Source organism: Desulfocicer niacini, assembly GCF_054657595.1.
The window spans coordinates 1-57,671 of sequence record NZ_BAAHYK010000014.1 but is presented as its reverse complement, the minus strand read 5'-3'; the positions used below and the strand labels follow the sequence as shown (position 1 = coordinate 57,671).

Below are 57,671 nucleotides of genomic sequence, written 5' to 3'. Positions count from 1 at the left end.
AAAAGAACAAGGGGCAAACTCCCCACATGAAGACTTGTGATGGCAAAGGGAAAAAGCAATCTCTCCGAAACATGAGTCACCATAAAAACAAGTATGCCGGAACAATGTACACACATCGCCCCGGCACACACGACCCCACGGGCCTTGTAAATCACCTCATTTACATATTTCGTCTATATTTGCCCCCCACATCATAAAGGGCCTGGGTAATGGTTCCAAGGGAGCAGTGTTTAACGGTGTTCATTAGTTCTGCAAACATGTTGCCCCCATCAAGGGCGGTCTGCTGCAGTTTTGAAAGGGCTTCTCCGGCAACATCCCCATGGGCTTCTTTAAAGGCGGCCAGACGTCTTAACTGTTCATCTTTTTGGGCATCATCGGAACGGGCAAGCTCCAAAAGGGCGGTCATCTCTTCATAATTGGCATTGGGATCAATAAAGGTATTCACCCCCACAATGGGATAGTCGCCGGAATGCTTGAGCAGTTCATAGTACATGGATTCTTCCTGGATTTTGCCCCGCTGGTATCCGGATTCCATGGCACCAAGTACCCCCCCCCTTTCGGTGATTCGCTCAAATTCCATCAAAACGGCCTCTTCCACCAGGTCGGTGAGTTCATCCACAATGAAACTACCCTGGAGGGTATTTTCGTTTTTAGCAAGTCCCCACTCCCTGTTGATGATCAGCTGCACGGCCAGTGCCCGGCGCACAGATTCACTGGAGGGGGTGGTGATGGCTTCATCAAAGGCATTTGTGTGAAGGCTGTTGCAATTATCATAGATGGCGCAAAGCGCCTGAAGGGTGGTTCTGATGTCGTTGAACTGAATATCTTGGCTGTGCAGGGATCGTCCCGAAGTCTGGATATGATATTTCAATTTCTGGGACTGTTCATTGCCCTTGTACAGATACTTCATGGCAACGGCCCAGATACGTCTGGCCACCCGGCCGATCACCGTGTATTCGGGGTCCATGCCATTGGAAAAGAAAAAGGAAAGAGATGGAGCAAAAGCATTGATATCCATGCCCCGGGACAGGTAATACTCCACATAGGTAAACCCGTTGGACAGGGTCAACGCAAGCTGGGTGATGGGATTTGCCCCGGCTTCGGCAATGTGATAGCCGGAGATGGACACAGAATAAAAATTACGGATTGCATTGTCAATGAAATACTGCTGGATGTCTCCCATCATTTTCAGGGCAAATTCTATGGAAAAAATGCAGGTATTCTGGCCCTGATCTTCCTTTAAGATATCCGCCTGAACCGTGCCACGGACACTGGAAATGGCCCGTTGACGAATTTCATCTGCCTCTTGTGCACTGGGTTCTCTTCCCTCTTTTTCCCGGAACCTGTCCATCTGCTGGGAAATGGCGGTGTTCATGAACATGGCAAGCATCATGGGTGCCGGTCCGTTCACCGTCATGGACACAGAGGTGTTGGGGGCACACAGATCAAAACCGTCGTAGAGCAGTTTCATATCTTCCAGGGTACAGATGCTCACCCCGGAATTACCGATTTTACCATATATATCGGGCCGCACTGCGGGATCATACCCATACAGCGTCACCGAATCAAAAGCGGTTGACAACCGTTTAGCCGGATAAGTACTAGAAAGCAGTTTAAATCGTTTGTTGGTATCTCCGGGTCCCCCCTCCCCTGCAAACATGCGGGTGGGGTCTTCATCCACCCGTTTCAAAGGAAACACACCGGCGGTGTAAGGATAATGCCCAGGAACATTTTCCTTTCGCATCCATTTCAGTGCCTCCCCCGGGTCTTTATATCCGGGCACGCACACCTTGGGAATTTTAGAATGACTCAAAGACTCTGTATATAAAGGCAGCTTGATGTCCTTGCCCCGCACCTGGTAGGATAATTCATCCTTGGCATAGGCCTCTTTCACGGTCTCCCATTCTTCGAGTATTTTTTTTGTTTCCGCATCAATGTCTGCCTCGGCACCGGCAATGGCATCCTTAAACCGAATCACCACATCTGCCAGATCCACTCCCTCAAAACTTTTCTCTGACTCTTTGAGGTGCCACACCCTTCGAACGGCATCGGCCTGTTCTTCGGTGTGCTTATGATAATTGCGCACAGTCTCAGCAATTTCTGCAAGATAGCGGGTGCGTTCCGGCGGAATAATAATGGTTTTGGAGCTGGAGCAGGTCACATCGGTTCTGGGAATGGTGGAAACGAATTCTTTACCCATTTTTTCATTTAAAAGGTCCAGCAGTCCATGATAAAAGGCGGTAACTCCGTCATCATTAAAGCGGGAAGCGATGGTACCATACACAGGCATCTCATCCAATGGGGTGGTCCAGGCCTTGCGATTTCGCTGGACCTGCTTTCGAACATCCTGCACCGCATCTTCGCTGCCCCGTTTTTCAAACTTGTTCACCACCACCAGATCTGCATAATCGAGCATGTCGATTTTTTCCAGCTGAGAGGGGGCACCAAATTCTGCGGTCATGACATAGATGGCAATGTCCACAAGGTCAATGATTCTGGAGTCCCCCTGACCGATGCCTGCTGTTTCTGCAATGATGATGTCGTATCCCGATGCCTTGGCAACCGCAATGGCTTCCGGCAGGGAGGCGGGCAATTCAGACTGAGCCTCCCGGGTGGCAAGGGATCTCATGTAAACCCTACCGGTTTCAATGGCGTTCATGCGGATACGATCGCCAAGAAGTGCCCCACCGGTTTTTCTCCGGGAGGGGTCACAGCTGATGATGGCCACATTGACGTCGGTAAGGTCCCGCAGGATTCTCAGAATCAGTTCATCGGTGAGGGATGATTTTCCAGCACCGCCGGTGCCGGTGATGCCGATCACCGGAGGGACATGGCTGCCCTTTAATTTTGCAAGGCGTTCCATGATGGGGGCAAGGGAACCGTCATTTTTAAGCTTGGCTTCCTGCACCGCCGTGATGGTATTGGCCGTGATGTATTTTTCTTTAACCGTGAGCTTTTCGTACTCAATGCGGTCAAGGTTCACCGTGGAAAAATCCATCTTTTGCATCTGATCATTGATAATGCCCTGGAGACCGATCTTTGCCCCGTCTTCCGGGGAGTAGATCCGGGTAACCCCATAGGCCTGGAGTTCTTTTATTTCCGACGGAATGATCACCCCGCCCCCGCCGCCAAACACCTTAATGTGGGGGACATTTCTCTCTTTGAGCAAATCCACAATATATTTAAAAAACTCCACATGACCGCCCTGGTAACTGGACACGGCAAGCCCCTGGGCATCCTCTTCAATGGCAGCCTGCACAATTTCTTCGGCAGATCGGCTGTGACCGATGTGAATGACCTCCGCACCGGAATCCTGGAGCATTCGCCGCATGATATTAATGGAGGCATCGTGGCCGTCAAAAAGGGCGGTGGCCGTAACCACCCTTACCGCATTCACAGATTTATAGATCTCTTCAGGAACACTCATCACATCTCCTTTTTTAATTCCTTCGTCAGTTTCGTATCAGCTCATGTTTAAAATGTCCATAGGCCGACCATTTGACGCCTTAGAAACACAATATACAGCACTGTATACCAGTTAATTTTCAACCAACTCTAAGCTGGCGAAGGTTTTATTTTGAGGCTTGATTGTTTTTGCTATGAAAAAAAGGGTACCGAAATACCGATAAGCTCTTTTTCATTCTTAGTCAAAATATGTGAGTCAAGTCAGTCGGGGGTAAGGCCTTGTAATGCATCACGGTCCCGGAGGCTGAAAAATCAATCCCAGAATAAATTCCGTCTGCAAATCAATATAGTCCTCAATGGTAAACGCCCGGGCAAGATACCATCGTCTGAATGCCCACATTTGTCCCAGCACGGAGATATTGTGCCCCACAAGGGAAATAACTTTGGAATCAAGGTGGGGAATATTTCCTTTCCCCGAAAGACGGGCAAGCAGACTGATAAAGATATCCGTGATGCCAAGCTCATTTTCCAGCACCTTTGCCTTCCATTTATCCGGAAGAAACTGGGTTACCTGGTACATCAGAAGAATATGATCATTCATTCTTTCACACACCAGAAAAAATTCACGGATTGCTTCGGCCAGGGTATTTGATCCCTGTTCCGAACAGGACAGGGTTTCTTCAACAGCCTTGTTTACCTCAATGTGAATGGCCTCACACACCAGATAAAGCACATCCTCCTTGGAGCCCACATACTCATACAATGATCCAATGGAAAAGCCTGCCTCCTTTGCAATCATGCGGGTGGTGGTTTTATGATACCCATGTTCCACAAACAGATGCACCGTGGAATCGACAATCTGACGTCGCCTCTCACGGACAAGATCCGGATTTTTGATCTGGGTGGGAACCCCATTGTCATCCATCAGCTTATCTTTTTGGTTACGTTTCAAAATGGCTTCGTCTCCAGTGAACCATGAAGGTTGTTGAACGAGCGCTCAGTCATTCTTTTTCTACAATTTTTGTAAGGCGTTGTCAAGGAATTATGATGACAAAAAGCCAGGACAGGATCACAACAAGGAAGGGGTTTTACAGGGAATGAATACAAACAAAATCAACCTGACAGTTCTGCCTTAACTGCCGTTCCCAGCTGATGAAGGGTGTAAGGTTTCTTAAGCAGGGAACCTGCCCCCAGGGCCAAGGCCTTCTTTACTTCGTCATTTTCAGAAAAACCACTGGCAATTATGGCTTTCTGGCCAGGATGTATTTCAAGGATCGCTTCATAGGTTCTACGGCCATTCATACCAGGGTCCATGACCATGTCCAGAACCAGTAGATCAACTTTGCCCCCACGGATATATTCAACGGCCTTTTCTCCGGATGCAACGGCATGGGGTGCATACCCGAGCAGGGTAAGCATTCTCTGGGCAATATCCCTTTGCTGGGATTCATCATCCACCACCAGTATGGTTTCACCGTTACCCCTCACTGAATCAAGATTCTCCCCTTGGTATGCCTTTGCCTCCATGGGCCCATCACACGCCGCTGGCAGATACAGCATAAATGTGGTCCCCAGGGCATCGGAGGTAACCGTAACACCACCGTCATGCTCCTTAATTATATTCCACACCACGGCAAGTTCTAGTCCAGTGCCACCCCTGCCCATGGTTTTCCGGGTGTAGAAGGGTTCAAAGATCCGGTCCAAATCCATCTGGGAAATGTATGATCCCGTGTCTGAAATCTGAATCACCACAAAATCCCCTGTTTCCATGGACTGGTTTTCGTCCAGGGGTTCCTTTACGTAAGTGTTCCGAATGGAAACAAGAACCCGCCCTTCCCCGTTTATGGATTCAGCTGCCGTTGCCATGATATTCATGAGGCATTTTTTAATATGCATGGGCGAACACCGAATCCGGTGCACATCCGGTGCAAGATCCATTGTCCACAGGATTTCAGGATAATGTTGCCTCAGCTTCTGAAATTCAGGGGTATTTTGCTGTTCGTGGATCAGCCGATTCACATCAGAAACGACTCTTTCCGCCGCAATGCCCCGGGAAACCGTGAGCAGATCCGCCACCACATCAGCGGCTCGCTTGCCGGATTTCTGAATGGCTTGCAGGGGAGGTCGAAATGCACTGTCCTCGGGAAGATCCATGAGAAGCAGTTCTGGATAACCCACAATACCAGAAAGAAGATTGTTCAGGTCATGGGCCACGCCCCCGGCCATCAATCCGATGGATTCCATTTTCTGGGCCCGGTTTAACCGCTCCTGAATATCTTCCATTGCCGTGATATCCTTTGCGTAACAAATTATTTCAATGGATCTGCCCACAAGTCTATCCCCGGAATGGACCGGGCCCATTGGTAAAGCGGTGAACAGCAACAGCTTTTTCAACCGGGTGCTTCTGATTTTTCTGGAATTGGGTTTTCCCGTGGTACAGGCCAGAAGAATGGGGTTTTCATCATCACCCATGCCCTGGTCAAAGAGCAGAGCCGGCAAAAATTTACCCGGCAGGTCCTCAATGGAAAGGGCACACATGGCCGCCGTGGTTTTATTGGCTCGAATGATTTTAAATTCACTGTCCAACAGAACAATCATCGTGTCAATGGCATCAAAGGTAAATTGCCATTCTTCCCGGATGAGCAGATTTTCTTTTTCCTTGGCTCTTAACCTACGCATCTGCAGGGCATGGTTTCGAGTGATGAGCAAAATGGCCATGGCTCCCATGAATAACACAATGACAAACAAACTGATCACATAAAACCGTTGCTGTTTCACCGCCTGATTCAGAGGAGCCACCACTTCTTTTAAAAGATTGGAAATCGCAATGGACCACGTCTGATGGGGCAGATGAAGGGGTTTAAACGCCACCAGCTTTGTAACGTCTACGCTTACATTATCGTGGATGGCATAGGCATATCTTCCCACCCCGGTTCTTCCCTGTGTCATCTGTTCCATGATTCCCATAATCTCCTGACCCCGCTCGCCGGGCAGCTCCGTGGGCACAAACTCAGGAAATTGTCTACCGATATGGGAAACATTGGCAGTGCATATCAACAGCATTTTTTCGTCAATGATCCACGGATAGCCCCTTTCACCATAATTTGCCCCGGAAAAAAAATATTCCTGGAGAGAATTAAGGGTTGTCATGAAAAAAACAATTCCGGAAAACTTATTGCTGGGGTTTAAATGCACATCCCCCTGGATGCTATACACCGGAAGGGCAATGACCAGATAATCACCGCCGTCATTTTGTCTGCGAATAACCTTAAATGAAGAGGCTCCGGTGAGTCGACAATGTTCAAATATCGCATTGAGCTGTTCTCCCTTTACCGGGCAGTCCTGGAGGGGATAGGCGTAGCGAATGACATTGTTGGCATCCACCCTATAGATGGCCTTCATCAGACGTTGATTTCTATTGAAAATCTGAATCATGTTAAGCATACAGGTGCTTTTCTTTAAAAACTGAACTTCCACCCGCTGGGACAGACCGTAAAGATCGTCGTACAGGTTATTAAAACGCATCTCAACGGTGTCCGCCACCTGTTTTAAATAGGACAACTGCTTTTCCTGGAATTCACTGATTTCACTGGTGATGAAGGCATTTTTTTTATGCCAGCTCACAAGCCCAATGATGGAAACGGCAGTAATAGTGAAAACGGCAATCAGAAAAATCTGTTTTTTCAGGTTCATGAATATCAATCCAGAATAATGGCCGCCCGCCCCAGAATGGCAGGGCTGAATTCATAGTCCAGGTCCTGGGCGTATTTAAGGTTAATGATGAGATCGGGTTTCTGAATAAAAATAAAGGGAATCTCCGACGCTTTTGTTTTGTCCACCAGAATTTGCCTGGCAATGGGCACCAGACGCCGTCCCAGTTTATACGCATCTCCGAACAAGCCGGCCAACGCACCGGAATCAACCCCCTGTTTACTCATGGAAACCACAGGAATTTTAAGGGGAATGGTTATTTTAAAAACCGCGTCCAGCAAGGCGTACAGCTCCTGATTGATGGGAATAATAATAAGGTCAATCCCGGTGTCCACAAGCTGGCGGGTGGCTTCAGTGGGGTCCGTTGGAGCCACAATACCCCGGGAAAAGAAAGACAGGCCCAGTTTTTCACACGCTTTGCGCATCAAGGGTTCTTCCGCCAGATATCCCGAAGGATTATTACTGTCGTAGATCATCCCCACCCGGGACAAATGGGGAGCTATCTCCCGATAAAGGGCCAGTTGCTTTTCGGTATCCACATAATAGCTGGTTCCGGTGAGGGCAATCGAGTTGCGCTTTTCCCCCCTTTGCATCCCAAGACTGATCGGATGGTTGATCACCGTTGCAATAACCGGTGTCTGCAATGCCATGGATTGGGCAATCCTGGTACCGGCAGAAGAAAAGGAAATTATAAGATCAAAACCCATGCCATCCATTTGCGTTAAATTTTTACGTGCCAGTGCCTCATCTCGATGGGACCGAAAAATAAAGGGCACCTAGCTCATGCCACCCAGCTTCAGGCCGTCAATCACTCCCTGGAATGCGTTTTCATAGATATCTCCAGATTTCCAGAAATGAAACCCGATCTTAAACCCATCTGGTTCCAGCTCCCTTGCATGGATAAAGCAAGGGAGCATCAGCTGGCACAGACAAAGGCTCACCAGCAAACGAATGCCTGCCCACCTGATAACTTTGAAAGCTCTTTTTTCAAAACGCATTAAAAAGTACCTCCTTGCCAAGGACCATTTTTAAAAATTTTTCCGATGAAACCGCCGGACTGAACAAAAAACCCTGCCCATAGTCACAGCCCATTTCCCGCAACAGATCGAATTGTTCTTTTTTTTCAATGCCCTCGGCAACGACTTTAATTCCCATGGTGTGGGCCATGGCAATGATGGCCTTTACAATGGCGGCATCCTGGGAACTTGTAAGAATATCTTTGACAAAAAATCGATCAATTTTAACGATGTCAATGGGGAAAGTTTTCAAATAGACCAGGGAAGAATAACCGGTACCAAAATCATCCACCGAAATGGTAAGCCCCATTTGTTTTAATTCCTTTAGAATGCCCAGTGTTTCTGCATTCTGTCTGGCCAGAACACTTTCGGTCAACTCCAGTTCAAAGGCGCTGGGACACAGTTTATTCAAATTCAATGTTTCTAAAAATTTTTCTGGAATTTTCTGCTGCACGAACTGCCTACTTGAAATGTTCACCGCAATGCGCAAGGCATCCATTCCGGCTTTATGCCATTGCCGATGCTGGATTCCTGCCTGTTTGATGAGCCAGTCGGTGAACGGAATAATCAATCCCAACTCTTCAATGCTGGCAATAAACTTTGCCGGAGAAACCATTCCATAACGATAATGGCACCAGCGGGTCAAAGCCTCCGCTCCGGAAACAGAGCCATCCGCCATGGAGACCTGGGGTTGATAATATAGCATAAACTCCTTATTTAAAACAGCCTTTCGCACATCATTTTCAAACTCAAATTTTTCCCTTGCCCGAATATTCAGGGATTTTTCATAAAACTGAAAACAATTTTTACCGTTTTCTTTGGCATGATACATTGCCACATCGGCATGTTTCATCAAAGTTTCCGCCGTGGAGCCGTCAATGGGTGAAAGACTGATCCCGATACTGACTGAAACAAACACCTCATTGTCATCAATCACAAATGGTTGTGAAAAAAAGCGCTGGATACGTTCAGCCACCCGTCCGGCGTCTTCAGGAGCCTTAAGTCGAGGCAGAATAATCGTAAATTCGTCACCCCCCAGGCGGGCAACAAAACCTCTGGCATACCGTTTTTTTGATCTAGAAAAACAGTCGGATTCCCGGGCGCAGGACCGTATGCGGTCAGCCACCATTTGAAGTAAGGCATCTCCAGTTTTGTGTCCAAGGGTATCATTGATGATTTTGAAACGATCAATATCCATAAATAACACTCCAAGCAATGCCTTATCTTCCGAGCAGTCATCAAGGGCCTGTCCAAGGGATTCCCGGAACATGGTACGATTTGCAAGACCGGTGAGGTGATCAAACAGCACCAGTTTCTGTATCTGTTTTTGCTGATTAATCACGTCATAAAAGGCATCGCTTGCCCTTAACACATATTTTATATGATAATTAATAAGATTCCAGTTGATGGGTTTGGTGATAAAGTCCGTTGCGCCAGCATCAAAGGCTTGATGAATGGAATCCGTGTCATCAAGGCCGGTGACCATCAAAACAGGAATATGTTTTCCTTCGGGATGTTTACGGATGACCCGACATGTGTCAAAACCGTCCATCTGGGGCATCAATACGTCCAGCAGAACGACATTGGGTTTCAAAGTTTCAAACTGTGACATTGCCGACTTGCCGTTGTCCGCATCCACCACGTGGTAGCCATGTTTTTCCAGACATGCCCGGAGCAGCATACGATCTGCAGGATCATCATCAATTACCAGGATCCGCGTTGCGGTTGGCGTTACGGTTTTATCATTGCGCATGGCTTCACCATTTGGGTAGATAACGGTTCAATTGTTTTTTCAAATTCTTTTCGGATTCGTGAAAGCAGCAAAGGATCGGTGGAAATGGCATTATTTCGTGCCTGTTCTTCCAGCTCTTTAAACAACGAAGACAGGGTTAAAGCTCCCAGATTGCCACTGCTGGATTTTAAACTGTGGGCAAGGAATCGAACACCGGCAATATCATTTTTCTTAACGCACCCATGCAGTTCTTTCAGACGACCGGGGGTATCCTCCAGAAAAAAAGTAATTATTTTCGTCAAAAGGTCCTCGGCTCCCGGGGGTTGTAGGGAACGAATCGTTTCAAGGGCTCCGGGATCAATGACCTCTGGCACAGCCTCCTTTTTTTGGCTGGGTACAAGAGGCGCATCTGTGTTCCCTTTGGGAAGGAATGATTTTTGATCATCGGGCAGCCACCGTTCAAGGACCTTGGAAATCTGCTGTCGTCCAAAGGGTTTACTGATATAATCGTCCATTCCCGCTGCAAAACATTCTTCCCGGTCACCATTTAACGCATTGGCTGTCAAAGCAACAATGGGAATTCTTTTGCCGTTTTTCCCTTTAATTTCCCGGCTACGGATCTTACAGGTGGCCTCATATCCGTCCATGCGAGGCATCTGACAATCCATGAAAATAACGTCATAGGCATTTTTACGTGCGGCATCGAAAGCCTCCACACCGTTCATGGCCAGATCCACCCTGCAGCCCAGTTTATGCAAAACCCCCTGGGCCACCTGTTGATTGATCATGTTATCCTCGGCCAGAAGAACGCTGGCATTAAACTTTAATTCCTCTTTTTCCAAGCTGTACTGGGTAATCAAGCCATCATTTGCAAAGTTGTCGCTCCGCATCAACGCCACCAGGCTGTTATAGAAATCTATCTGGCGAACCGGTTTGGTCAGGTAAATGCCAATCCCGACATCCCTTGCCAGCTGGGCATCTCCCCGGATACCGATAGATGTCAGAAGCACCATTTTTATGCCCTTAAGTAATGAATCATTCCAAATCTGCCGGGCCACCTCCAGACCATTCATGTGGGGCATGTACATGTCCAGAATAACCATATCAAAGGGCTTGCCAGCCATAGCAGCCTCTTTAAGTCTGGAAAGCCCTTTCTCGCCGCTTTCTGCCTCATCCTGAACAACTCCCCAGCAGGCCATCTGATGGGCAAGCAATTTACGGTTATTGGCATTGTCATCCACAATCAATCCTCGAAAGCCCTGGAGTCCGAAGGCTGGTGCCCTGGTGATCGTGCGTGCACCCCTGGTTTTCTTCAACTTCAGATCAAACCAGAACTTCGCCCCCTGTCTCGGCTGACTGGAGCAGTGAATGCTTCCACCCATAAGTTCCACAAGCTGCCTGGAAATGGCCAGACCCAGCCCGGTACCGCCATACTTGCGGGTGGTGGATTCATCGGCCTGGGTGAATGGCTTGAACAGCTTTTCGAGTTCTTCATCGGTCATACCAATACCGGTGTCACGAACCATAAAGCGTACCTGATCCATTTTCGGGGCGGATTTAAGGGTCTGCACCCTTACATAGACTTCCCCCCTGTGGGTGAACTTCACTGCATTTGAGATCAAATTGGTTAATATCTGGCGGATTCGACTGGGATCAGAAATGACATCCGGATGCACATCATCTGCCACATCAATAATCAATTCAAGATTTTTGGAATGGGCATGGTGTGCCATCATCCGGGCCACATCGTCCACCAGGACCGGAAGATTAAAGTTAATGGTTTCAACCTCCAGTTTTCCGGCTTCAATTTTCGAAAAATCAAGGATATCATTGATAATGGTCAAGAGAGAATCACCCGAGGATCGAATGGTTTCAATGGCATTTCGCTGTTCCGATGTCAATGAAGTATCCAGAAGCATTTCAGCCATACCCAACACGCCGTTCATGGGAGTTCTGATTTCATGGCTCATATTGGCCAGAAACTGAGATTTGGTTTTGCTTGCGGCTTTGGCTTTGTCCGCAAGGCAAATGGCCTCGACCATGGCTTTTTTCATTTTGGCTGTACGTTCTCTAACCAGTTTTTCAAGATGCCTGTCCCGCTGTCGTATCTGAACAAGCATGTTGTTAAAACCGGCCGCCATCAAACCAAATTCGTCTTTTCGTTTCTCGTCCAGACGGATACGGTAGTTCTTGTTTTTTGTAATCTTTTGAATGGTGCTGATTAATTGGGTCACAGGCTGGGTAAGAATTTTCTGCACGTTATTGGCAAGCACCATGGCAAAAAACAGCCCCCCGGCAACAATAATTAACAGATATCCGCCAATACGGTACATCATGGCATAAAGGGCCTTCATGCTGGATTGCAGATAAATGAATCCCAGAATTTCATCATCCAGGGTAATGGTATCAAAGATATCTATGTAATGATCCTTGATCAAATATCCTTTTTGATTTAATTCTTGATTGTAAACAAGGGTTTGATATAATTTATTTGATATCCCCTCGGAGGATCCGGCGATCAGGGAACCATCTATCTGAAAAATGGCGGATTGCACGATGGTGGACTTCTGGGCCAGGGAGTACAGATTCTTCTCCAGTGCCCCCTGGTCCTGAAACAACAGCGCTGTGGTGCTGTTGGCACTGATGATTTTTGCAATGATCTGCAATTCCTCCAGTGCATTTTTCTGATACAGGTACCATTGACTGACAAAGGCAATGGTCACCGTCAATAAAAGCACCATGGAACAGACGCTTAAGATAATAAAATTAAGCTTATGTTTTACGGAGAGATCCCGGAAAAACGATTTGATCATCAATGTCCCCATGAAAAAAGAATTTGATCACAAGCCTGGTCACTTTGGAAGTGAGATCAGACTTTTGTTGTGATCAATTCCCAAAAAATCACACCCGCATGGTTTCGCCAAACCGGGGAACCCTGGCGGCAATGCCCTTGTCGTTAAGTAGATCTGCAAACTTCAGAGATACCTTTTCTTCTCCGTGCACCACAGCGGCCCGTTTGATCTTCAGGTTGGATTGCTTGAAAAAACGCATCATTTCATTTTTATCAGCGTGGGCACTGAATCCCCCCAGACGAACCACACGGGCTTTTAAAGGATACTCTTTGCCAAGAATTTTTACCAGGGGGGCATCTCCCTTTCGTCCCTTTTTCTCATAGGCCTGACCCAGTTCAAGAATCCGACGTCCCAGGGTATGCTCGGCCATGAATCCCACAATGAGAATGGTATTATTCGGGTTATGAATTCTGTATCGCAGATGGTGAAGGACACGTCCCACCTCGCACATACCCGATGCTGAAATAATAATACATGATTTCTTTTCCCGCATTAATTCCATGGATTCGTCCACGGAACTGACAAAATTGACCTTGTCAAACAAAAATGGATTGAGTCCTTTTTCAAGAAAGGCCTTGTGGGTCTGCTTATCGTAGAGCTCCGGATGCTCCCCAAACACCTTGGTCAAAGACGCTGTGAGGGGACTGTCCACATACACCGGCATGCGGGGAACAAGTCCTTTTTCATACAAATCGTGGATAACATAAATGATCTCCTGGGCCCGGCCCAGGGCAAAGGAGGGTATCACCACAGATCCTTTTCTTTCATGGGCACCATTGAGTTCTTTGATCATTCGAGTGTGGAGGTCTTCCGCAGTTTCATGGAGGCGATCCCCATAGGTACTTTCCGTGATCAAAAGATCTATGTTTCTGTCTTCTTCATTGAAGTCGGTGCAGGGATCTTTTAAAATGGGCATCCCAAATCTTCCCAGATCCCCGGTGAAACAGATGGTTTTGTGTTCCGCACCTTTCCCATACCTCACAATAGTGATGGCGGACCCAAGGATATGACCGGCCTCGTAGAAAGTGCAGGTCATGTCTTCCCCGATGGTAATGGGGGTTCTATAGGGTACACCGGAAAAAAATCCCAGCGCAAGACGAGCGTCTTCTTCTTTATAAAGTGGGTCTACCTGCTTTAACCCATACTGATTACCAAGTTCAAGTATTGTCTGACGATTGAGCCGGTTATTTCCCTCTTTCAGCAACTTTTTAATATAGCTGCTCTCCCGGTTGGTAAGGTCATCTGCCAACCCTTTTTTTCCATGGGTACGAAGGGCGGTACGCGCCGTCTTATAGTTGAGATAATCGGCATCGGATTCCTGAATATGGGCGGAATCTGGCAGCAGATAACCGCATACGTCTTGGGTGGCACGGGTGGTTACGATCTGGCCGTTGAAATTTTTTTTCACCAGCAGGGGAATTCTGCCCGAATGGTCAATGTGTGCATGGGAAAGCACCATATTGGTCAGAATGGCAGGATCAAAGGGCATGACCCTGTTTTTTTCCCCGGCATCCTGTCTGCGCCCCTGGAAAAGCCCGCAGTCCAAAAGTATCCTGTCGTTGTCTGTACTGACCATGTGCATGGAGCCGGTCACTTCCCTGACACCACCATAAAAGGTTACATTCATGAAACGCCTCCTTTTAATTCAATTGATTACATATTTTTTCCAATTTAGACCCAAATCTGAAGAACCTATCGCTTGTAAGTCAGAATCTGCCCCCCAAACGGTGGCAGCAAAGCGTCTGCATCCGTATATCTTCTCTGGCTGTGACTGTATCCCAAAGCTACCATTTTTTTGCTGAATCGGGCATGGTGACCCCGCCCCGGATCAACCAGAACCACATCACAATGAAAACTTGCATGCTGATCAATGAAATCGGACAAGGAATCGACGTGGCCACTTTCGTAGAGAAGATCACTGCCGATAATCAGGTCAAACAATCCCAGATTGCTGACCTTATCATCCCAGCCCGTCCTAACAAACGGAATTTTTTTATCGTTATTGAGCATAACATTTTTTACAAGAAAAGATTCAACCTCGGGATGATAGTCAGTGGCAGTTATATCTGCCAGGCGGTGATTCAACACCAGACTTGCCAGGCCAATCCCGCAGCCCACCTCCAAAATACGCTTTCCGGCCACGTCATGGTGAAACATCAAGCGAGCCAGAATCTGCCCCGAGGCCCAGATAACGCCAAACAGCGGCCAGTTGGCAGATGAGATCCCCAGCTTTTCAGCTCTGCCATCTGCATCGGCATACTGCTGGTTGTCCCGTAAGGTGCGGACATGAATATCTGTGTCTCCAAACTCCAAAGTTTGATAGCGAATGCGAACTAAGGGCATAAAACTCCTGTCAGATCATTAAATGATAAGTAGTCAGTTGGGCTCGCATTACAAAAGAACAGCGACGCATAAAAGACAATCAAGGGTAACCCCACTCACCAAGGAGTGATAGTAAACCAATAGAAATTCAAACGCAAGGCAAGTATTATTGTAAATATCCGGCCAGCACCCCAAATTCAACTCTTTTGACATAACGGGGAAGGATTGGGAATGCGCCCATTTCCGATGTCTTGATTTTTTAATTCAGTTTCTGATAGAAAGAGTCAATGAATTCAAACCATACAAAGATACGCAGCAAAGGTATTTTAAATGCTCACTAATACCGCCACATCCTCCCGCAGCGAACTCAACGTGGAAATCATGCCCACCCAAGAGCTGCGCCTCACCTGGGAGAGCAGTCCCCAGCGACCGGGCAAAAGACAGCAACTCCTTAACCAGGAAATTTTTAACAAATATACCGTTAACGAAGACCAGTGGCTGCTCTTTCTGGGCTGCTCCGATGCCGGTATCGCCCTTGAACCCTCCCTTGATTTTTTCAGGCATCTGGCCCGGACCTTTGTGGAATCCCTAAAAAAAATGCCAGCCCTGGAAGAGATCCGTGATCAGTCAGCGGTGCCCTGGGACAACCAGACCCTGGAAAACCTTTTAAGCGCAGCCCCCCTGATGATTGGTGCCGAATACCTGGACCTGGCATTTATGACCCGTCTGTGGCAGGAGATGAACCAGGGCTTTAACCGGGGAATCGGAGAATCGCCCCTCAGCGTGTCAGAATATCTCCATGGGTTCAGCCCCCACATCCATCTGGCAGGAAGGGTCTATTTTCACCTGGTGGAGCGCAAGGACGATACCCTGCCCTTTCAGTTCCTTGCCACCTACACTCCAGAAGCCGCAAATCCAGGGAAACACCGCCCCCTCCATTGGGCACTGGAGGCCCATCGGGACAACCCGGAACAGCTGCTGGAACTTTTGACCACCGTCCATGCCGCAGCAAGATCAAGCCATCTTTTAAAGACACTTCTGGACTCAGGAGAACTGTTTCACCATCTGGCCTGGGATGCCGGGGAGGCTTTTGAATTTTTAAAACAACTGGAATCCTTTGAACAAGCGGGCATCATCTGCCGCATTCCCGACTGGTGGAAAAAAAAGGGGGGAACCCCCTCACTGAAGATCAGCCTTGGGGGCAAACCACCGTCAGTTGTGGGAATTGAGGCTCTTGTAAGCGTTGACGTAGCTCTTTTCCTCGGGGACGATCCCCTCACCGAAGAGGAGATTAAGACCTTGCTCAACCAAACCCAAGGACTTGCCTGGATCAAAAACAGATGGATTGAGGTGGATCGGGAACGGCTTCAAAAACTGCTTCATGCCTATGAAACGGCCATGGGGCTTATGGGTAACAGGGAATTGTCCATCTTTGAGGCCCTTCAGCTGCAACTTCATCCCCACCGACTCACCGGTTCTGTTGACACGGTTCTCCCTGACCTTCAAATCGGCAATGGAGAATGGCTGGAACAGGTGTTTTCGACCCTTAAAAACCCTGGACGTATCAACGAGATCAAACCAGACAAAAATTTTCTGGCCACCCTTCGACCCTACCAGCAGATAGGGTTGAACTGGCTTGCCTTTCTGGATAGCCTGGGATTTGGAGCCTGCCTGGCCGATGACATGGGCCTTGGAAAAACCATCCAGGTACTGGCTTTTTTAAGCACCTTAAAGGCCAGGGAACCCGGCCAAACCTCCCTTTTGGTGGTACCCGCCTCCCTTTTATCCAACTGGGAAGCAGAAATCCATAGATTTTTCCCGGACCTTGACTATTTCATGGAACACCCCGGATACAAAAAAACAGGGCAATCCGGCAAAAACCCCCTCCCATGGGAAAAATTTGATTTGGTCATCACCACCTACGCCATGGTCCAGCGCAACACGTCTCTCCAGCAATTTCACTGGAGAACCCTCATTCTGGATGAAGCCCAGGCCATAAAGAACCCTTCCACCCGGCAATCCAAAACCGTAAAACGGCTTCATTCCGATACCCGTATCGCCATGACCGGAACCCCCATTGAAAATGCATTGTCCGATCTGTGGTCCCTGTTTGACTTTATGAACCCTGGCCTTTTGGGCAACATAGCAGAATTCAAGGCATTTTCAAAAAAGCTGAAAAAAGAACCCGCAGGGTATGCCCGATTAAAACAGGTGGTATCCCCTTATATTCTAAGACGCATGAAAACCGACAAACGCATCGCACCAGAACTGCCGGATAAATTGGAAATGCGCACCTTTCCAGAGCTGTCCAAAAAACAGCGGGTACTTTACATCGACTTTGCCGCAGAGATTGAAAAACGCCTGGAAGACGCCGATGACGGCATCCAAAGAAAAGGCCTTGTCCTTTCCGCTCTCATGAAATTCAAGCAAATCTGCAACCACCCAGATCAATATCTTGGCACAGGGAATTTTGTCCCCGCAGACAGCGGAAAATTTATACGGCTGGGAGAAATCTGTGATACCATCCATTCCAAACGGGAACGGGTGCTGGTTTTCACCCAGTTCAAGGAGATGGTATCCCCCCTTCAAACCTTTCTTTCCACCGTATTTCAACATCAAGGGGGCATTATCCACGGGGGAATCAATATTAAAAAACGACAAGAGGCCATTGATAAATTCCAGGGAAGGGCATATTGCCCCTTTATGGTACTCTCTCTCAAGGCAGGAGGAACCGGGTTGAATCTTACCCGGGCAAACCATGTGATCCATTTTGACCGGTGGTGGAATCCGGCGGTGGAAAACCAGGCCACAGACAGGGCCTTTCGCATTGGCCAGACCCGGAAGGTGATCGTGCACAAGTTTATCTCCCGGGGAACCATTGAAGAAAAAATCGATCTGATGATTGAACAGAAAAAAAAGCTGGCAGAAGAAATTATCTCCGACTCCCAGGGCACATGGGTCACCGCCATGGATAACAGGGAACTCATGGAGCTGTTCACACTGAAAATTTAAAATGGAACAAAAGAATGAGTCGATATAGAAGACGAAATAATTATGGCTACCCCGAATATGTCAGTGTCGGGGAAAGAAGGGCAAAAGCTGAAGAGAAAATCAAGCAGCTGAAGAAAAAAAATCCCGACATCTCCCCCGTTGAGATAAGCGGATCAAAGATTGCCCACTCATGGTGGGGCATCTCATGGAATAAAAATCTGGAAAGCTATGCAGACTATTCCAACCGCATCGGCAGGGGCCGTTCCTATGTGCGCCATGGGTCTGTGCTGGATCTTAAAATCAAGGAGGGAGAAATCCTTTCCCTGGTTCAGGGCTCCACATCCAGACCCTATGCGGTTGAAATTACAATCAAGAAGATAAAATCAAAGGTGTGGCAGACGATCATTTCCGGATGCCGGGGCCAGATTGATTCCCTCCAGACCATTGTGGATGGCAAACTTCCCAAAACCATGGAGACTCTGTTAACCCAACCCAGCAGCGGCATCTTTCCGGCACCGGCTGAAATACATTTCAACTGCTCCTGCCCGGACAGTGCCTACATGTGCAAGCATGTGGCCGCCACCCTTTACGGCGTGGGGGCAAGGCTGGACCAGGACCCATCTCTTTTTTTCACCCTCCGGGGGGTTAAAATGACCGAGCTGGTATCCCAGGCCGTCAAAAACGAGGCCAAAACGCTTCTGCAACGGGCAAAAACAAAAACCGCTGGTCGCATCATCAGTGAAGCAGATCTTTCGGCCACCTTTGGCATTGACATGGACCTGCCTTCACCTCCGTCACCGGTACCCATTAAAAAGCTTGCCCGTCCTGTTTCCACGGCGAAACCAGAGTCTTGCAGCACATCCACCAAACGTTCCGGAGGCAAGAAAGTCCCGAGTTCCGCAAGACCGACACAACAGCCAACACCACCACCAGAATTACACATCTCTAAAAAAACGGCACCACCGTCACCAGTGGAAAGCAAAGCTTTAAAAAACGCCACAGACTACGATGTGGTGGTAAATATGATCCGGCGCAGAAGGGTTAATGGTGTGGGATTCAAGGAGATCAAGGAACGTACCGGTATTGCCGATACAAAGATACGCAGCATCATCCAGCAGGCAAAACAGAAAAAAAAGATCCAGAACATCAGTCGGGGTCTTTACATCAAAGGCGCAGACGAATAACATGATCAAAGCATAAGAGGTTCAAAAGACAAACAGGACCCGGTAACAAATTGGGCACCTTGGGGTGGAGTCAGGCTTGTGATCAATCCCAAAAATCCGGCACCGTAAATATTTGGCACCATCGAACTTTTAAATGGATAAAGGACTTCCCATGGACACTGATATTAAACAGCATTATGGTTCTGACGCACTTTGTACCAGAATTTTCTCCGCCCTGGAACAAAGTGGAAAAAATCCCGACAAACTGGATCTTAAAGATCTGTCCACCATTGATCAACTGCACACGGGGGGACACGTGGCCACCCTGGAACTGGCCCGGAAAACAGGCCTTGCCCCCGGGGCCGCCGTCCTGGATGCCGGATGCGGCATCGGGGGATCCTGCCGTCTCCTGGCCCGGGAATGCCAATTCAACATCACAGGCATGGATCTGGTGCCGGAGTTCATTGAAGTGGCACAGGCGCTGACCCGTTCAACGGGCATGAACGACACTATCAGCTACACCCCGGGGGACATCGTGGACACAGGCCTTGGGGCAGAAACCTTTGATGCCGTGTGGTGCCAGCACACACTGATGAACATCAAGGACAAAAATGCTGTGTTTACCGAATTTCAACGCATCCTGAAACCCGGCGGCATCCTGGTGCTCCATGAAATTGTCCAGGGTACGACAACACCCATCCACCTGCCCGTGCCCTGGGCGGACAGGGCAAGCATCTCCTTTCTGCTCCCCTGGCCGGAAATGTCCGATCTGCTGACCAAACACGATTTTATCTGCAATTTTGCAACAAATTGCACGGACCAGGCAAAAACATGGTGGAGTCGGGTCAAAACAGCCTTTGAAAAAAAGATGAACAAGCCATCCCCACTGGGGCCCCATATCATCTTTGGAGATCATGGCATGGCATTTGGCAACACCATGAGCGCCAACCTTGATGAGGATAGAATCCGGCTCATGGAGGCCATATTTGTCAAAGGAAATAATTAATTATGTCAAGGCTTAACAAAACCCCCAAAAATGAAACTGCATCCGGCATCACCATCACATTAAATGCCTTCTCCTTTTTACAGAAAAAATTAAAAAAAAATGGCTTTGACTGCTACAACGTCTCCCTGGAAATCCCCCGGGGAATCACATCAAAAGCGCTGGTGAGCCGATTGAATCTATTGCCCGAGGATGTGGAAGGCATTTTTGTCAACGGTCTTATTAAACCCTTTGACACCATCCTCCAGGATGGAGACCGCGTGGGATTGCTGCCCCCCGGCACCCCGGGTCCATACCGAGTTATGCTTGGGATTGTGCAAAACAAAAACCAGACGAAAACACCCCCGGAAAGGATCTGATCCATGTCATTTTTCAAACAAATGCTTTCCAAGATCGGCATTGGCGCAGCAACGGTGGAAACAACACTTTATAATAAAACATTTGTTCCCGGAAAACCGGTTACAGGTGTTGTCAACATCACCGGGGGCAATGTTGCCCAGGAAATCGACGCCATTTACCTGACCATCAAAAGTACCTATGAAGATGAGATTGACGTGGAGGCCCTGGAAGATGAAGACGGCAAAACAGTCAATGTCACCCGGGTGGCTGAAATCATATCCCGTCAGCTCTCCCAACCCTTCACACTGGCCCCGGAAGAAGTGCTTTCCTTTGATCTGGATTTCATCCTCCCCTTTGACACCCCGGCCACCATGGGAAAAACCATCACCTGGGTGGAAACGGGTCTGGATATAAAGAGGTCACTGGACCCCGGAGACCGGGACGATATCAAGGTTTCCTTACATCCCATGGCTGCACAGCTCATTGAAAGCGCAAAAATCCTGGGATTTCGTATCAATGAGGTGACCTGTGAACCGGCACCGGTGGCCATGGATATGCGGGTTCCCTTTGTGCAGGAATTTGAGCTGAAGCCAGACCGGGGAACCTTTAAAAATCGACTGGAAGAAATTGAACTGGTCTTTAAGCCCTTCCCGGATACCCTGCAGGTATTCATGGAGGTGGATCGCAAGGCAAAGGGATTATTCGGGCATCTGTCAGAAATGATGGGCACCGATGAAACCATGGTTCATTTTCTGGTCAGACCGGATGATCTGCCCCGATTGACGGAAAAACTAAATGACATCATAGAACAGTATTGCATGAATTAAACAGGGAATGCACCCCAGTGAACAGAGCGAAGTTATCCCTTAACGCTTCACAGATCATCCAAACAAGAGAATCATACCATTAAAGCATTCACTTGAGATCACCCCCACCTTTTGAAAATCTGAAAACCTGAAATCAAGAAATCTATCAAAGCTTAAGCCCACTTAAGGGGGGGCTTAAGCTTCATTATGTACCCCTTGGTCCAACATGGGCAAGGTTGGTGAGGGCCAGGCTTGTGTTATTGGAGGTTGCATTTTTTAGCAGCCTTTTTGCTTTTGACAACAGACGGTGCTTCAAGACAAGCTGCAACAAAAATCTCAATAAGGCAAGAATGACCCCACCACGAAAGGCGAACACCGAAAGTTGAGATATTATTTATATTTTGTATTGACATAAAAAATTATTAAGGCTAAATATATTGAAATAAAATTAAGTCTGAAGCACAATGACGTGCTAAAAACTTAAACATAGATAAACGACGACGGCGTCTTTTTTCGGTTTTATTCCGGAAAGACGCCGTTTTGTTTTTTTAAACCCTGACAAAAAAAATAAACCAAAAGAACAAATGCTCAATGAGACGTTTTTATTTTGATATCCCGGGAAGGCAACAGGTGAATACATAATTTTAAAATTTTGAATATAATATTCAAAATGTTATGTGTATTTTCCTCAAAAAAAGTCTCAGGTAATTTCAAGGGGATATGAAGGATGCCGGAACAAGTCCCAAAACGTATCGTCGAGAATCACAAACAAAAGGAGACTCAATCATGGACATGCGATTTTCAAAGGGTAATGATGTATTGGGAACAAGCAACCGAGGTAACGCCGCAGAGTCGAGCCTGTGCACCTTGTGCCGAGCCGATTGCAAAGGCAAATGTGAAACCTGGCTTTCAAGCATGGTGGGAAGAAAACTACTTTATCCCAGAAGCTTCGGGCTGGTCACTGCCGGTGCAAATAATACAACCCATGTGGGGGTTTCCTACAATTCTTTGAGAATTCAGGGCTATGCCTATGGTGCCCATGGCCTTCCCGGAAATCTTACCAACAGTCCAGACGACAGCATTTTCCCCAATGTCAGCCTGGAAACAGAATTTGGCAAAAAGAAGAAAACAAAAATACGCATGCCCATAATGACAGGGGCTCTGGGTTCTACTTTTATTGCTGAAAAATACTGGAACGGCTTTGCCATAGGCGGTGCCTTGATTGGTATTCCGGTTGTTATTGGTGAAAATGTTGTGGGTGTTGACAGGAAATCAGAGATCAATTCCGGTGGTGAAAAAAAAGGAAAAATTAAAAGTGCACCGGAACTGGACCGCAGAATAGGCACCTATCTCAAATATTATGACGGCTATGGTGCAATTATTGTTCAATTGAATGTGGAAGACACCCGCAACGGTGTTGCAGAATATGTTGTGGATAAATATGGCGACAAATGTATTATTGAGCTGAAATGGGGTCAGGGAGCAAAAAATATTGGTGGAGAAATACAGGTGCAAAGCCTTGATTATGCTCTATTTCTGAAAGAGAGGGGCTATGTGGTGGACCCGGATCCCTCACTGGCTGAGGTGAAGAAAGGGTTTGAACAAGGTGCCATAAAATCATTTGCCCGTCACAGCCGGTTGGGTGGAACCGAACTTGACAGTGTGGAAAAAGTCCGGGAAGATTTCATGAACAGCGTGGAATATCTTCGGGGCCTTGGATTTGAAAGAATAACTCTTAAAACAGGATCTTATGGCATGGAAGAGCTTGCCATGGCCATTAAATTTTCCACTGATGCCAATCTTGATCTTCTGACCATTGACGGTTCCGGCGGTGGAACAGGAATGAGTCCATGGAATATGATGCAAAGCTGGGGCGTTCCATCCATCAACCTCCATTCAAAGGCCCATCAATATGCCAGCATTCTTTCTGCCAAGGGAAAAAGCGTGGTGGACATGTCCTTTGCCGGTGGTTTTGCTCTGGAAGATCATATTTTCAAGGCCCTTGCCCTGGGTGCCCCTTACACAAAACTGATCTGCATGGGCAGGGCAATAATGATACCGGGTTTTCTTGGTGCCAACATTGAAGGTGCATTGAATCCAGAAAGAAGACCCGCTGTGAACGGTAACTGGAATGAGCTTCCCAAAACGGTTCTCCAGGAAGGCAAAACCGTGGATGAAATTTTTGCCGGATACCATGATCTGGAGAAAAAACTGGGCAAAAATGAAATGAAAAATATCCCCTACAGTGCCATTGCCTTCTATACCCTGGCAGACAAACTCGGGTGTGGTCTGCAACAGCTCATGGCCGGTGCAAGGAAATTTTCCATGAATCAGATCTCCCGACAGGAAATTTTTGCCGGGAACAGAGAAACTGCCAAGGAGACAGGCATCCCCCATTGTTCCGATGTGAATGATGAGAGTGCAAGAAAAATTCTCAATTCATAAGATATTAAATCAGATGACAACGCAGGTTTTGGATTGAGGTACCTGCGTTAACCTTATCCCCATAATTGGTAAATTATTTTATTTTTAACCAGAGGATACTGGCGATATCTGGGCCGGGATTAACCCATTGGCTGGGGGTCACGGTCTTAAAATAAACTGTGTCTCCCGGGGTGATGGTCTCTGATTCATTCTGACTTGTGACGGTGAGAGTGCCGGAAATAAGATAACCTGCTTCTTCTCCCTTATGAACAAAAAAATGGGTCGGAATTTTTTTGCCGGGTAGAATATTGATAATATAAAGCCCCACCTTACCATCATGGTCCGGTGGGGTGAGGCAATCCATGGTCATACGATCTTTGGGTATTTCCGTTCTGTTTATCCGGAGGTTTTCCCCCCGGGGAAACACCGTTTTGACAGGCATGTTTTTATCCAGAAAAAATGAACCAACCTCAACGGACAAGGTTTCTGCTATTTTATATAATGCCTGCAACGATGGATAGATCAGGTTATTTTCAATCTGCGAAATATTACTTGGCGTAACGCCAACGCGGCTGGACAGCTCTTTTTGGGAAATACCCTGATCCTTGCGGATATTTTTTATTCTGAATCCAAGATTATGATGAACATTCTCCCCTTTTCCCCCTTCCAGAACAATGTTATTGCCTGTTCTTAAATAATAAAATGGTTTCCCAATGGCCCGGGGGGTACGTTTTTCTGCCTTTAAAATACTTATGGATGTTTTACCCTGTTTTATGGAAAGATCAATGGCAACCTGGGCGATCTGATTGATATGGGCCTTTAATTGTTTTGAATGGGCCTCTTTTTCGATTATCCAGTAAGCGATGGTATCAAGTTCATACAGTTTGGGGCAAGTCCTGGAATAAAATTTTGAGATGGATTTCTCACCCTCCCACAGATCCTGCATTCCAGTTAAACTTTCGATGACAAACCGGACATCCCCTGTAAGGGTCTTATGAATTCCATAAATGGCATCAGAAACGGTTTCCGGCTCCCATGGACGGGTTACCTTTATCACCTGATGTGGCCATTGTGCACCATCTTTCTCATAAAATTTATTAAACACATCTGCCTTATCCCCTTTACCATTGGTAAAACAGTCCAGTATGGTCAACTGCTGACTTTCTGCAAGGGGACCAAGTTTTGCAATTAAGTTTTTTGGAGAACGGTCAAAAGTCACATATACAATGGGTTTATTCTGTTTCTGGGATTCATTGATAAATTCGCTGCAAAATGCTGATGCTAGGCTTCCGGCATCATCGTACCAGATCACATTATCCCCTATAAAAAGACCGTTGAGCAGATTGTCCAGCTCGCTGATACCTGAAGAGACCCGTTTTTTTTTATTCACCATATTTATTCTTTATTTCAACACCTTTTTTAACATGCCATATTAATGAGACGTAGGGTTTGGTCACAAGCTGGGAATCTACACAGACAAAGCAGCATTAAGAACAGCCTCCGGTAAAATTTGATCTTCCAGCACCACCTGACGGATGGTCTTTCCTGTGTTGTGTGCTTGTTTTGCAATATCTGCGGCTCTGTCATACCCGATGTGGGGAATCAGGCCGGTGACCATGGCCAGACTTTTTTCAATAAAAGCAGCGCATCTCCCTTCATTGGCAGTGATGCCTTCAACACATTTTTCGGCAAATAAAATGGATACAGAAGAGAGAAAGTCAATGGACTGAAGAAGATTATGCGCAATGACCGGCAGCATTACATTCAACTCAAAATTACCGCTCTGCCCTCCCACCATGATGGTGGTATCATTGCCCATCACCTGGGCCGCCACCTGGATCACCGCTTCTGGAATTACGGGATTGACTTTTCCCGGCATGATGGAAGACCCCGGCTGCAGGGAGGGGATATTAATTTCTCCCACACCACACCGGGGACCCGATGCCAGCCATCGGATATCATTGGCAATCTTCACAAGGGAAACGGCAATGGATTTTAACACCCCGCTGGTTTCAACGGCGGTGTCCTGGCAGGCCTGGGCCTGGAAATGATTTTTGGCCTCACGGAATTCCAGGCCGGTATGGTGAGCAATGGCCTTGATCACCCCCGGGGCAAAATCGGGATGGGCATTCAATCCACTGCCAACGGCAGTTCCCCCCAGGGCAAGTTCCGTCAATCGTGGCCTCACGCATTTAAGGCGCTGGATGCCCAGGGCCACCTGACTTGCATAGCCGGAAAACTCCTGACCAAGGGTCATGGGCACAGCATCCTGAAGATGGGTTCTGCCAATCTTTTTTACATCATTGAATTCAATTGTTTTTTCTGACAAAGCCTTTTCAAGGTTTTCAAGGGCAGGTAACAGCCGGGTGGTGATCCGGGTCAATGCCGACAAATGGATCACCGTTGGAATCACATCATTACTGGACTGACCGGCATTTACGTGATCATTGGGATGAACCGGTGATTTGCCGCCTTTTTTGCCTGTAAGAATCTCGTTGGCCCGGGAGGCCAGCACCTCGTTCATGTTCATGTTGGTGGAGGTGCCGGAACCCGTTTGAAACACATCCACCACAAATTGATCATCAAACAGGCCGTCCATTACCTCCTGGGCCGCCCTGGCAATGGCATTTCCCATGGGAGCTTCAAGGATACCAAGGGATTCATTGATCATGGCTGCACATTTTTTCACCAGGGCAAGGGAATGGATGAATGAAATGGGCAATGTCATGCCGCTGATGGGAAAATTATCCACGGCCCGCTGGGTCTGTGCTCCATAATAGCTATTTTCCGGGACACGTACGATTCCCATGGTATCTTTTTCTTCTCGATATTCCATTTTATGCTCCTTTTGCCGCTTCTACACTGGTTTTACAAAAAACGGGTTTGCTACTCTCCCCACCTTACACTCTTTTCAGCGAAATTCCCGCAAAAAAATGACCTGCAACTCTATATTCAAGTTTTTTATGTTGATAAAAATAGACGAGGAATCAGGCTTGCAAAACCGCCCAACAAAAACTTGAACATCCAGTAAAAGTGTAAACAGATATATGGAAAATACCTGAAACCATATTGATTCTTGTCTTTGACAGCGTAATCTGTATAACTTACTTGGCAGAAGGCTCAGTCACAACCAATAACAAAAATGAGGCTTACTCACAACATGGGCCACCCTCCCCACTTGGCGGTCTAAACCGCAGGAAATGCAAACAGATTTACTGGAGAACTGAACTGTGGATACAAACATATACACCCATCTGTTAAAACGAATAGAAGAGCCCCATCTTGCCAAACGTCTCATCAGACAGGTAACCCTTGCTGCGAATTTTTATTCAAAAACCAGCCCGGCGCCTTTTCATTTTGAAAATGTCCAGTGGATACACGTGGTTCTTAAAGCTCTATTGAAGATAACAGGGCTATATAACAAAGGGATGATGAACGCCATTGATTACAGCCTGGAACGAATAAACGTTCCCATTAAAAATCTGCCCCCTTTGTTTAACGGATTTAAAATACTGCAGATTTCAGATATCCATGCAGATGCGTTGCTGGACAGAGGGGAACGTCTTAAAAAAATACTCCGGGGAATTACGGCAGACATCTGTGTATTCACAGGGGATTTTCGATTTATGACCCAGAATGTCCATGCAAAAGCCCTTGCAATGACCATGGAAATAGGTGACTGCATGGGCGAGGATTGTCCCAAATTCGGCATTCTGGGCAATCATGATTTCATTGAATTTGTTCCCAGTCTGGAATCTGGCGGGATTCAAATGCTTTTAAACGAGGCGGTTCCCATTGAAAAGAACGGCACAAGGATATGGCTGGCCGGAATCGACGATGCCCATCTCTATCGCTGCCATGACATTGAAAAGGCCTTGGCCAAAATTCCCGCAGGGGCTGTAAAAATAATGCTGTCCCATACCCCGGAGACCTATGCAGAGGCATCCACTGCCGGGGTTGACTACCTGCTTTGCGGACACACCCATGGGGGTCAGATATGCCTTCCCGGCGGAATTACCCTCATGACCAACGCAAAATGTCCTAAAAATTACTGTAAGGGTTCCTGGAACCATAAAGGCATGCATGGCTACACCTCCAGGGGGACTGGATCGTCAGGCGTTCCGGTGAGATTTTTCTGTCCACCGGAAATTACGGTCCATGAGCTTGTATGCGCCGGACATAAAGTTCTTGATGGTGGGGTTAAAAAATAATGGATACATCAATTTTAATGTGGAATGTTGTATTTAGCTCAATCGGTTTGGGATTTTTTGTTTATGGTAAAAAGCAAACCGCCATTGTCCCGCTTCTCAGCGGTATTGGGTTGATGCTGTTTCCATACTTTATTTCAAACCTGTACATTCTGATCATCACAGGTATCGTATTTATTGCATTACCGTATTTTGTTCGTATATAACCGCCATGGGCAGACCGCATTCCGGGACACAGATCAACCCACAACAAAAATAGAAAGTCATGAGTCATGACTGGCCGCACAGACAGACCAGGTTTTTAGGCTGAAAAAAACGTGCTCAATCCCCAGTTTTATGATAACAAGTGACAAACCGAGGCGGCAATGATATTGAAGCTTCATTTTAAATTCGCAACTTTTGGACTTCATCTCAAAGCTGGCTTTTTTATACAGTTCATGCGCCAACGGGTCAGGCTTGTGTTATTGTATTTTTGACGACATGTGATGTCTGAACTCAAATTGCAACAAAAGCGTCAATAACCCAAACCTGACCCTACCACGAAAAGCGAACACCGAAGGTTGAATTAAATTATCTTGGATGATCCAGAATCCTATAAAATCCGGAGTGCAGCATGCCCCACACCGACAAACAATTAAGGCCTGACCAGGCGCTTCTGAGAACCACTCTGGGAGCTATGATGATCAGCTTTTCCGCCGTATGGGTTAAGCTGGCACACGTTACCCCCACAGCCTCTGCCTTTTACCGGGTCTTTTTGGGTGGATTTTTTCTGCTGATACTTGTGTGTTTCCACAGAAAAAAAACAGGGGCGGAGAAAACATTTTCAGGATTGTCCCTGCTGACGGGACTGTTTTTTGCTCTTGATCTTTACGCCTGGCACCGCAGCATCCAGTATGTGGGGCCTGGGCTTGCCACCATTTTAAGCAGCTTTCAGGTTTTTTTTGTACCGGTGGCCAGCTTAATGCTTTATGGTGAACGACCAGGCCTTCGATTTGTTCTTTCGGTGCCACCGGCACTGGTGGGCCTTTTCATGATTGTGGGTATCCGATGGGAAATCTTGACCCCCGACTATCGCATGGGAATCTGGTATGGTATCCTCACCGCCATTTTTTACACCGGATTTCTGATATCCCTTCGAAAACTCCAATCCCATGCTTCCAGCCCATCTCCCGCCTTTAATCTCATGGTAATATCCTTTGCAACGGCGGCCTTCCTTGCCGTGGAAATGATTCGCACCCATGACAGCTTTGCCATTCCAGATCTCCAGAGCGCTGCAGCTCTTGTGGGACTGGGCCTAATGAGTCAGACTGTGGGCTGGATGTTGATCACCCGATCCATACCACGGATTCCGGCGGCCATTGCCGGATTGGTTCTGCTGCTCCAGCCATCCCTGTCTTTTGTGTGGGACGTACTTTTTTTCCACCGGGAAACCTCCACCACCGCCTGGGTGGGGGTGGCCCTGGCATTGTCAGCCATTTACTTTGGCAGCAGCAGCAAATCTGCTTCTTCTCCCCCTGAATTTCACTTGAAGTCTACGGATTGAACACATAGACAAAGCCCATTTTAAAGCTGAATAAAACGTGGTCTGGCCCACGTTTTTGGTTTTATTTTTGTCAGTTTTGAAGCTTAAAAAGTCAAGTGTTTGGGATTAAAAACCTTAGTACTTTTATCCACTCTGATTATTCTGATATTTAAATACTCAAAGTCGACATTTTAAGCGTTTTTTAAAAATAAAATATAGTATTTTAAAATAGTTACGCAAAGATCCACTCTAAAATACCGGATTCTAATTTTCAAACTTTATTAGCTATAAGTACTTAGTTTTAGATCCTTATATCGCTACAAATGAGGGTTAATGTGTCGTTTTTGACTAAACAAAACAAAAAATGCTTCGATTAAAGTTGCATGAAAAATTTAAAAAAATGAATAAAATTCCTCCTGTAAAAATTTTCAAATACCAGGATCTGGGAATCTCAAATCATGAGTACAGGGCTGCATCAAAAGCCATCAGACTATACCCACCCAACTGCCCCTGTCATCAAAAAACTTAATACAAATGAAATATAGGATTAAGATTAACGATTTGACTTAGCTGATATAAATAACATAGATTATAGGGTCAAGCTTGAGTTATCGGTTTGCTTGTAACCTTTGTGTTGTTTTTCTTTTACTCCCCCATATTGATAAAAAAAACAGCACAAACCTGATCTCCCTGGCCCGTTCATTGTCACGGGTGGCAGATAGTATAATCAAAAACTTAAATGGTTAAACAACAAAGGAGAAAATATGAAAATTTTTATGAACCCACTTAAACGCTTGGCATTACTGCTGACCTGCTGCTTGCTTCTGTTTTCCTCCAGCTCGGCAGCTGGCATTGATACTTTTACAGGAGAAAAAGGGACCCTCCGGATATCAGGCGGAACAGCCCATATCCCGGTAATGAAAATCGCCGCACAAAAAATCATGGCCAATAATCCGGATATCCAGATCACCATTGCCGGGGGAGGATCCGGGGCAGGCATCAAACAGGTTGGAGAGGGACTGGTTCAAATCGGCAATTCAGGACGAAAGGCCAGTGACGCTGAAATCCAGAAATATGGTCTCTCCCTGTATAAGTGGGCCATTGACGGTGTGGGTACGGTGGTGCACCCTGAAAACCCGGTCCGGGCTCTCTCATCACAGCAGCTGCAGGATATTTTCGCAGGCCGTATCGACAACTGGAAAACACTTGGCGGCCCGGATCGCCCCATTACCGTGTACACCCGGGATGAGTCCAGCGGAACCCGCTCGGTCTTCTGGAAAAAAGCCCTTTCAAAAGGTAAAATTTCTCCCAAGGCACAGTTTGTCGCCTCCAACGGCGCCATGAAAACAGCTGTTGCAAAGAATCCCTACGCCATCGGATATATGTCGGTGGGATATATTGACAATAGCGTTGCAGCCGTTTCATTGGATGGGGTTCAGCCGGACCTGGAGACCGTTAAATCCGGTAAATACAAAGTTGCAAGGGGCCTTTACAGCAACACCAAAGGACCTGCCACAGGACTGGCAGAAAAATTCATCACCTATCTTTTGAGCCCAGAAGGTCAGAAAATCGTTATTGAAAAAGGATTTGTGCCGGTTCGATAATGTTTGAAAATGACCGTGTTCCAGAAATTTTTCTTCAGGCTGCTGCATGGGGATGTGCGTTGATGACCCTTGCTGTTCTGGCGTTTATGGCGTGGCTTAGCATTCCTGTGCTCAAAGCATCCGATACGCTCCACATTCTCACCATGCCCTGGTTGCCGGACAAGGGACAGTTCGGCATAGGCCCCATGATCCTCGGCAGCCTTTATATTTCAGTGTTAAGCCTTGCCATTGCGGCACCTGTGAGTTTCGGTTGTGCGATCTTTATCCAAGTCACCCGACCCGGAGCTGCGGGAAAAATTTTCCAGCATTTGGTGGAGGCCATGACAGCCGTTCCCACAGTGGTATATGGTTTTGTGGGAATTTTCCTCATCGTTCCTTTTATACGTGAAACCTTTCTCCAGGGCTCGGGCATGTGCATTTTATCGGCTTCCATCATGCTCGCCCTTGTGATCTCTCCCACCATGATACTGATTTTTTCACAAAGTATCTCCAACGTTCCCCTGCAGTATACCATGGCGGTGGAAGCCATGGGGGCAACACCGGCACAGACTTTTTTCATGATCATTGTGCCATATGCCTGGAAAGGGATACTCACCGGGGTGATTCTGGGATTCGGCAGGGCTGTGGGAGACACCCTTATTGCACTGATGATCAGCGGGAATACCATTGACTTTCCCGGTCATATCCTGGATTCTGCACGGACCTTGACCGCGCACATCGCCTTGGTGACGGCGGCTGATTTTGACAGTATGGAATTCAAAACGATTTTTGTCTGCGCTCTGGCACTTTACCTGATGACCTGCCTTGGCATTTTTTCTGCCCGTGCTGTGGGAAAAGGGCAGAAATCATCATGAAAAACAGATCTGCCGGGAATTTTTTTTTAAATGCCTATGCCTGGTGTTGTGCACTGCTCCTCACATTGGCGGTTTTGACCATTGCAGGATATCTTCTGTTTCACGGCTTCTCCTCCCTGAACATAGGGCTGATCTTTGCCGATACCCCGGTGCTGGAAGCCCTTCTTTTAAAAAAACAGGTGTTCGGCGGGCTGCTCCCGGCCATTGGCGGAACCCTGGCCCTGATTCTTTTATCCATGTTTTTTGCCCTTCCGGTGGGCATTGCTTCTGGGGTTTTTCTGTCAGAATTCGCCCTGCCGGGAACCCGGCGTATTCTAGGGTTGATGTTTGATATCATGGCATCCCTGCCATCCATTGTGGTGGGTTTGTCCGGGTTTGCGGTCACTGTTTTTCTGCATCAGCATTTTTTTAAACAGCTCTACCCCTGCCTACTGATTTCCGCCATGTGCCTGGCATTTCTGGTGGTTCCATATATCATCCGTTCAACACAAATTGCCCTGGAAAGTCTTCCTCCCGAGGTGCGGCTAACCGCTCCGGGGCTTGGTGCCACCCGATTCCAGAACCTGTGGTATGTCCTGATTCCCATGGCGGCAAAGGAGATTGTGGGCGGCATCATTCTCGCCATTGGCAGAAGTGCCGAGGATACCGCGGTGATCATGCTCACAGGGGCCGTTGCCACCGCCGGGATTCCAGGCTCCGTATTTTCTGGATATGAAGCGCTGCCTTTTTTCATATACTATACCGCTGCAGAGTATGCCGATGCTTCGGAATTAATGAAAGGGTATGGGGCTGCCCTTGTTCTGCTGTTTATCTGCGGAAGCTTGTACACCATTGCATACTCGATTAAGAGAAAGGTGAAATGACCGAGTTAACAACAAAAATAAAGGTACGGGGCCTCAATTTTTTTTATGGGGCACAGAAGGTCCTTGACCATATTGATCTGGATATTCCGGCAGGCAGCATCACCGCTGTCAACGGCCCATCGGGACAGGGGAAATCCAGCTTACTGACCGCCTTCAACCGGTTGTGGGAAAACATTGACGGTGCCAGGGCCACGGGTCGTATCTGGATTGATTTCGGTAAAGGGCTGGTGGAGGTGACCCAACCCGAATATGGTGTACACCACCTGCGCCGCAAGGTGGGGATGGTTTTTCAGATGCCCAACCCCCTTCCCATGAGTATATTTAGAAACATGCAGTTTCCTTTAAAGCTTGCCGGTATCTCAGAAAAAGACTGTGTTGATGAGAAAATCGAAACGGCTTTGAAGCAGGCACATCTGTGGAAGGAGGTTAAAAACAGGCTCTCCAGTGACGCCAGGATGCTTTCGGGGGGACAGCTCCAGCGTCTGTGCATTGCCAGAACCCTGGTGCTGCAGCCGGAGGTGCTTTTGATGGATGAGCCAACGGCCTCCCTGGACCCGGTTTCCGTTGAAAAAATTGAAGATCTGCTTCTGGATCTAAAAACACGCTGCACCATTGTCATGGTCTCCCATTACATGGATCAGATCCGGAGAATTGCCGACACAAACCTAAGATTGTCGGATGGAAAACTTTCTCTGGTGGTGGCAGCAGAGAAATAACAGTGACCTGTCAGCTGCGAATCAAACCATTGGCACTTTTTTTCATTCCTATATTTTTTATTTGACCACGAAAGGCGAACACCGAAAGTTAAATTTATAAGGCCATGACACACTTTGGGGGTCTTACGTTATTACCAGCTCAATCAACATGTTACATAAAAACGATTAATTGAATTTTCGGGAAAAAACTATTGTCAATCCGCATATTTTCTGAGCAAATACGGAGATAGATCACGTATTCGAGCTCAAAAAACGTGGTCTGCCCCCTATTTTTTAACAAAAAAATACAGGTGAACCCATGAGCCAGTACCGATTTTCCATAGGTAGCCACAATTACCGCTTTTGTGATCTCAAAGAGCTGATGGCCAAGGCAAGCCCGTTAAAATCAGGGGATGCGCTGGCAGGATGTGGTGCCGTTTCAGAAGAAGAACGGGTTGCTGCCAAATTTGCATTGGCTGATCTGCCGTTAAGGGTATTTTTAAATGAAGTCCTCATCCCCTACGAGACGGATGATGTCACTCGGCTGATTCTGGACGCCCATGACGCAGAAGCGTTTTCACCTGTCAGCAGCCTGACGGTGGGCGATTTCCGCAACTGGTTGCTCTCCCATGAAACCCGGGCAGAACAGCTGAAATCCATTGCCCCCGGGATTACACCGGAAATGGCAGCGGCGGTGTCCAAAATCATGCGCAATCAGGATCTGATTCTGGTTGCTCAAAAGATTGAAACTGTCACCCGATTCAGGACCACCATCGGTTTAAAAGGCCATTTTTCAACCCGCCTGCAGCCCAACCATCCCACGGATGACCCCAGGGGCGTGGTGGCCTCCACTCTAGACGGCCTGCTCAACGGCATCGGCGACGCCGTCATCGGGATCAACCCTGCCTCCGATGACATTCAATCCGCCACCATCATTCTGCAGATGCTGGATGATATGCGTCAACGCTATGATATGCCGGTCCAATCCTGTGTTCTCACCCACATCACCACTGCCATGGCCATGATGGCGAACAACAGCCCGGTGGACATCGTCTTTCAATCCATTGCTGGCACACAAAAAGCCAACGATGGCTTCGGCATCAGCTTGAATCTCTTAAAGGAAGCAAGGCAGGCAGCACTTTCCCTGAAGCGGGGAACCATCGGCAACAATGTCATGTATTTTGAAACCGGACAGGGAAGCGCCCTTTCGGCCAACGCAAGCCATGGGGTCGATCAGCAGACCCTGGAAGCACGGACCTATGCCGTTGCCAGGCAATACAAGCCCCTCCTCGTGAATACCGTGGTGGGATTTATTGGGCCTGAATATCTCTACGACGGAAAACAGATCATCCGGGCAGGTCTTGAAGATCATTTCTGTGGAAAACTGTTGGGGCTTCCCATGGGCTGTGATATCTGCTACACCAACCACGCCGAGGCCGATCAAAATGACATGGACAACCTGCTGACCCTGCTTGGTGTGGCAGGAGTCAATTTCATCATGGGCGTTCCCGGGGCCGATGACATCATGCTCAACTACCAAAGTACCTCCTTCCACGATGCCAATTACCTGAGACAAGTAATGGGGGTGCGATGTGCCCCTGAATTTGAAACTTGGTTGAAAAACATGGGCCTTCACCATGAAAGGCACCGGCTTAAAGCAGATAATCACAGCGCACCCTTGCTTGACTGCCTGAAGGAGATGCAATAATGGAAAAATCACTGAAAACCCTGGGGGAACTGAACCGCTTAAACCAACTGACTCCGGCCCGCATCGCATTGGAGCGGGCCGGATCAAGCATTGCAACCCGGCAGATTCTCAAGTTTGATCTGGACCACGCCCGGGCCCGGGATGCCGTGCATCTCCCCTTTGATGCACAAAAGATAAAAATGCTGCTGGATGCCCGGAAAATACCGTCAATAAAGGTCTGCAGTGCGGCCACGGACCGGACTGTCTACCTGCAGCGGCCGGATCTTGGTCGGCAGCTGGACCAGGGATCAAGGAAAATGTTAGAAACCGTGCCCTGCCCTGCCCCGCCGGGATTTGATCTTGGCATCGTGATTGCCGACGGCCTGTCCACCCGTGCTATTCATAACAACGCCATTGTCTTTCTCGACAAGTTCCTGTCTCTAACATCCATCCGTGAATTGAGCTGTGCGCCGGTGGTCATCGCATCCCAGGCTCGGGTGGCCCTATCGGATGAAATTGGGGAGATCCTGAATGTCCGGTTGAGTATTATTCTGATCGGAGAACGGCCAGGCCTGAGCGCATCGGACAGCATGGGCATCTATCTAACATATTCACCGAAAAAGGGAAGGACCGATGCCCAACGGAACTGTATATCCAATATCCGCCAGGGCGGCTTAAGTCATGAAGAAGCGGCTCTGCGGCTTCAAAACCTGGTATCCGGTGCCTTTAAACTGGGTCTTTCCGGTGTGCGCCTCAAAGAAACCCTGGGCTGTCCCCCCCCCCTCTGCGTTTTCAATTGACTCTATCTGGGTTATGAGCTATTGATTAAATTTAAATTATGTCAAAGCGGAAACAACCAAAGGTAATTCTCCATCAAAATCTCTCATTCAAGGAGGCGTTAATGCTGAATCTCGTCAGTACGTTTGAGCACAGTGCCAAGGAATTTCCCGACAAAAAAGCCATTGTTTTTCAGGACAAAAGCTACACCTTTTCACAGACATTGGCCATGGTCAACAAAATCGCCAATGCATTAAAGAAAAGAGGCGTTCAAAAAGGAGATAAAGTCGCCTTGAGTTGCCTCAATTTACCTTATTTTCCAATGGTTTATTATGGTATTTTAAAAATAGGCGCTGTGGTGGTGCCCTTGAATGTTCTGTTGAAAGGAAGAGAAATTGCCTATCACCTCAAAGACAGCGATGCCAAGACCTACATCTGCTTTGAGGGGACACCGGAATTGCCCATGGCTGAATACGGGTTTGCCGGGTTCAATGAGGCTGATGACTGTGAGGAATTTATTGTTATCACGGCAGATCCGGCTGCCCCGTCTCCCATTGAAGGCACCATGACATTGGGTCAGCTCATCGCCGAGTCATCTGAAATCTGTGACATGGAAACCACCAGTCCGGACGACACCGCCGTTATCCTCTATACCTCTGGAACAACGGGTTTTCCCAAGGGGGCAGAACTTTCCCATTCCAATATGACCATGAATGCCATTGGCTCCCGCCACCTGTTTCAGCTGGTTCCCGACGATGTCCATGCCCTTGTGCTGCCCCTGTTCCATTCCTTTGGCCAGACCTGCCAGATGAATGCTGGATTTTCCACTGGCAACACCCTTGTCATGATTCCAAAGTTCATGCCCGATGCCGTGCTGGCCGCCATTGAAAATGAAGGTGCCAGCATTTTTGTGGGGGTGCCCACCATGTACTGGGCATTGCTCAATTTTGAAGACAAGGAAGGCAAATTTGACTTTGACAAAATAGTAGACACCCTGAGGCTGGGGGTTTGCGGGGCCTCGCCTCTGCCCCTTGAAATCATCAAAGGAATTGAAAAAAGATATAAACTGCCCATCCTCGAAGGCTATGGTCTGTCGGAAACCTGCCCGGTTGCCACCTTTATCCATCTGACCAAAGAGCGAAAACCTGGTTCCGTGGGCACCCCCATCTGGGGGGTGGAGGTGGATATTTTTGATAAGAATAACAACCCGCTGCCCCCCGAAGAGGTGGGCGAAGTGGTTATCCGGGGCCACAATGTAATGAAAGGGTATTACAACAAGCCCGATGCCACGGCCAAGGCTTTTGACGGCACCACCTGGTTTCATTCCGGTGACTTGGGCAAAAAAGATGAGGATGGATATTTTTATATCGTGGACCGGGTGAAAGATATGATCATCCGGGGCGGGTACAATGTTTATCCCCGGGAAATCGAAGAGGTACTCTTAACCCATCCTGACGTTTCTCTGGTCTCTGTCGTGGGGGTACCCCATGAAAGCCATGGTGAAGAAATCGTCGCCTATGTGGTTCCCGTGCAGGGCTCCAAGATCACTGAAAACGAAATCATTGAGTGGTCAAAGGAGCAGATGGCCGCCTATAAATATCCCCGCATGGTCCGCCTGAGGGAAACCCTACCCATGACTGCCACCGGCAAAATTCTGAAAAAAGATTTGCGGGTTGAGATGGCTTCTGAGGGATAATTGTCATAAAATTGTTATCAACAACCCCTTAAAATAGGGACAGATCAGGTTTTTAAATTGAAAAACACTTGGTCTGTCCCCATTTTTTTATTGTGTCGGCATCCCCGACATGACCGTTTTTATATGAAAAGAAAACCTTCAAGGTTGCCTCAGCAGAGCTCCCCCGAGGGGCAATTGAGCCGTCAACGGTTCCGGCCCGGGCCCATTGCCCCTCGGGGGGAGCGGCAAAATGCCATCTTCTATATTCGTTGTGTCCGACAGGACATTACCGTTTATATGAAATACACCGCTGAACCGATGAGTATTTCAAGCTTTGTTGTGGACAGAGCCGGATCAGAATGCGATCCGCCCGTGGCGGTTATAGTGAAATCGCAAACAGAGCAAGATTACCCAGGCAATGAATGGTTACAGATGCCGCAAGAGCTCCTTTTTTTTCATATGCCAGTGTAAAAACAACACTGCCGACAATCTGGGGCACGGGAACGGCAGCACCCGGAGAATGCATCAGAACAAATAGGCACGTTGTTATACCCAAGGCAATCCAGACACCGCATTGCCTGAAAAAGCCATAGAGAACACCCCGAAAAAAAAGCTCTTCAGCCAATGGCCCTATGAGACCGCCTGTGATAAAAAAAAGAACCCGTGCCCCCACCGTTTCCGGCAGGGGGACATGAAGCAGCACAAAAAAATTGACTCCCGCCAGCAGCAGCAAAGCCCCACCTGCCAATGCAACAGCACCAAAGATCAGCGACCACCTGAGCCCCAGAAAGAGTCCAGCTGTCAACTGTTCTCTGGCCAGGCCCACGGAAAAAAGGCCCTGTCCGAAAACATGGACAGCCAGAACAAGAGAGACAATTTCAAGAATTCGAAGACCTGTCAACATCACCAGACCCGGAATCTGGGGAAAAAAAGACAGAAGCGTCCCCCCCCCGGATTCCAGCACCACAATGGTCATGACAACCATAACCATTGTTTTTAATTCAATGCGCCCTGTTTCCATCCCAGTTGCTTCACCGCCCGATACCCATACCATTGAATATACCAGTGATCCGAAGTCGTTATTTTATGAATAACCTTGTGCAGATCTCGTTTGTCCCCTCTTTTTCCCAGGGCGTATAATGCCTGGCACACCACATTGGGCTGGGAGTCCTCCAGCAGGCATAAAAGACGTTTTTTTACCCCTTCCCCCCGGGAATACGAAAGTGCCCGGGCTGCCCAATATCGCTCGGCCACATGGCAAGTTTTCACCAAGGCCCCGCCGACCTGAACCTCAGAAATATCTATTTTTTTCCTGCAAACAACCTTTAACGCACCGATACGTTCTCGCACATGGGGCGAGGCAAGGTAATGAACGGGATTTTGCTCCACGTGCGGGGAAATGCGTGACTCGAAGGCCAGAAAACCCGACAGCGCAAGGGCAAAAAAAATAATGAAAGCAGGAACCCCTATCACGATCCAGTTTTCAGAGCAGCCCATTTTTCCCAAAAAACTCTGCAGCAACAAAGCAGAAAAAAGATACATAAAAACGGGCAACCCCGCCACCAGACCCCAATAAATCATCTGCCGAAATCGAATATAGCCATCGGTTTTAAAAGAGAATTGTTTTAACAGGGCCGATGATCTTTTTAAAAAAACCCCAGTTCCGCATTGCAGTATTTTTTTCCCCCCATGGCTTAACCACAGGTGCTGTCCGACTTTTATCACAGCCAGGTCCGCCTGGATACCCGGAGTCACAGGGAAAAAATCAGCATTCACCAAGATTTTCTCAATGCTTCTGCCCAGGGCATGGTCCCCTCCAGTATCAATAAAACAAGTATTCACGTTCCGCCGGTGAAGGGGTTTAAATACCCGGGCTGCATGGAGGGTGTATCTGTAATAAAAATCATTGATCATTATGCCCGCAGAATTGGACAACAAAAAGCTATCCCTGAAATTGCTGAAGGCGATATTTTTTCCAAAAGATCCCATGAGACCCACTGAAAGAAATACCAGAAGAATGTGAATCAAAAGGCCTTTTGGGTAACGATATTGAGGACTGGGCGGGCGACGTACCACAGTGAGAAAAAAGACGACACAAAAAATCAGAAGTAACGTTCCACTGATGATAAGCTGGGGGCCATTATAATTAAGCATGACAACACATTCCGCCCAGCAGAGAAAAGCAATACACAAAATGGTTTTATTGCGACCAAAGAGATGGTGCCATAGCCACCCAAAGAAAAACGCGATGGCACTCAGGCCGGCCCCCAGGGTAAATGTAAAGAAAAGACCGCCATTGAAGGCTGTGGATAACGTTCCAAGGCGAGTTACAGCATTGCCTGCAGGAATGGTAAAATATACTGGCACTGTTCCATGGATCGCTTTCAGAGCGGCCAGGAGCTCATGATTGGATACGTACACCAGGAGCATGAACCCCACCTGCGCCGTAAAAAGGCCTGATAACAAAACCAACGGTGTTGACAGGCCTTTTTTCATGGAAATCAATGGCAGCACCTTTTGCAGAAATTTAATTCCTTTGTTTCAATGCAATGCAGGTAATTGCAGCAAAAAACAGAAAAACAACAAGCATGATCTGTGGGACTGCAGACCCAGGCACGTCCGCCTGTACTGAATTGATAAAACAAGAAGAATTATTATCATTTTTTTCTTCGGGATAAAGGGTTTCGCTCAGTTCATCTGCAAGCATTTCATGTGTCCGTGTCGTGGGGTGAATGCTGTCCCAGAACATGTAATCATCGGCATCTCCATTCACATTACCGGTCCTGTTTCCTTCGGAATCCAACTCCATATAGGTCCCAGTCACATTAGTAAACGCATTGGTATCGATAAGTTCTGTAAAAAAGGCAAAGGAATCAAACAAATCGATTGAGATGCCTGACAAGTTCGCCTCAAGGGAGTCAACCGTGGCTGCAAGAGCCGTATTATAGGTCTGAATCAAAGCGGTTACTGCCGCAATTTCCGCTTCACTTTTTAAGCTGTAAGCCGGCAATTTTCCCAAATCCGGCAAATTGAGGATCAAAAAATTTACTGCACCCTCGGAGTAAAGAGAAATAACAACATCTGAAATATTGTTTACTATATTAGCTATTAACACTTCAGGATCTGCAGTGTAGGATTCTCCCTTGCCGAATTCCAAAAAATCATTTCCACCAATCCATACGGTGAATAACGTCTCTTCTCCGTCAAACTGAGGATCGGTGGAAACAAAAAGATCCACCTGCCCCACAAGACCCAGCTGGGGAAAGGTTCCACTGTCGGACAGGGCCTGAATATCAGCATTTTCATGGCCCAGTGACATGGCACCACCAATGGCATTATTGTCAAGATTTGCCCCCCAGTTCGCTGCAAGGTACTCCACCCACACGTCACCATTGGACCACACTTCCGGTGCACCATTTGGATTGGTATCTGGATCATACACACCCACGTAAGACGACAATCCATTATGATCGGTCAGGCTGTCACCAAAGGCAACTATATTTTCGTAAGTTCGCGCGTGGGCAGAAGTGGAAAACGCCATCGCAAAGGCAACAAGTACACAAACAGTCAAGAAAACTCTTTTCATCTGCTGATTCCATTTAACCATTGTCACACTCCTTTAAATGTAATGTTTTTCTTTCAATATTTTGACGGATCAAAAGAACTATGTAATATATGCATTGAATTTTCAAGAACAGAACTATCATGATGTTTGAAATACTTCAATAAACAACATCAAGCATAAAACAAATAGGGGACACACCACATTTTTATCAAACCGTTATTTATTTCCAGTAAAAACATTGCCAATTTCACACCTTTTAAGGTAGACAAACGTGGTCTGTCCCCCCTATTAATTTATTCCCAATTTGACTATTCCAAATTTCGGGCTTTTTAAGATGAAAAAAACGTGGTCTGTCCCCATTTTTCAGAGGAGCTAAAATGCTGAATACAAGTTTACCTGTAATGGATGATAAGGAGGACAATACACTCCCCAAAAAACTTCCCCCCCTCATGGACACCCATGTGCATATTTTTCCGAGACAGATTTTCTCGGCGGTGTGGAAATGGTTTGGTACCCATGCATGGCGAATCCGGTATCAGATGACCAGTTCTGAACTGCTTAAATTTCTACTCTCCCGGGGTGTTGGTCACATTATAGCCATGCAATACGCTCACAAACCCGGCATGGCAAGATTTCTGAACCAGTACATGGCTGCAAAATGTCGCGAATTTCCCGGAAAAATCACGGGTCTTGCCACGGTGTTTCCCGGTGAGGTAAATGCCGAAATCATCCTGCAGGAGGCCTTTGACCTTGGTCTTAAAGGGGTAAAACTCCACGCCCATGTGCAATGTTTTGACATGAACAGCCCTGACATGAATCGGGTGTATGAGTGCTGTCTGAAGCATCAGAAACCCATGGTTATGCACGTCAGCAGAGAACCCAAAAGTCCGGCATACAAGTGCGATCCCTATGAACTGTGCAATGTTGACAAGCTTGAAACCGTGTTAAAAAATTTCCCGGGTCTCAAGATCTGTGTCCCCCACCTGGGATTTGATGAGATATTTGCTTACAAAACACTGATAGAAAAATATGACACACTCTGGCTGGATACTGCCATGGCCATCACCAATTACTTTCCCATTAAAGAGACCGTACCTCTCAATCAATACAGATCAGACAGAATCATGTACGGGTCTGATTTTCCCAACATACCCTATGCCTGGGATAGAGAGGTTAAAGTGATTCAGGCAACCGATCTTTCACAGAACTCTCTGGAAAAAATCTGCTGGGGAAATGGAGCTGAATTCTTTCAGGTCCAACCCCATTTTTAGTAAATATTGGGGTTGGTATTGTACATGTTTGGACAGTGCCCCTTATTCGCATGTTCGGGACTGCGTGACATACAAATGCTATAACGGGGAGGGTTCAGGCTTGTGTTATGGCCAAGCCTTTCGGGGTCGCCCCGGCCTTGGTCGATAACGCCAATAACACAAGCCTGAAACCGTTCTCGCAAAATCGGCAAAAAAAACTTGAACATCGAGTAAAACAGGTGAAAATGGGGTGTTGACCGAATAATTACCATTTTTATTTAGTTTGACACCGCCTGCCCAAACTGATATTTTAGCAAACTAATCAGGTACCCGTCATAAATTCACGGGTAAAAGGGAATCCGGTTAAAATCCGGAACGGGCCCGCCGCTGTAAAAGGGGGACGAAAGTCAGAGAAAGTCACTGTGGAACACCATGGGAAGGCCTGACAAGTAGGATGATCCTTAAGTCAGAAGACCTGCCTGATTGCATAAGATGGGATGTCACGGTAACGCTTTCCATCAAAGATCATAAGGACAAAAAGGGAAGCCCTTGATCGATAACGAATCGGTTTGGGGCTTTTGTTGTTTCATGCCCCAAATCACAGACCATTTATCTGTATACGCCATGACGGGTGCTTCATACCGACTTCCAGAAAGAAGTCCGAACACACCATCACCGGTCATATACATATCAAAAAATGGGTTTTGATCACAAGATTGCCCACCCGTCACAATTGGCGGTCAAACGGATTCAGGCTTGAGATCAATCCCAAACAATGTTTTAAAGGGGCAAAAACAAAGATGAAACGCAAAATCATTTACTTGGCAGGTTCTCTGCTGTTTCTGGCAATGAGTCACACGGCATTAGCCGATGAAACCACCACGGACATGGGCGAAATGGTGATCACCGCCACCCGCACAGAAATTTCGCTGGATAAAATCGGCGGCAACAGCGTCACAGTTATCACATCCGAAGAGATTGAGGCAAAACAGCAAAACAGTGTGGGAGACCTTCTCCGAGGCATTCCCGGCATTGATGTCATTTCCAACGGCGGACCCGGCACCGCAACCACGGTGTTCACAAGGGGTGCCGATTCCAAGAACACCCTGATCCTGATTGATGGCATCATGTTAAATGATGTGTCCGGGTCCAACAGAGGGGCCGATCTTGGCAACATCAATGTGGATAACATCCAACAGATTGAAGTGATCCGAGGTGCCATGAGCGTCATGTACGGCAGCAATGCCACCGCCGGTGTCATCAACATCATCACCAAAAAGGGAAAGAAAACCCCCACGGGTTCGGTGAAAATTGAGGGCGGTTCCCACGGCACATGGAAGACAGGTGTCAATGCCGCCGGTGCCACCGACAAAATAAATTTCGCCCTGTCTGCATCTAAAACCCGGATAGACGGTTACTCCATTGCCAATGATGACAACAGCGCTATAGCTCGGGGAGAAAGCACCGACGAAGACGACGCATATGAAAACACCACGTTGTCAGCTAATGTGGGAGTCGATATCACCGACACCTTCAGCATCAGCGCACTGGCACGATACATTGATTCTGACGGGGACACCGATGCCTACAACTGGGCGGGCTATGCCGAGGATGGAGACGCCAACACAGAATCCACCCAGACCTTTGGCAAAATTAATATCAACAATAAATTTTTTAACAACCTGCTTGATTCCACACTGTTCTGGCAGATGAGCCGTCAGGACAGAGACTACTATGAAAATGGGCAGAAAACGTCCACCTATGATGGTGACACCGACACCTTTTCATGGCAGGGAGATCTTAATTTTAATGCCCATGTACTGTCCGTTGGGGCATCCTATCTTGATGAAAGCATGAAATCAGAATCCTTCGGTACCTATGGCTCAAAATTCAAAGAAAAAAGTGCCGACACCAAAAGTTACTGGCTTCAGGATCAATTCATGAACGTTGAAAACCTTGTCATTATCGCCGGTGTAAGACTGGATGACCATGAAACCTTTGGCAACAAAGCCACTTGGCGGGTGGCACCTTCCTACACCATGGCTGGCACAGGAACAACGTTAAAGGCAAGCTACGGCACAGGTTTCAGAGCCCCCTCCCTTTATGAACTTTATGATCCAAGTTATGGCAATGACAAACTTGATGCCGAAAAGAGCCAGGGCTGGGACGTGGGGATTGAACAACAATTTCTCAACGGCACAGCCAAAATGGGTATCACCTGGTTCTCCATGGACTATGACAACCGCATTGATTTTGACATGGCCACCTGGACCTATGATCAGGTAGAAGGCACAACAAAAACCAAAGGTATAGAATTGTTTGCCGGCTGGGACCCCCTGGACACTCTGGGATTCATGCTCAACTACACCTACACGGACACCGAAGATCCCGATGGAGAAACCCTTGTTCGCCGTCCGGAAAACAAAATTTCCCTGAACACCCGTTATATGTTCCTGGACAAAGGAATGCTGAACCTGGATATCAGATGGGTGGATGAACGAAAAGCCTCTCCCTATGCCAATGACAAAGACGGCAATGCCGTGGGCACGCTGGATGCCTATACCCTGGTGAATCTGGCAGCCTCCTGGGAGATGACCCCCCATGTCCAGCTGTTTGGCCGGGTGGACAATCTCTTTGATGAATTTTATGAAGAGGCCTTCAGTTATGCCACCGGCGGTGTATCTGCCTATGCCGGGTTAAAGCTGACCTACTAGCCCAACGGACCTGCGCCCACCCCAAAGTGGCCATGTTGTGACCAAGTCCTTTGTGTTATTGAAGATTAATACCAACGTCTGCCATAACTGGGGTGGGATCAGGTGACACAAGACTGATCCCCCAGTCATAACACCGCTGAGTGATCGAGATGAACGAAGATAGAATCAAGTCCGAGAATTAAGTGCAATAGGAACTTATAAATGAAAAAGAATTTTTCCATGACAGTATTCCAGGCCACTGCCATGGTACTGACAATGATGGTTACATGGGCATCGGCAGGTGTAGATATCACCGACACCCGGGGCAGACAGATTTATTTTGATTCCCCGCCGGTGCGGGCCGTATCAATTGTCCCCTCCACCACCGAGGTGATCTGTAACCTGGGAGCCGCCAATGCCCTTGCCGGGGTAACCTACCACAGCACCCTGCCCCGTCAGAAAAACGACAAACCCATTGTGGGGGGATTTTCATCACCGGATATTCATAAAATCGCAGCGCTGAATCCCGATGTGGTGTTTGTGTCAAGTTTCCAGCAAAAAACCATTGATCAACTGGAGACCCTGAACATTAAAACCGTGTGTCTCGACACCACCTCCTATGACCAGGGCATGAAAAACATTGAAATCCTGGCCGATATTTTTGATAAAGTCCAACAGGGCAATGCCATTCTTGCGGACATTGAAGACGACCTTGCCGTCATTGCGGCAAAACTTGCTAAATTAAAGGACCTTAAACGAAAACGGGTCTTCCGCCTCATGGGGCGGGACACGGTGATGACCCCCACAGCCAACGCCTTCTTAAACCAACTGGTGATCCGGGCAGGCGGTATTCCCATGGCACCCCAGGGCGATGGTCTGGTAACAGAAATAAGCCTTGACCAGTGGCAGGCGTTTAACCCCCAGCTGATCTTTGGATGTGGCGACGATAAAAAAGCTGCACAACGATACTTTGACCAGGACGGCTGGAAGGATGTGGATGCCGTCAAGCAGAAGAACATTATTTATTTTCCCTGTGAATATACATGCAGGATATCCTCCTACGCTGGGTATTTTGTCAAGTGGCTGGCCGCCACCATTTATAAAGACGAGTTCTTCCAGCCAAACAATCAGGTCTTCCCCGATGAGATTCTTAAAACAGAACCCATTCCCATTGCCCTGAACCTTGTAAAGGACAGTCAACGGGTCACCACCCGCCTGGCCGATTTCAAACAAAAAACCCTGGTCATAGATTTCAAAACGCCCCAGTCGGTGCTGTCCACCCTGGAAGGATTTAAAACCGGCATTACCACCGTGGCCAATCACTACCTGTCGCCCCCGGCCTGGAACATGGCCCACACATTAAAAACAAATGAGATGGCGGCCCGCATTCTCTCCACCGTTAAAAGAAACCCTGCCACCTCGGCCCTTCTCATGACAGGTGCCGACATGGACCATCTAACGGTGACCCAAAAAAACTATAAAGAAATGAAGGTGACAGCCGTTGTAACCGCCGGGGTCTGTTCCAATGCCCAGCGGGCCTCGCGGTCCACGGGGTTTTATTATGATCCCGGTACCATCAACATTATTATCATGAGCAACCGAAAGCTCTCCCACCGGGCCATGAGCAGGGCCATGATCTGTGTCACCGAAGGCAAAACTGCGGCCATGGCGGATCTGGATATCAGAGCCACAGACGATCCCCTGCATCTCCAGGCAACGGGTACGGGCACTGACAACATCATTGTGGTCCAGGGAGAAGGTGCTCCCATTGAGGGATCTGGTGGACACACCAAACTGGGAGAACTCATCGCCAAAGCCGTGTATGACGGGGTTAAACAGGCGGTATTTCTTCAAAATGGCATTGTCGCCCAGCGCAATGTATTCCAGCGACTCCAGGAACGGGGGATATCCCTTCATGGCTTGGCAAAAAGTTCCCAGTGTCAATGCAGCAGAACCAAGGACAGCACCATGGCATTGGAACTGGAACGACTGCTGCTGATGCCCCGGTATGCCGGTGTGGTGGAACAGGCCTTTGCCCTTTGTGATGCCATGGAGCGGGGACAGTTAAAAGATTTGTCTGCCTTTTCCTCCCAGGTATTAAGCGTGGCCAGGGACATTGCAACGGCCCCCGTTGATGTGCTGACAGATTTTTCATCCACCCGATCTTTGCCAGAGCCCCTGGGCCTTGCCTTTAATGCGCTGATGACAGGCATTGCCACCCTGCATGACCTTTCCCCGGGACCTGATGAAACTGAATATACCGCCAGCAACCCGGCTGTCACGTCAACGGAGGTCACCCATGGGAAAGCCGCTGTCACCCCAGCAAAAGAAGCGCCGGGGGTAGTGCCACCGTCCCCGATAAAAAATGAGGAAAAGGCAAAATTCACAACGACACAGCCCCGACTTCTCCCCTTGCCCCGGCGTATCATCTCACTTGGCCCGGTACTGACAAAAACCATCTATCTGTTGGGAGCCGGAGACCGACTGCTGGCCGACACCACGTATTGTGATGATCCCCCCGGTGCCGAACCCAAGGAGAAGATCGGCTCCCTCATCCAGGTCAATGTGGAAAAAATTATCAGCCTGAAGCCTGACCTGGTACTGGCAAGCCAGTTTACCAAAGAAAAGCAGATCCGCATATTAAAACAGTTTAATATCAAGGTGGAACCCTTTAAAAATCCCAAAACCTTTGAAGAGATCTGCGCCAACACCCGACGATTGGGTCACCTCCTCGGTGCATCTGATAAAGCAGAAAAAATTATCTCAAAGGCCCAGTCAGAACTGGCAGATATCCAGGCGCTCATCGCAGACCTGCCCCCCAGAAAAGTGTTCATCCAGATTGGTATTAAACCGCTGCACACGGCCAATGAAGACACCTTTGTCAATGAGTTCATCCGACTTTCCGGGGGCATCAACATTGCGGCCCATGAAAACTCCGGGGTGTACAGCCGGGAAAAGGTGGTAAAGAAAAATCCAGATGTCATTCTCATCTCCACCATGGGGTCCAGCAAATCCGCCGGTATCACGGAAAAACAGCAATGGATGGCCTTTGGCACCATGGGGGCCGTTAAAAATAATGCCATCCATCTGCTGGACTCCGAAATCATCTGCAGCCCCACCCCCCTGATCTTTACCAGGGGCGTAAGAGAAATCACCCGGCTGCTTTACCCATCACTGGATCTTAAGGGATAATATGGGACGCTCCCGATTCATCACCTGGGCCTGGGTACTTGTGTTTCTGGTGATACTACTGTTCTTAGTGTGTGCCCTGGCCCTTTGCACGGGCAGTGCCGGTATTGGCATCAAGGACGTCCCCGGCATTATTTTCCATGGCCGGGGAACCACCGATTACAATATTTTATTTAAAATCCGCATGCCCCGCATCCTTTTAGGCATTGCCACAGGCGGGGCCTTGAGTCTTGCCGGAGCCATCTTGCAGGGGCTTTTCAGAAATCCCCTGGTGGAACCCTACACCCTTGGCATCTCCGGCGGTGCCTCCCTTGGGGTGTGTCTGAACATCCTCTTTAAATGGCATGTGATCATCGGCATCATTGCCTATCCCCTGTCGGGATTTTTCGGGGCACTGACCGTGATCACACTGGTGTATCTCATCAGCATCAAGACCGGCATGGTCAAGACCGATACCATGCTGCTCACCGGGGTGATGATCAGTTTTGTGTGCTCCTCCCTTGTGATGCTGCTCATGGCCGTGTCCAAAAGTGATGAGTTGCAGACCATTGTGTTCTGGATCATGGGGTCCCTGGATGAAACTAACCTGACCTTGATTAAAATCTGCTGCTTTGGCTCCCTTACAGGCCTTGTGATCTCGCTTTTTTTCTGTCTGGACTTAAATGCCCTGTCCCTGGGTGAAGAGGAGGCCATGAACCTTGGCATTAACATTGAACGGTCCAAAAAGGTGCTGTTTGTCACCGCCTCCATCCTCACCGGGCTCAGCGTGTCCGTGGGGGGGATTATCATGTTTGCAGGACTCATTGTTCCCCATTTCATGCGTATGACCGTGGGGTCGGACCATCGCATTCTGCTGTTGGGGTCATTTCTGGCAGGGGCCTCTTTTCTCACGTTGTGCGATGTCATTGCCCGCACCATCATCTCTCCCCTGGAATTGCCCGTGGGGGTAATCACCGGCATCATTGGCGGGGTGGTGTTTATTTATGTGTTGACCCGAAAGCGAGCCACATCATGAATGACCAGACAGCCATTTTAACGGCGGACCATCTTTACTGCGGATATGGAAAAGCCCCGGTGCTCAAGAATATCTGTTTTGAGGCACAAAAGGGTGAGATCATCAGCATCATCGGCCCCAACGGATCGGGGAAAACCACCCTTTTAAAGACGCTTTGCGGGGTACTGAAACCCCGGCAGGGTAAAATTTTCATCAAGGGGGAAGAGATACGCCATCTTTCCCGTGCCTGCATTGCCAGAACCGTGGCCCGGGTCTCCCAGACCATTGACATGCCCCCCATGACGGTGTCGGCCTATGTACTCATGGGACGCTTGCCCTATTTTAAACGCTACCAGTTTTTTGAACGCAAAGCAGACATTGACAAGGTAAAGGAAACCCTTGAACTGCTTGGCATCGCCCATCTTGAAGAAAAATCCATGGATGCCATCAGCGGAGGACAGCAGCAGCTGGCGGCCATTGCCAGAGCCTTGGTGCAGGAGCCGGACCTGCTTTTGCTTGATGAACCCACCTCCCATCTGGACATCACCCACCAGGCGGTGATTTTAAATCAGATTCGGCGGCTGAACCAGCAGTTTAACCTGTCGGTGATCATGGTGCTCCATGATTTGAATCTGGCAAGTGAGTATGCCCATCGGTTGATCCTGTTGAATGGCAAGGCCGGGGAGGTGTTCTGTACTGGCTCCCCTGAAAGGGTTATTACCAAGGAATACATTGAAACGGTTTATAAGACACCGGTGATTGTGGATCGGCATCCCCGGTCTGGTAAGCCTTTTATTCTGCTGGATGGGTGAAAGGCCAGGTTTCTTGAGAACTTAGAAGGATCCCCGACTTTTCAGGTCAAGAAGTGCTGTTATTCTTAAGTTTATCGAGCATATCATTGAAGCTTTCTTCCATGAAAGTATAATACCGGATACCGAATTCCAGGGTGGTTCGCTTCCATGGCTCAACATTGCATTGACTGACACGATCTTTGATCTCATTGATGGCCTGCAACTGCTCTTTAATCTCTTTGTTGTAAACCGTCAGTTGCTCCTGGATCTGCTCCTTTTCAAGGTAATCATAAAAAAAGACCTTGAGCAATGCCTCATCCTTGATTCGACCGATCCGGGGGGGTAATTCCAGCCACTGCCGGAACAGCACCCTCCCCGAATCTGTAATGGTGTAAATCTTATTTAGTTTACCATTCTTGATTCGCTGACTGACATTGACCCGGCCATCCTTTTCTAATTTTTTAAACTTGGGGTAGATGCTGCTGAACCCGGTGTTAAAAAAATAGTGGGTGCTGTTTTCCATATACTTTTTGATTTCATACCCGGTCTTCTCGCCATCCATTAGAAACCCGAGCAGCATCATCTCAACCATACCATCCTCGAATCAGAATACGTCTGCCTGTTATTGGTGAGGGGGCACAATTTAGGCCACTTTGGGGTGAGCTCAGGCTTGCGTTCTTTACGCTTTTGTTGAAATTTATCTTTAAACACAGACCTTTGACAAAAGCAAATAGCCTGCTAAAGAATGCAACCTCTAATACCACATAGCCTGTGGCGGATGGTCCATTATGTAATTAAGCCCCCTATTCCTTATTTTTTTTACTGCATTTTAAGCGGAATCAAAGAGGTCCCCCTTTTTTCTGCGGTGATGGTCATGAGTTCCTGGCCGCTGGCTGGAGGAGCCACCTGAAGATCTTTGGCTTTTTCCTCCAGACGAATGACATCTGCGGGACAGGTGGTGACGCAAAGGCCACATCCGATGCACCGGGCCTGGTCTATCACGGCAACATCATTTACCCCTATCTCAATGGCACCCATCTGGCAGCGATCCAGGCAGGTCTCACAGGCCGTACACGCCTCTTCATCAACAACGGCCCAGTACCTGTTGTATACCAGTTCTCCCGGGTTGGGAAGCAAGTTCAAGGCCCGCAGCACACCGCAGCAGTCTCCGCAGCAATTACACATCCCCCCCGGATTGACCATGTTGGCTGGCTGGTTCACAAGCCCAGCCTCCTCGCATTGATCCAAAATCTCACAGGCCTCTTCGTGGTCTATGAAACGCCCCATTTTGTTTTCAACATAGTAATCTGCATGGGAACCGAACATAAGGCAAACTTCCAGGGGTTTGCCGCACCCCTTGTCCAAAAGACCCTGCTGGGTACGGCAGATACAATTGGCCACGGCAATTTTTTTCTTTCTTTTAACAATGGCTTTTGCATCTTCGTAGGCCGCCACCTTATGGACCACATCAATGGACTTGCCCACCGGAATGGTTCTCAGGGGAACCACATTGTTGCCCATTTTCTTGAGGAAAATCTCTTCCATATAGGAATTGGTCAGCTCCGCCAGCTCTTTGTCCATCCGTCCCAGCTGAAACTCATAGGAACCGATGACAAAAGGAATGGCCGAGTATCTTTTCTTCCCCTCTTTTACATGGCGGAAGAGAAGCCCCCTTTGTGCCATATCTTCGAGTTTCTCCGCAGTCTCTATGGGCGATTGACCTGTTCGTTGAGCTAAGGACTCCGGGGATTCAAGCAGCATGGAAAGCTCCAGATACATCTCAGCATCCGTCTCAGTGTAAATTTTTTCCAGGATTTTAATCTCCACCCCCGAGTCGCTTGCCGGAAATCCAGTTGAGTATTGGTCCATCTGTTCCCGAAGACGCTGATAAATTTCAGCTGCCATAATACGCTCCTTTAATTCATATAGTTATATATCAATTTGATATATAACCACATATAAAAAGAGATCCTTTGTGTCAATCTGTTTTTTCCATTTAGCGCTCGTGTCGTCCTGGTAACACAGCAAATAATTGGGTATGATCAAGGCGCAAAATCAGATTATAGACCACTCATGGCGCGCAATTCATAACGCATCACCGTTTCCACAGGCCGTGGCTCCTGTGTTTCCCCTTTGAGATAAACCATGATATCGGCGCTGACAATGCCTTTTTTACACTGCTTGGCCTTTTTTTTCAGACTGGCGATAATATTACCGGCCTTTTCGATGGAACAGTGACGGCAGCTATGTCGAGGAAGTTCCAGAATGGCAACGGAAACGGTAATCAAATCAATTTTTTTAAGAATCCCCTCCCTGTCCTTTGCCACCATGAATCCTTTTTCCATGGTCTCCTTGTCATAAAAACTTTCCGCATTTTTTTTAAAACGACGGGCAAGCAGGGCCATCTCAGCCTCCACCTGGCAGCGATCCATATTTTGCAGCCCCATGAAAAAATCATCGCCCCCCACATGTCCCACGAAACGCTTGTCTGAAAACTGGGATTTTCTCAGCAGATCCGCAAACATCAGTATCAACCGGTCACCGCTTCTGAATCCGTACCTGTCATTGTAGGGCTTGAAATTATCAAAATCAAAATAGACCAGATGATAGGTGGAGGAAAAATCAGCAAGGCTTTTACTGAAAAATTCGTGGATCATGGTATTCCCGGGCAGTTTGGTCAACGGATTCTGGTTTCTGGCAAGGGTAAGGTTTTTTTCGTTGATGATTTTCAACATGGCCTGGGTGCTCAAGACCCCGATATATTTCATATCATCCACAATGATCAACCCCTCGTGGTTACTGCATTGGGTATATATCTCAATGAGTTTTTCCACAGAAGAATGGATGTCGGCAATGGGCATTTTTTTGGTAAACTTTGAAATATTCTTGCCGAACGATGGATTTTCCAGCAGCTGCCGTCCGAATTTGGAGAAAATATACTCATTGAAAGCGTTCTCGCAAACAACCCCCACGGGCTCCTCGTGTCGGTTCACCACCGGGAAAAAGCCCCCATGCTCCACCTTTCTAAACAAATCAAGGACTCCAATGATATCGCTGTCGGCAAAAACAGGTTTTATGTACCTGATCTCACCGGCAATAAGGGATCTGTCCTTGAAAGCACCGTTACGCTTTTCCTCCCGGGTTATGGTTTCAATCTTATCATAACGGATCTTTAACTCGTCAAGGCCCAGCTGGGGATGCTCAACAAAATATCCCTGGATCATGTCACAGCCGATCTCCTTGCACTGGTTATACTCGTCAACAGTTTCCACACCTTCTGCCAGCACAAGACTTCCCATGAAATGGGCAAAATTGACAATGGTGGAAACCACCAGGCGTTTTTTGGGATCATTACCCATGTTCTGTATAAAAAAACGGTCAATCTTTATATAATCTGGTTCTGCATAGTAGAGCAGTTGAAGTCCTGAAAATCCGATGCCGCAATCATCCACCGCGATCTTATAGCCCTGCCTTCGATAGGCGCTGAAGGTTCTGGGTACATCCATACCATCGTGAAAGGGGTGCTTTTCTGATATTTCAAAACAGATTTCGTCATGGGAATAACCGTGTTCCTTGAGCATCCCCATGGTATTGCCCGGGGCATAATCCCTGGAATCAAACAGTCGGTTATCCAGGTTGTAGAACAATTTTACATGGCGATTCCCTTTAAAGCGGGCAAATTTCACAATGGCTTTTTTCCTGAGGAAGAGATCCACCTGGTGAAGCACCCCTTTCCGGTAGGCCGTGTCAAACACATCACCTATGGAAGAAAATCCACCAGCTTCCCAGCATCTGAGCAGGGCTTCAAACCCAAAAGCATTACCCGTGTGGATATTGACTATCGGCTGGAATGCATAGTCCAGTCTTGAAAGTCTATTTAACCATTCTTCATTGATGAACTTACCCATATTATTAACATTTCCTCAAATTTTACCTGAAAGACACCTTGCTTATCCGCCCATGGGAGGCTTGCGTTTTTCAGGTTACAGATATTCATAAACCAGGCTTGATCCGATGCTCTATCGCCCATCACAAATACCGGGCCGGAGAACACCGATTCTGCGGCAAAATACCGCTGACAGGAATTTGATCTGACAATTGAAACAAAAGTCTATCTTGAAATCAAGTACAAATAACTTTTACCTGTCATACATGAGAATATGATCAGTTTTTTATTAGGCAATGATGAGACGTTGGCTCCGGAGAAGAAAGAGCAGCTAAAAAATCCATGCCGCCCATGGCCGGATATTAATCAATAAATAATAAACCGCCAATAAAACACGAACATTTCCCTGCTATTGTTGCCGCGACAGTCCAACAGATTATCCCCAGGCAGGCGTTTTACCTCAAGTTGGGGATTGGTCATAACATGGTTCACCAGACAGCTTGGTGGGCCGGCGGGGTCAGGCTTGTGTTATGCCTAAACCCCGATCATCAAACCTGATCTTTTTTATTCAAATTCAATAAGAAACAAAGGAGATGAAACATGAGCCAGGAAATAATTGCAACCTATCGTCCCACGGAAAAAGAGTCCTACATGAACCAGAGACAGTTACTTTACTTCAAGCAGAAACTGCTGGAACAGAAAACTGAATTTCAGGAAAAGGCATTGAAAATAAAAGCCAGGATAAAATGCTTTAAAACCAACCCTGCCGACCTGATCGATAAAAGTGATTTCTACATGGATATGGAGCGGAATCTCAGTAATTATGAACGCTATAACCAGAAACTCAAGCTGATCAATGGCGCATTGCAACGCATGAAAACAGGTCAGTTCGGCTATTGTGAACTCACCGGAAGCCCCATTGGTCTTGAACGACTGGAAATACTTCCCTATGCAAGCATGTCCGTGGAAGCCCTTGAACTCTTTGAAATGCCAGGGGGATTTTCTCAGGCCTTTTGCTATCAACCCTGCGCCTGATTCAGGGCAAATTCTCACCTCCAAGTGGCCCTTGTTGTGACAAGACCCAAACAATCAAAGCCTGAAAAAAAGGAATCATCGTCCATGACAGCCCGTCCCACATTCCTGGAAAAGCAGGAGCCATCCTGCACACCTTCCATGGATTTAACGCATTTAATAAAAATACTGGAAATCAAGAATCCATCCAACACCGATTATCCGGCCTCCCTGCCGTTTTCACCACGGGACGTCACAGCCGGTGTGGAAAATGAGTTTCAGACCATGGTTCAGGGCAAAAAACAGGACGTTGATCTTGCCATTGCCATTGAAGCGTCAAGCTTTTACAGGAACATGCTCCGCCGCACAGCTTCCGGCGACAGTCCCCGTAAAATGCTTGACGTCCTTGAAGAGCTGCTGACCCTTGGCAAAGACAACTGGGCCGGCAGCTGGGTAAGACTTCCCGTCAAGAGTCTCAACACCTATGCCCATCACATTTTCCAATCAGATTTAAAATCGGACAAGACCGATCCCGGATCGGTTCGCAGGAGTGATGCCGACAGCTTCACAATCCAATGGGATGGAGAAAAATTCATCCGTGTCCCCGTCAGTTATCTGTTAAAACTTGCCCTGGCAGATGCCATGGGAGAAGACCAGGGCCGTCATCCCTTTATACGCATCACCGGCGAAAAAATGATGGGCCATTTCCTCAATGACAACACCTCTCCTGAAACTTTTTCCTTTTATCCCATACAGGGTATTTCTTCCCGGGGAGCAGGAAGCCTGACGGCCCGGGAAACCCTGATACGTTTCGTTTTCACCCAGCTGCTGGTGCAGTACGCCCAGATAAAATTTTATCTCAGCGCCCATGGACAGACGGTGAAGGTGTTTTTCTCGGCATCCCCTCCCCTGTGGCAAAAAGCCCTTAACGACGTTATCCCCGACACCTTTTACCGCCACCTTTTCATGAGTCCCTGTCTTTCAGGCTGGAATAGGGGCCAAGAAAAACACGAATACATGAAGGTGTGTCACAAGGTCCTGAGCCGCAGCCGCATAAACAGCCTGCCCAAATTAAAGGAAGCCGGTATAATAAACACCAATCTTGTTATTCTTCCCAACAGCTCCAACATCAGCCTTGCCAATAACGGAACCCATATCAGCATGGGAAGCAAAAAGCTTGGCCGTCTTCTTCAAAATCCAGATTCCGGTTTTACCTCCCTCCATGAGAAACAGCTGGGGGATCTGGTCATTAAAATTGTTGAGCACTTCCTCCCCCTTTTTCCAGGAACTTACAGTTCAGCTCCCTGCCGGCTGAACTTTGAAGAGTTTCATCCGGAACAGGTTATGGGGTTTCTTCCCCACGAGATGGATTATACCCATCTTCGAATGATATGGCGACGCTGGAAAAAAAAAGCCAGCATCAGCATTCTGGGCAAGCCGGTAACCCCCTTTGGACCGGTGTGGCTGGATCGGCTCATCGGCAGAATCTTCTGCCTGAAGGGAGATTTTATTCCCGATTACCGGCTCATAGACTATTTTGTTTCCCTTATGAGCACCCATGAAATCCCCTGCCTTGACGGCACCATGGGAAACGGTGACAGGCTTAAAAAAGATCTATCCCAGATGGGAATCTTTGATACCCGCATGCCCCTTTACCAGCTGGTGCGTATCCGCTCATTTTCTGACATGGGTTTCAGCGGGTTTGAGCATAGATACCACAGCATTTTTGAGAACATCATCACAGACATGGCCGGGGCACTGGATCTCCAGAACCTCATCACCACCCTTGCCTGGCACTATATTGTTTCAGGGGAAATAACCCATGCCGATATCCCCGACACTCCCCATGTGGAAAGCGAACGCCGCCAGATTTTTTTCGGCAGTGCCGTTAATCTTCCCACCTTTTATGTCAAGGTCAATACCGGCAACCGGTTTTTAAAAAAAATCATATCAAAGGTACCCAAGACCCGTTCCAGCAGGCGATACCCCGGTTATATAAGGGTTCTGCGCACGGAGTACCTTAAAACTTTGATAGAAATAATCCAATCCGACGGCCGTGAAATTGTGATCCAGCAGCGAATGAAATGCGTAATATCCGATCTTAAGGCCCGCCTTAATTCCCCAGAGGTTTTTTCATCGAGCGGACGTCTGATAACCGGGATTCTATCCCATGAAAAAAACAAATCCCCCATGGCTCACAAGGGAGAAGACTTTAATCGCAAGGCAGAAAAATATTACATTGAAACCCTGCGTAAAAAACACATGGAACAGGGGATCAATCTTGTTCAGGAATCCTTCAGCCGTCTGGATCTCTGGGCTGGATCCCGTGATCCAGCCTGCCGGGAGGCCATTAACAATATTCTTGACGGCGAAGATCTCATGAATTTCATCACATCCGTCAAAACGCCTTTTTTAGAAGAGACCATGTCCATGGAACAGCTCAAAAAATTAATTCACCTTATCATTTTATACGTGGACAGGGAAACCCGGACCTGCAGACCCCATGTATAACCGCCACGGGCGGACCGTATTCTGACCTTGGTCCGCCCGCAACGAAGCATGAAAGAAGGTTAGCCTTCTCTACTCTTTCATATAAACCCACATGGTAGTAAGCACCTGCCACAACGAAGATAGAAAATGGCA

Annotated in this window: 40 protein-coding genes and 1 riboswitch; of the genes, 23 read left to right on the top strand and 17 right to left on the bottom strand. The window is 47.8% G+C overall.

Going from position 1 to position 57,671, the window contains the following annotated elements; all coding sequences use genetic code 11:
- Positions 1–160: 160 nt before the first annotated feature.
- From icmF to ACYQ2M_RS09325, 9 genes are all read right to left on the bottom strand, one after another.
- A complete protein-coding gene (gene icmF, locus ACYQ2M_RS09365; RefSeq protein ID WP_459916073.1) occupies positions 161–3,427 on the bottom strand; it encodes a fused isobutyryl-CoA mutase/GTPase IcmF in 3,267 nt (1,088 codons plus the stop codon).
- Between the two features lie 267 nt (positions 3,428–3,694).
- Positions 3,695–4,357: a TetR/AcrR family transcriptional regulator gene (locus tag ACYQ2M_RS09360; RefSeq protein ID WP_459916072.1), complete on the bottom strand. Its 663-nt coding sequence runs from the start codon at positions 4,355–4,357 to the stop codon at positions 3,695–3,697.
- Between the two features lie 161 nt (positions 4,358–4,518).
- Positions 4,519–7,098 (bottom strand): hybrid sensor histidine kinase/response regulator, encoded by a 2,580-nt coding sequence (locus ACYQ2M_RS09355; RefSeq protein WP_459916071.1) that lies wholly within the window; start codon positions 7,096–7,098, stop codon positions 4,519–4,521.
- 5 nt (positions 7,099–7,103) lie between these two features.
- Complete coding sequence (locus ACYQ2M_RS09350; RefSeq protein WP_459916070.1) at positions 7,104–7,892, bottom strand: ABC transporter substrate binding protein; 789 nt, start codon at positions 7,890–7,892, stop codon at positions 7,104–7,106.
- On the bottom strand, positions 7,893–8,114 hold the full coding sequence (locus tag ACYQ2M_RS09345) for a hypothetical protein (RefSeq protein ID WP_459916069.1): 222 nt from the start codon (positions 8,112–8,114) through the stop codon (positions 7,893–7,895).
- The gene (locus ACYQ2M_RS09340) at positions 8,104–9,885 is read right to left on the bottom strand and encodes a two-component system response regulator (RefSeq protein ID WP_459916068.1); all 1,782 of its coding nucleotides are present in this window, start codon (positions 9,883–9,885) and stop codon (positions 8,104–8,106) included. Before ACYQ2M_RS09340 ends, ACYQ2M_RS09345 begins: the two co-directional genes overlap by 11 nt.
- On the bottom strand, positions 9,864–12,677 hold the full coding sequence (locus ACYQ2M_RS09335) for a response regulator (RefSeq protein WP_459916067.1): 2,814 nt from the start codon (positions 12,675–12,677) through the stop codon (positions 9,864–9,866). The genes ACYQ2M_RS09340 and ACYQ2M_RS09335 overlap by 22 nt, the downstream gene beginning before the upstream one ends.
- A gap of 88 nt (positions 12,678–12,765) precedes the next feature.
- On the bottom strand, positions 12,766–14,343 hold the full coding sequence (locus ACYQ2M_RS09330) for an MBL fold metallo-hydrolase RNA specificity domain-containing protein (RefSeq protein WP_459916066.1): 1,578 nt from the start codon (positions 14,341–14,343) through the stop codon (positions 12,766–12,768).
- A 65-nt stretch (positions 14,344–14,408) separates the two neighbouring features.
- Entirely contained in the window at positions 14,409–15,059 is a 651-nt protein-coding gene (locus ACYQ2M_RS09325; protein WP_459916065.1) for a class I SAM-dependent methyltransferase, read from the bottom strand.
- Positions 15,060–15,368: 309 nt separating this feature from the next.
- On the opposite strand from ACYQ2M_RS09325, the gene ACYQ2M_RS09320 reads away from it, so the two are divergent.
- The 6 genes from ACYQ2M_RS09320 to ACYQ2M_RS09295 all read left to right on the top strand — a co-directional run bounded on the left by ACYQ2M_RS09320 (position 15,369) and on the right by ACYQ2M_RS09295 (position 23,785).
- Positions 15,369–18,050, top strand: a complete 2,682-nt coding sequence (locus tag ACYQ2M_RS09320; protein WP_459916064.1) for a DEAD/DEAH box helicase — start codon at positions 15,369–15,371, stop codon at positions 18,048–18,050.
- 14 nt (positions 18,051–18,064) lie between these two features.
- A complete protein-coding gene (locus ACYQ2M_RS09315) occupies positions 18,065–19,213 on the top strand; it encodes an SWIM zinc finger family protein (protein WP_459916063.1) in 1,149 nt (382 codons plus the stop codon).
- A gap of 151 nt (positions 19,214–19,364) precedes the next feature.
- A complete protein-coding gene (locus ACYQ2M_RS09310; protein ID WP_459916062.1) occupies positions 19,365–20,198 on the top strand; it encodes a class I SAM-dependent methyltransferase in 834 nt (277 codons plus the stop codon).
- Between the two features lie 2 nt (positions 20,199–20,200).
- Positions 20,201–20,554 carry a MoaD/ThiS family protein gene (locus ACYQ2M_RS09305; protein WP_459916061.1) on the top strand — a complete coding sequence of 118 codons (354 nt, stop codon included), beginning with the start codon at positions 20,201–20,203 and terminating at the stop codon, positions 20,552–20,554.
- Between the two features lie 3 nt (positions 20,555–20,557).
- The gene (locus tag ACYQ2M_RS09300; protein ID WP_459916060.1) at positions 20,558–21,361 is read left to right on the top strand and encodes a sporulation protein; all 804 of its coding nucleotides are present in this window, start codon (positions 20,558–20,560) and stop codon (positions 21,359–21,361) included.
- Between the two features lie 765 nt (positions 21,362–22,126).
- Positions 22,127–23,785 carry a glutamate synthase-related protein gene (locus ACYQ2M_RS09295; RefSeq protein WP_459916059.1) on the top strand — a complete coding sequence of 553 codons (1,659 nt, stop codon included), beginning with the start codon at positions 22,127–22,129 and terminating at the stop codon, positions 23,783–23,785.
- A 73-nt stretch (positions 23,786–23,858) separates the two neighbouring features.
- Here the strand turns inward: ACYQ2M_RS09295 and ACYQ2M_RS09290 are convergent, their stop codons facing one another.
- Positions 23,859–25,157 (bottom strand): helix-turn-helix domain-containing protein, encoded by a 1,299-nt coding sequence (locus tag ACYQ2M_RS09290; protein ID WP_459916058.1) that lies wholly within the window; start codon positions 25,155–25,157, stop codon positions 23,859–23,861.
- 75 nt (positions 25,158–25,232) lie between these two features.
- On the bottom strand, positions 25,233–26,600 hold the full coding sequence (locus tag ACYQ2M_RS09285; protein WP_459916057.1) for a class II fumarate hydratase: 1,368 nt from the start codon (positions 26,598–26,600) through the stop codon (positions 25,233–25,235).
- 394 nt (positions 26,601–26,994) lie between these two features.
- Here ACYQ2M_RS09285 and ACYQ2M_RS09280 point away from each other — a divergent pair, with 394 nt between their 5' ends.
- The 10 genes from ACYQ2M_RS09280 to ACYQ2M_RS09235 all read left to right on the top strand — a co-directional run bounded on the left by ACYQ2M_RS09280 (position 26,995) and on the right by ACYQ2M_RS09235 (position 37,670).
- Positions 26,995–27,975 carry a metallophosphoesterase gene (locus tag ACYQ2M_RS09280; protein ID WP_459916056.1) on the top strand — a complete coding sequence of 327 codons (981 nt, stop codon included), beginning with the start codon at positions 26,995–26,997 and terminating at the stop codon, positions 27,973–27,975.
- Positions 27,975–28,178 carry a hypothetical protein gene (locus ACYQ2M_RS09275; RefSeq protein WP_459916055.1) on the top strand — a complete coding sequence of 68 codons (204 nt, stop codon included), beginning with the start codon at positions 27,975–27,977 and terminating at the stop codon, positions 28,176–28,178. The genes ACYQ2M_RS09280 and ACYQ2M_RS09275 overlap by 1 nt, the downstream gene beginning before the upstream one ends.
- Positions 28,179–28,585: 407 nt before the next feature.
- Positions 28,586–29,515 carry a DMT family transporter gene (locus ACYQ2M_RS09270; RefSeq protein WP_459916054.1) on the top strand — a complete coding sequence of 310 codons (930 nt, stop codon included), beginning with the start codon at positions 28,586–28,588 and terminating at the stop codon, positions 29,513–29,515.
- Between the two features lie 743 nt (positions 29,516–30,258).
- Positions 30,259–31,098 carry a phosphate ABC transporter substrate-binding protein gene (locus ACYQ2M_RS09265; protein ID WP_459916053.1) on the top strand — a complete coding sequence of 280 codons (840 nt, stop codon included), beginning with the start codon at positions 30,259–30,261 and terminating at the stop codon, positions 31,096–31,098.
- Positions 31,098–31,952 (top strand): PstC family ABC transporter permease, encoded by an 855-nt coding sequence (locus ACYQ2M_RS09260; RefSeq protein WP_459916052.1) that lies wholly within the window; start codon positions 31,098–31,100, stop codon positions 31,950–31,952. The genes ACYQ2M_RS09265 and ACYQ2M_RS09260 overlap by 1 nt, the downstream gene beginning before the upstream one ends.
- Positions 31,949–32,815: a PstA family ABC transporter permease gene (locus tag ACYQ2M_RS09255; RefSeq protein WP_459916051.1), complete on the top strand. Its 867-nt coding sequence runs from the start codon at positions 31,949–31,951 to the stop codon at positions 32,813–32,815. Before ACYQ2M_RS09260 ends, ACYQ2M_RS09255 begins: the two co-directional genes overlap by 4 nt.
- Positions 32,812–33,531, top strand: a complete 720-nt coding sequence (locus tag ACYQ2M_RS09250; protein WP_459916050.1) for a phosphate ABC transporter ATP-binding protein — start codon at positions 32,812–32,814, stop codon at positions 33,529–33,531. Before ACYQ2M_RS09255 ends, ACYQ2M_RS09250 begins: the two co-directional genes overlap by 4 nt.
- A gap of 298 nt (positions 33,532–33,829) precedes the next feature.
- Positions 33,830–35,218 carry an ethanolamine ammonia-lyase subunit EutB gene (locus ACYQ2M_RS09245; RefSeq protein ID WP_459916049.1) on the top strand — a complete coding sequence of 463 codons (1,389 nt, stop codon included), beginning with the start codon at positions 33,830–33,832 and terminating at the stop codon, positions 35,216–35,218.
- Positions 35,218–35,997 carry an ethanolamine ammonia-lyase subunit EutC gene (gene eutC, locus ACYQ2M_RS09240; RefSeq protein ID WP_459916048.1) on the top strand — a complete coding sequence of 260 codons (780 nt, stop codon included), beginning with the start codon at positions 35,218–35,220 and terminating at the stop codon, positions 35,995–35,997. Before ACYQ2M_RS09245 ends, eutC begins: the two co-directional genes overlap by 1 nt.
- 101 nt (positions 35,998–36,098) lie before the next feature.
- Positions 36,099–37,670 carry a long-chain-fatty-acid--CoA ligase gene (locus tag ACYQ2M_RS09235; RefSeq protein WP_459916047.1) on the top strand — a complete coding sequence of 524 codons (1,572 nt, stop codon included), beginning with the start codon at positions 36,099–36,101 and terminating at the stop codon, positions 37,668–37,670.
- 358 nt (positions 37,671–38,028) lie between these two features.
- Here the strand turns inward: ACYQ2M_RS09235 and ACYQ2M_RS09230 are convergent, their stop codons facing one another.
- Genes ACYQ2M_RS09230 through ACYQ2M_RS09220 form a run of 3 tightly spaced genes read right to left on the bottom strand, consistent with a single transcriptional unit; the run spans position 38,029 to position 41,256 of the window.
- Positions 38,029–38,670, bottom strand: a complete 642-nt coding sequence (locus ACYQ2M_RS09230) for a CPBP family intramembrane glutamic endopeptidase (protein WP_459916046.1) — start codon at positions 38,668–38,670, stop codon at positions 38,029–38,031.
- Entirely contained in the window at positions 38,646–40,145 is a 1,500-nt protein-coding gene (locus tag ACYQ2M_RS09225; RefSeq protein WP_459916045.1) for a HEAT repeat domain-containing protein, read from the bottom strand. The genes ACYQ2M_RS09230 and ACYQ2M_RS09225 overlap by 25 nt, the downstream gene beginning before the upstream one ends.
- Positions 40,146–40,176: 31 nt before the next feature.
- Positions 40,177–41,256, bottom strand: a complete 1,080-nt coding sequence (locus ACYQ2M_RS09220) for an SGNH/GDSL hydrolase family protein (RefSeq protein ID WP_459916044.1) — start codon at positions 41,254–41,256, stop codon at positions 40,177–40,179.
- A gap of 335 nt (positions 41,257–41,591) precedes the next feature.
- Here ACYQ2M_RS09220 and ACYQ2M_RS09215 point away from each other — a divergent pair, with 335 nt between their 5' ends.
- The 5 genes from ACYQ2M_RS09215 (at position 41,592) to ACYQ2M_RS09195 (ending at position 50,152) form a co-directional block, all read left to right on the top strand.
- Positions 41,592–42,485, top strand: a complete 894-nt coding sequence (locus ACYQ2M_RS09215) for an amidohydrolase family protein (RefSeq protein WP_459916043.1) — start codon at positions 41,592–41,594, stop codon at positions 42,483–42,485.
- Between the two features lie 286 nt (positions 42,486–42,771).
- A riboswitch (cobalamin riboswitch) is annotated at positions 42,772–42,961 on the top strand.
- A 303-nt stretch (positions 42,962–43,264) separates the two neighbouring features.
- Complete coding sequence (locus ACYQ2M_RS09210) at positions 43,265–45,178, top strand: TonB-dependent receptor plug domain-containing protein (RefSeq protein WP_459916042.1); 1,914 nt, start codon at positions 43,265–43,267, stop codon at positions 45,176–45,178.
- Between the two features lie 201 nt (positions 45,179–45,379).
- Entirely contained in the window at positions 45,380–48,349 is a 2,970-nt protein-coding gene (locus ACYQ2M_RS09205) for an adenosylcobinamide amidohydrolase (protein ID WP_459916041.1), read from the top strand.
- 1 nt (position 48,350) lies between these two features.
- Positions 48,351–49,361, top strand: coding sequence for a FecCD family ABC transporter permease (locus tag ACYQ2M_RS09200; RefSeq protein ID WP_459916040.1), 1,011 nt, complete (start codon positions 48,351–48,353; stop codon positions 49,359–49,361).
- Positions 49,358–50,152, top strand: a complete 795-nt coding sequence (locus ACYQ2M_RS09195; RefSeq protein WP_459916039.1) for an ABC transporter ATP-binding protein — start codon at positions 49,358–49,360, stop codon at positions 50,150–50,152. The genes ACYQ2M_RS09200 and ACYQ2M_RS09195 overlap by 4 nt, the downstream gene beginning before the upstream one ends.
- Positions 50,153–50,198: 46 nt before the next feature.
- Here the strand turns inward: ACYQ2M_RS09195 and ACYQ2M_RS09190 are convergent, their stop codons facing one another.
- From ACYQ2M_RS09190 to ACYQ2M_RS09180, 3 genes are all read right to left on the bottom strand, one after another.
- Positions 50,199–50,723: a PadR family transcriptional regulator gene (locus tag ACYQ2M_RS09190; RefSeq protein WP_459916038.1), complete on the bottom strand. Its 525-nt coding sequence runs from the start codon at positions 50,721–50,723 to the stop codon at positions 50,199–50,201.
- A 227-nt stretch (positions 50,724–50,950) separates the two neighbouring features.
- Positions 50,951–52,036: a 4Fe-4S dicluster domain-containing protein gene (locus tag ACYQ2M_RS09185; RefSeq protein ID WP_459916037.1), complete on the bottom strand. Its 1,086-nt coding sequence runs from the start codon at positions 52,034–52,036 to the stop codon at positions 50,951–50,953.
- Between the two features lie 155 nt (positions 52,037–52,191).
- A complete protein-coding gene (locus ACYQ2M_RS09180) occupies positions 52,192–54,039 on the bottom strand; it encodes a GGDEF domain-containing protein (RefSeq protein ID WP_459916036.1) in 1,848 nt (615 codons plus the stop codon).
- Positions 54,040–54,617: 578 nt separating this feature from the next.
- On the opposite strand from ACYQ2M_RS09180, the gene ACYQ2M_RS09175 reads away from it, so the two are divergent.
- Positions 54,618–55,052 (top strand): TraR/DksA family transcriptional regulator, encoded by a 435-nt coding sequence (locus tag ACYQ2M_RS09175; RefSeq protein WP_459916035.1) that lies wholly within the window; start codon positions 54,618–54,620, stop codon positions 55,050–55,052.
- A gap of 84 nt (positions 55,053–55,136) precedes the next feature.
- Positions 55,137–57,539 (top strand): hypothetical protein, encoded by a 2,403-nt coding sequence (locus ACYQ2M_RS09170; protein ID WP_459916034.1) that lies wholly within the window; start codon positions 55,137–55,139, stop codon positions 57,537–57,539.
- The last annotated feature ends 132 nt before the right edge of the window (positions 57,540–57,671 follow it).

What these genes read in the sequence shown, in the direction of transcription:
- ACYQ2M_RS09305 (WP_459916061.1), top strand. Translation starts at nt 20,201, where the DNA reads ATGTCAAGGCTTAACAAAACCCCCAAAAATGAAACTGCATCCGGCATC.
- ACYQ2M_RS09315 (WP_459916063.1), top strand. Translation starts at nt 18,065, where the DNA reads ATGAGTCGATATAGAAGACGAAATAATTATGGCTACCCCGAATATGTC.
- ACYQ2M_RS09210 (WP_459916042.1), top strand. Translation starts at nt 43,265, where the DNA reads ATGAAACGCAAAATCATTTACTTGGCAGGTTCTCTGCTGTTTCTGGCA.
- ACYQ2M_RS09355 (WP_459916071.1), bottom strand. Translation starts at nt 7,098, where the DNA reads ATGAACCTGAAAAAACAGATTTTTCTGATTGCCGTTTTCACTATTACT.
- ACYQ2M_RS09190 (WP_459916038.1), bottom strand. Translation starts at nt 50,723, where the DNA reads ATGGTTGAGATGATGCTGCTCGGGTTTCTAATGGATGGCGAGAAGACC.
- ACYQ2M_RS09180 (WP_459916036.1), bottom strand. Translation starts at nt 54,039, where the DNA reads ATGGGTAAGTTCATCAATGAAGAATGGTTAAATAGACTTTCAAGACTG.
- ACYQ2M_RS09325 (WP_459916065.1), bottom strand. Translation starts at nt 15,059, where the DNA reads ATGCCCTTAGTTCGCATTCGCTATCAAACTTTGGAGTTTGGAGACACA.
- ACYQ2M_RS09335 (WP_459916067.1), bottom strand. Translation starts at nt 12,677, where the DNA reads ATGATCAAATCGTTTTTCCGGGATCTCTCCGTAAAACATAAGCTTAAT.
- ACYQ2M_RS09175 (WP_459916035.1), top strand. Translation starts at nt 54,618, where the DNA reads ATGAGCCAGGAAATAATTGCAACCTATCGTCCCACGGAAAAAGAGTCC.
- ACYQ2M_RS09265 (WP_459916053.1), top strand. Translation starts at nt 30,259, where the DNA reads ATGAAAATTTTTATGAACCCACTTAAACGCTTGGCATTACTGCTGACC.
- ACYQ2M_RS09220 (WP_459916044.1), bottom strand. Translation starts at nt 41,256, where the DNA reads ATGGTTAAATGGAATCAGCAGATGAAAAGAGTTTTCTTGACTGTTTGT.
- ACYQ2M_RS09185 (WP_459916037.1), bottom strand. Translation starts at nt 52,036, where the DNA reads ATGGCAGCTGAAATTTATCAGCGTCTTCGGGAACAGATGGACCAATAC.
- ACYQ2M_RS09255 (WP_459916051.1), top strand. Translation starts at nt 31,949, where the DNA reads ATGAAAAACAGATCTGCCGGGAATTTTTTTTTAAATGCCTATGCCTGG.
- ACYQ2M_RS09295 (WP_459916059.1), top strand. Translation starts at nt 22,127, where the DNA reads ATGGACATGCGATTTTCAAAGGGTAATGATGTATTGGGAACAAGCAAC.
- ACYQ2M_RS09225 (WP_459916045.1), bottom strand. Translation starts at nt 40,145, where the DNA reads ATGAAAAAAGGCCTGTCAACACCGTTGGTTTTGTTATCAGGCCTTTTT.
- ACYQ2M_RS09215 (WP_459916043.1), top strand. Translation starts at nt 41,592, where the DNA reads ATGCTGAATACAAGTTTACCTGTAATGGATGATAAGGAGGACAATACA.
- ACYQ2M_RS09170 (WP_459916034.1), top strand. Translation starts at nt 55,137, where the DNA reads ATGACAGCCCGTCCCACATTCCTGGAAAAGCAGGAGCCATCCTGCACA.
- ACYQ2M_RS09285 (WP_459916057.1), bottom strand. Translation starts at nt 26,600, where the DNA reads ATGGAATATCGAGAAGAAAAAGATACCATGGGAATCGTACGTGTCCCG.
- ACYQ2M_RS09310 (WP_459916062.1), top strand. Translation starts at nt 19,365, where the DNA reads ATGGACACTGATATTAAACAGCATTATGGTTCTGACGCACTTTGTACC.
- ACYQ2M_RS09250 (WP_459916050.1), top strand. Translation starts at nt 32,812, where the DNA reads ATGACCGAGTTAACAACAAAAATAAAGGTACGGGGCCTCAATTTTTTT.
- ACYQ2M_RS09200 (WP_459916040.1), top strand. Translation starts at nt 48,351, where the DNA reads ATGGGACGCTCCCGATTCATCACCTGGGCCTGGGTACTTGTGTTTCTG.
- ACYQ2M_RS09300 (WP_459916060.1), top strand. Translation starts at nt 20,558, where the DNA reads ATGTCATTTTTCAAACAAATGCTTTCCAAGATCGGCATTGGCGCAGCA.
- ACYQ2M_RS09205 (WP_459916041.1), top strand. Translation starts at nt 45,380, where the DNA reads ATGAAAAAGAATTTTTCCATGACAGTATTCCAGGCCACTGCCATGGTA.
- icmF (WP_459916073.1), bottom strand. Translation starts at nt 3,427, where the DNA reads ATGAGTGTTCCTGAAGAGATCTATAAATCTGTGAATGCGGTAAGGGTG.
- ACYQ2M_RS09245 (WP_459916049.1), top strand. Translation starts at nt 33,830, where the DNA reads ATGAGCCAGTACCGATTTTCCATAGGTAGCCACAATTACCGCTTTTGT.
- ACYQ2M_RS09230 (WP_459916046.1), bottom strand. Translation starts at nt 38,670, where the DNA reads ATGGAAACAGGGCGCATTGAATTAAAAACAATGGTTATGGTTGTCATG.
- ACYQ2M_RS09260 (WP_459916052.1), top strand. Translation starts at nt 31,098, where the DNA reads ATGTTTGAAAATGACCGTGTTCCAGAAATTTTTCTTCAGGCTGCTGCA.
- ACYQ2M_RS09330 (WP_459916066.1), bottom strand. Translation starts at nt 14,343, where the DNA reads ATGAATGTAACCTTTTATGGTGGTGTCAGGGAAGTGACCGGCTCCATG.
- ACYQ2M_RS09290 (WP_459916058.1), bottom strand. Translation starts at nt 25,157, where the DNA reads ATGGTGAATAAAAAAAAACGGGTCTCTTCAGGTATCAGCGAGCTGGAC.
- ACYQ2M_RS09275 (WP_459916055.1), top strand. Translation starts at nt 27,975, where the DNA reads ATGGATACATCAATTTTAATGTGGAATGTTGTATTTAGCTCAATCGGT.
- ACYQ2M_RS09235 (WP_459916047.1), top strand. Translation starts at nt 36,099, where the DNA reads ATGCTGAATCTCGTCAGTACGTTTGAGCACAGTGCCAAGGAATTTCCC.
- ACYQ2M_RS09195 (WP_459916039.1), top strand. Translation starts at nt 49,358, where the DNA reads ATGAATGACCAGACAGCCATTTTAACGGCGGACCATCTTTACTGCGGA.
- ACYQ2M_RS09340 (WP_459916068.1), bottom strand. Translation starts at nt 9,885, where the DNA reads ATGCGCAATGATAAAACCGTAACGCCAACCGCAACGCGGATCCTGGTA.
- ACYQ2M_RS09345 (WP_459916069.1), bottom strand. Translation starts at nt 8,114, where the DNA reads ATGCGTTTTGAAAAAAGAGCTTTCAAAGTTATCAGGTGGGCAGGCATT.
- ACYQ2M_RS09320 (WP_459916064.1), top strand. Translation starts at nt 15,369, where the DNA reads ATGCTCACTAATACCGCCACATCCTCCCGCAGCGAACTCAACGTGGAA.
- ACYQ2M_RS09270 (WP_459916054.1), top strand. Translation starts at nt 28,586, where the DNA reads ATGCCCCACACCGACAAACAATTAAGGCCTGACCAGGCGCTTCTGAGA.
- eutC (WP_459916048.1), top strand. Translation starts at nt 35,218, where the DNA reads ATGGAAAAATCACTGAAAACCCTGGGGGAACTGAACCGCTTAAACCAA.